We start from the raw sequence: 48,415 nt of genomic DNA, 5'->3' as shown, positions 1-48,415 counted from the left end.
AGATTTTGCATTGTTTAAAACTACAACCTCATTATTTATTTTTTCACTCATTTTAATCATTGGTGAGGCATTACCAGCGATAGTTACAATTTCATCAAAGCCATTTATATAAGCACCATTACTTGTGCTTATCGTTCACTAAAGCCTCCTGTATTTACAGATCCACAGACAAATAATGTATTGTTGTTTGTTACCAAAATATCAGACGGGCTGTCATTGGTATTTAAACTGATGTTTTCATTATACGCCCACCTAAAACTTCCAAATTGAGTTAATGAAATTACAAGTAGGTCAAGACCGCCCGTATTAAAACTATCAGTAGAAGCCGCAATGTATATATTTTTATTTGCATCAGAAGTTAGCTTAATTGGATTGTCAATGCCTGAGTTTGGATAGTTATAAGACCATAATTCATTGTGCAGCGCATCATATCGTTTTACCAATATATCAGTTTGATGTGTAAAGGATTCTGTACTGTATAATACTATTGAGCCGCAATCATTGGTAGGTAATATATCAACAGCCTTGTCGTTTAAATCGTCAACTCCATTTAGGATGATGTGATTTTCAAGTGTAAAAGATTGTGCTATTGCTTTAGTGGATGAAACAGAATTAATTACACAAGTTATAATTACTGTAGCGATTATTTTAAATAGATTTTTCTTTTCATGATGAAGTTTTGAATGGTTAGATTTAAATTTTAATATTTGTTGCCAAAGTAGATCGTTGGGGTTTATAAGATGGACACAATAAGTACCTGTCGACCTCAATTGAGTAAACGGCACAATTTGATGAGTAGATGCTGGTGTAGCGATACTAACTTTAAAAACTTGTATGATTACTTAAAGTTATGTTTAAGCAATTTTATTTCCGAAATACTACCGGCATCTTTTACACGTACGATATAAACATCGCTCTCACCTTGTATTTCGAGATTTAACTTGTCAGTATTATAGAATTTATGGCTTTGAATTATTTGTCCAATACTATTTGATACCTCACATTCTACAAATGGCGACGGATATTTAAGTTCGATAGTAACAGCACCTGAAGTGGGATTAGGATAACATAGTAAATTAGTTTTATTTGAATACTCTTCTATACCAACATTTAGTTGGTTGAATTTGGCAATGAAAATATCGGTAGCTCCCATTGAGGTGAGTAGAATTGACGATGTGCTGTCAAAATTGGCGGAGAGGGTAAATTTTCCACAAATAGATAAATCTCCTCCATTGTCAAGAACAGCAGATATAATGTTATCATTACCTATTCCTCCCACGCTTTTGGCCCATTTAAAGTTGCCGGAGGTATCCAGTTTGCAAATAAATATATCAGAAGAGTCAATGCTATTGAGATTATATGTTGAAACACCGGGATCAAAATCCGTTGTGCCATAAAAATCACCCGTTAAATATAAATCACCATTCATACCAAGACAGAGCCCCGTGCTCATTTCAAGGCTGGTCCCACCTATACTTTTGGCCCATATAAATTTACCCGAGGAATCAAGTTTACTTATAAAAATATCATCCCAACCTATAGGACTCATATTGTATATGCCTGATCCCGGGTCAAAATCTGCCAACCCTCGAAAATAACCGGTTAAGTAAATGTTTCCAGTTGGATCTGTTCTTATAGAAAAACTCGACTCATAGTCTAAGCCCCCGAAGTTTACTGCCCAAATAAAATTTCCTGACGAATCGAGCTTGTACACAAAGGCATCCGCCCCTCCATAGGGAACAAGTTCGAAAACGCCTATTCCGGGGTCAAAATCAACCGTGTCAATGAAATTACCACATACATATATGTTTTCAAGAGCATCAAGGGATATGCTATTACCATTTTCAGCATCTTTCCCCCCAAAACTTCTAGCCCAAATAAAATTTCCTGATGTATCTAATTTAACCAGATAGGTGTCATATATACCAATGGAACTTAAATTGTAAATTGAAGTGTCCGGATCAAAGTCAGACGTACCGCTATAGAGTCCGGTAATATATAAATGATTATTTATAAGTTTTACTTCAGTGCACCAATCTAAGACCGGTCCTCCAAATGTTTTGACCCAAAGAAAATTACCCATTGAATCTAGTTTAATAATGAAAACATCAATACCTCCAATCGCAGTTTGATTAAATACACCAATCCCGGGATTAAAATCTGCGGTCATATCAAAATGCCCTCCCAAATAAATATTTCCCCTGCCCATCTACATTTATTGAAGCAATAGTGCCTGGCTTTCCCCTTGAAAGGCTTTTTGACCAAATATGATTTCCGGTACTACTCAACTTAGTGATAAATGTAGTACTACCACTATCAGGTACTAAAATGTAGGTTCCTAAACCGGGATCAAAATCTACCGTGTCCTGAAAGTAACCTGTTGTATATGTATTTCCTTGTGCATCGATACAAATTGACTGTCCGACATCTGTCCCGGGTCCGCCCATACTTTTTGCCCACATGCAATTTTGTGGAAAGGCCGGAGTAAATTTTACCAGTAGAAATAGTAGTATACAGAGATGGAGTAGTTTAGTTGATTTCATTTAATGTAGATTTTATTATTTTCATAAAACAACTTTTTAATTTCAATAAGGGAGGAGTTTATCGCTCAAATACTACTAAGGCACGTGGGGTACTAATTTTAGGTGAATACAATAATAGTTGTACTATTTGCAAAATAGATCGACAATGAGTAGGTGTCAGTATTCGTTGAGTAGATGGCGCTTTTTAGTGAGTGCTGATGTTCTTTTGCCCGGGGTTTCATATCCCGCTATCCGGGGCATTGAATAGCATCTTTCTTTTTCTGCATTTAAAAGGTCAAGTATCGAATTCTGATAATTATCATTCCGGCGCTTGTCTCATGGCATTATTTTATTATATTTGAAGCACAAAATGCAATAAGGGTCTCTTTTCATCGGGAATTTGTCCATTGGGAAGAAATAGTCTTTGCAGTTTATTGAATCGGTCAGTTTCTAACTTAATTTAATTCTTATTTGGGGTTATGATCACAAGAAATACATTGTTGTTTTTTAGTAGTTATTTTGCTATTAAAAACGGGTGCTGTTTTCAGGGCAAAAATGTATAAGTAATAAAAAGCCAGGGAAATTCAGTCGCTGATTGATTACCGCAAATTTCATGATGCAATAAGAGCCACCGGTGATGTATTATCCAAGGATTCGGCTTGCCCAAAGGCGATCTTTTATAGAGCAATTGCCTATTTTGGTCTGAGAGACAGTGCTGCCTGCCTGAATGATCTTAAGATGCTTTCAAAAGCCTCCAATCTTGAACCGAACGATTTGGAGATATTGGGCGATTATGCAGATACGTTGGAGAAATTTGACCTTTCCTTATTCTTTTATACCAAAGCTTATAAGACTCATAAGAAAAAGCCGGGAAGTGTTTATTTGAAAGGCCTAAAGGCGCGTTATAAAGGTGGTAATAGATTGATGCTACTTGTGGTGTTGGACTCTTGCATAAGATCAGAAATTCGACCCGGTTGGGTTTATACGGAAGTTCTGAAGCTAAAGGCAGATGTATTGCGGTATAAATGGGAAGAATATACAGAGGATAAGAACAAACTGACAATTGGAGATGAGGCTCGTGTAGCTTATGTTAATACTTGAAACGATTTGAACCTTACCTTGGCACAATTGATTCATTGCCGCAGAAAATGAAGGTAAAGGAGTTTTGTGATATCTATTTTTTATCGCTTCGCGATATACCCATGTTAAGTTTTTTAATTATTCTAAAATGTACTTGTCGTATATGAAGCAAACCAACTGTAATAGTAAATGGATGCTACTGTATGATAGTTTAACATATATGAATTGTATATTGCAAGGAGATTACGAAAATGCTGCACCTGTTGTTGATCGTATCTTGAACAGGAATCCTTATAGTCTGTTTTTTTACGTGAACAATTTAAGATCCTTATGCATGATAGTGTTGAATTTTCCATCGCCATTTTGCCTTTACTTAAAGCGATTGAACTTTATCCAAGTGATACCTTGAGTTTGATTCTTGCCGCAGAATTATGAGAAAAACAAGAATTATTTTAAGGCACGTCAATTAATGGAGCAAATAAGAGAATACCATGGCGAGGATGTTTATGAGGACGATTATATACGTATTAAAGAAAAGGAGTTCGAAAGTAATCGGGAAAGGAATTCGCCGGAATTTAGTCTGGAGGGCTTCACATCCTACCAGTGAATACAATCGTTATAAAAAGTCGGTGCCAAATCAAATAAGCAAATCAGGATAAAAGGTCACCTTAAAGATGAAAGTGAAATAAAATATTTCAAAATGAACGGTAAGAAAATGAAGAAGAAGAGAGCAAAAAAGGAGTATCACTTTGATGAAATGCTATCTATTCCGGATACGATTTCTGAAATCCGTTGTGTTTATAGTGATGTTTATGATAATAATGATACCGCATACATTATTATCATAGGTTAACTCCCTGAAAATAGTGGTAGATTGTCTTTAATAAATCCACCCGGTTTCATGAGTGAAGATGTTAATGAAGTTTACATTGATAGCGAAAGGGAAAGAGAGGTGCTCTTTAAGGGAAAAATACAGTCTCAGTATAAAATCGTAAATGTTACTGTGAATGGCGTTACCGCCATCGTTTCAAATGTTTCTGGCAGATCGTATGAGTTCGAAGCGAATATTTCAGTTTCTCCTTTAGATACATTGGTAAATGTTGTTTATGAAATTGAAGGGGAAGAGAAGCCAAACACTGCAATTTAGAATTAAACAGAAGGATGCGAAGTTGAGTACAACAAACGTCAGGAAGAACGTGGGTTGTAATTATTTCTAATTCGATTTATGATAACTGGCCTGATCTGGAAGGTGTAGTAAGGATGTGAATTCACTAAGCAATTCGTTGGAGGGGTATCAGATTCAGAGAATTATTCGTAAGCATAATTTGAAGGATAAAGAAATGAGATTTTTTCTGACAAAGGAACTGAAAAGAAAAGTTGAAGATGCGCAGGTAAAAAACATTGATTTTATGGTATGCGGGTCATGGTGAACCTTCAGGAGATGGAGAGGACTCTTATTGGATACCGGTTGATGCAAAGCAAAACATGGATGCAGAAGGCTATTTTTCGCTGAGGGTTTACAACAAGATCTCAATAATATTGATGGTTTAAATAACCTGCTTGTCATTTCGGATGCCTGTAATACGGGATTGGCTTTTATCGATAAGAAAAGAGGCAGTGAAACATTTGGAACCTGTGAGCTATATGAGCCTGAACCCGGTAAAAGTTATTATGTCTTAACATCCGCTCTTACCGATAATACCAGTGATAAATCAATTTTGGCAGAGATGTTTTCTGAATATCTTTCTAACCCCTTGGAAGAAAACTTCGAATTGTGTTAACTTGCTGGATATAGCAAATATTGTTCAGGAGAAGCTGCAGAAATTTCAGGATGCCCAGTTTGGACAGTTAAGAGGTCTCGACCAACGTAAGAATCCTTCCTTTTTCCTTGAAAAGAAGAGATAATACCAACGTCTGAATAATGGTATTCAATGTCAAACTCTTCATCTGCATTTGCTGTTGTTGTTAGCAGGAAGTAGCTCAATAGCTCAACATATCGAGTATGGTTTCGATAATGAGGAATTTAGACGAATCACCGGATCTTTGAATGTTAAAAATGTTTTGTATGATATCAAAAAATGTACTGTGGTTGTATACCGATAAAGGGATTTACAATCATGTGAAAGGTCATAAGAACATAAAGGAACTTTTTTCAGCCAATTACTGGAATGTGGAAAGTAGTATTTTATACGAGGACAGTAAGCAGAGAATATGGTTTGCAAATGAGCATCCTGATTTCAAACTGAGATTTATACGAAATAATCTGGTTTTTTCGGTTTTATTCCCTTCTCCTTTAGAACCACCTGTATTTTTGAAGCACATGATGGTACCTATTGGATTGGCACAATGGACAAGGGTTGTATCGTGCTTAGACAGGCAGAAACAGGACAGTGGCTGTATAGCATCCTGTCAAATGTCAATAAAATTCCTACAGAGGTTTATTCCATCTTTAAAGCTTCCAACGATGATTTATTTCTAACAACAAGAAAAGGATTGTTGAAATGGAATGCGGCAAATCGGCAGGCGTTACAAATGAAGGCAAAACTTCCGGGGTTAATCCAACTCAGCTATGGTTGTAATTTTAATGATAGTATTTTACTTCTGGGCACCTGGGGAAATGGTATTTATCATTATAATGTTAAAACGGATAAACTTTTTCCGGGAATCCCGGGAGGCATGCTCGCACAATCAAAATCCTTTGTTTCAGGGATCAGCAAAGTGGATGATGAAGTGCTGATATCGACCTGGGACAGGGTGCTGTGATTTTAAAGGGTGGTCGGGTTTTTGAATTAAATAAGTCAAGTGGATTGAGCGGTGAAAAGGTATATAATACCATTAAAGGACCGTTCAGCAATTATTTAATTATTTTGAAAAATAGTGGAATTGCTTCACTATACTATCCTGACAAGATCAGGTTTCAGAAAATCATTCCTGAATTATCTTCCTATAATTCACTTTTGTCGGATAGTAACAACAATTTTATTACCACGGGAACAGGTGGATTTGAAGTAATGTCCGGAGAAGGGAAACGGACATATCTCGACTCCAAATTAAATATTTATGGTGCCGTCAGAATGAACGATGGTAATTATTTATTGGCAACATATGGAGATGGCTTACTTTTTTATAACCTTATTAAACAAAAGAAGAATGGGCAATTGTCTTTCAATGGAAAGAGTGACTTTTATCTCAGTCTGGAAAGAGATGTGAATAACGATTCATTGGTCTGGGCCGGCTCATTGGGAGGTGTTGTTTCTGTAAATTATTATAGTAAGGAAACCACGTTCTTAAAATCATTTAAGGGGCATAAGGTAAACCGTATGAAAAGTTTACCGGAAAATGAACTTCTCATTAATTCGGAAGACTCGGGCTTATTTATGATGAATACGATTTCCGGAGTAAGCCGGCGCTTTAAGGATGATTTAGGGAAAGGAATTCAGGCAAAAACCATTACTACCGGAGAGGACAATACAGTATATATTTCCGCTACTGATGGGAAGATATATCGATTAGTTTTGAATAGTGATGAAGTTAAATTCCTCACACAAACTCCCGATTCAGCGGGTGTCAACTATCTCTTTATTAAAAAGGAGATGATGCTTGCCGGTAAGGAGGATGGACTGTATCTCTACAATATGCGAACGAAAAATTGGCTGGGATTAAATCATATGTTTGGTGGATCATTTAAGAGCGGAGTGTATCCTGCAAATTATTCATCACCGAGTAATGCTAAAATAGCCTTCCTGACATCCAATGGAATCTGCATAGTTTCCGATGAAGTATTAGCAACACAACCCTATTACCCTCAGTTTCGAATTGACTCCGTTTTTTATGCCGGTATCAGAGCAGACTCTTTACAACAGATTTTAGATATTAAATATGATGAAGCCATTGACTTTTATTTTTCAAGTTATTCTTCAAATTTTAGAAGTACTGCAAAAATTCAGTACCGGACTTCTGATGAAATTTCGTGGATTGATTTGGATGACTCAAGGCATTTATTGTTGAGCGGCCTCTCATTGGGTAGTCACACGATACAGTTTCGCGTTTCTGCAGATGGCCTTAACTGGAAGGAGGCAGGAGATAAACGGACGATCAATGTTAGTCTACCCTGGTATCTTAGTTCTACGTTCTATGCCTACTTCTTTATTTTTATGGCGGTATTGGTATTTACTATTTATAAACGAAGAGTTGCCATCATAAGGAAAGAGGAAGCGGCAAAAACGAAAATTGCAATGCAACAGGCGGAACAGGAAATGAAAGTACTCCGGGCACAAATGAACCCGCATTTTATTTTAATGCCCTCAATTCGATTCATAATTGCATTTTGCAAAGAGATACCTTGACAGCAGCTAACAGCTTAACCAAATTTTCCAGGCTGGTAAGAAAGATACTTGATAATTCCCTGCAAAGTACAATTTCGCTGGAATCAGAATTGGCGACCCTTGAATTATACATTCAGATTGAACAATTACGTTTTAATACTAAGTTTGAGTACACCATTACAGTAGATCCGGCTATCGATCCTGCAAGCACGATGGTGCCGCCCCTCATCCTCCAGCCAGTTGGGGAGAATAGTACCGGGCATGGAGTAATGCCCTCTGAAAAGAAAGGCAGCATCATGGTAGAAGTTAGTAGAAAGGGAGAGCACCTGCACTTTACCATATCAGATAATGGCATCGGCAGAGAGAAAGCTGCTCAATTGAAAGCGAAGAGCGAAAATCAACATACCTCACATGGAATTGCTATTACCAGAGAACGGTTGAATATGTATAATGAGAACCAGGGCAATTCGAATTCTTTTATTATTATTGATTTGTATAATGAGCTACATGAGCCGGCAGGAACGAAGGTGGAGTTTGAGTTAGTGGTTTAGTCTGTAAAGTACTACATCATATAAATTAGCGCGATGAAAGAAGTATTAAATTTGATCAATAGTAGTTTAATTTAATTTAACGAAATTCTAACCGTATGCAATTCCTTTTTATCAGATTGTTTTGTAATTGACAAGTCAAAATATTTGAAACATTTTGTACTAGTTAATCTAAATGTATTTCTTTTAGTGTTGTTATCCAATTGTGCGTCCGCAAAATCTAAACTATGATTCTATATACAGTAAGTTAAATGCTGATAGGGATCCATTGCTTAGAGCAACTCAAATAGTAAGTTTGACGGATTCTATATCTAAACTTTATATTGAAGATAAAGCATTAACCTATGTTCGTGAAGCTAAGCAAATTTTAGATTCCATAGTAAATAGTTCTCCACATCGAAAAAAAGAAATTGATGTAAATCGCTGCTTGCCCAAGTACATATACAAATTGGTCGAACGCATGCACAAGAATTCGATAAAAAGGCTAATGCCATTGCAAAGTTGCATTATGATTCTGCAATAACTTTCGCTATGAGAATAGATGATATGAAATTGCAAGGCAAAGCTACATTGCTTACCGGAGCGTTGTATCAGGTTAATGATAGAAAGACATCATTGCGATATTATAGAACCGCTTTGAATTATTATGAACAGATAGGAGATAATGAAGGAATTGCAAAAACAAATGAAAGAATTGGTCAATTATTATTTGGTGTAAAGGCAGAGGCTTCGTTATATCATTTTAAGATAGCCTATGAAAATTATATATTTTTAAAAGACTATCGTAAAGTTGGCGAGGTTGCTAATTACATTGCAGCTGAGTACTCTATGAAATTAGATACCAACAACGCCATGAATTATTTTTATAAAGCAATGGATGCATTTAGCAAAATTGGTGACACAGTACAAATAGGTTATGTTTATGGCAATATTGCAGAGATGAAACTAAAGACCGGTGACACAACAAGTGCATTATTGTATTTTGATAAGTATTATACAGTCCAGGAAAAGCATGGAAGTCCTGAATTTAGTATTTATGTACTAGGTCGCAAGTACTTTATATTTAAGTCAAGAAATCAGAATAGAGAAGCATTGGAGATATTGCAAATGCAATTACAAATTTGCAAAAATGGCAATGATAGTGGTGGTATTTCAATCGCATTAGCAACGATTGGAGATTTCTTATATAAAAAGTACACATCCAAAAAAGTCTTAGATTATAAATTATTAACTGAAATGGATACGCTTTTTAAGGAATCTCTATTATACTTACCCTCATTGCGTTCAAAATCAGATTTTAGATCTTCAAGTTTTATTGGAGATTTTTTTAATTATAAATCTTTTCTATTTCAACAAATTAATGGCGAGACTCAATTTTCTTATAAAAGGCATGTGCAATATTTTGAAGCACATGTTCTTTCCCAGCTGGGCAAAATTAGTTATTTGCTAAAAGAATATGATAAAGCGGCATTTTATTCAATAAGTGCCGGTGATATAATAGATTCGTTACTTTCAGATTTTGATCCTATAGCGATTGATTCCACCCGAAAAAATAGAAATTCAGATCTGCAATCCACCGCCATGGACATTCAGAATACTTTGATCCAACACGAACGAAAAACCAGACAAATATATTTGGGTGCCCTTATTGTTGTTGGAGTCCTATCTATTGCATTATCTTTCTCCCTCTACCGCGGCTATAAAACCAACCGTAAACTAAATCAAGCAATAATCACAATTCAAGAAACACAGGAAAAGTTAATCCGTCAGGAACAATTGAGTTACGAAGAGAAGCTCGCTACACAGAGGGCAGAGCAGGAAATGAAGTTATTAAGAGCACAGATGAATCCGCATTTTATTTTTAATGCCCTGAACTCTATTCATAATTGTATTTTACAAAAAGATACAATGACGGCTTCCTCCAGTCTTACGAAGTTTTCCCGCTTAGTAAGGCGAATATTGGAGAGCTCCCGTCAGGCTATTGTTTCTCTGGAAACGGAACTTTCTACTTTGGAACTATATATTCAGTTAGAGCAAATGCGTTTCAACACAAAATTTGATTACAAGATCAGCATTGAACCGGGCATTGATATGAATGAGTTTTCCGTTCCGCCTCTCATCCTCCAGCCATTTGTGGAGAATAGTATCTGGCATGGATTAATGCCATCAAGTAAGAAAGGGATTATTGAAATTGAAGTGAAGAAAAGAGGCGATTTGCTCCATTTTTCAATTATAGACAATGGTATTGGTCGGCAGAAGTCGGCGGACTTAAAAGCGAAAAGCGAGCATCAGCATACCTCGCATGGATTGGCGATTACAAAAGAACGACTAAGTATGTATAATAAGGTCTCCAATACAGATACTTTTACTATCATTGACTTATACGATACTACCGGATTGCCCGCCGGGACAAAAGTGGAATTTGATCTAACCATACAAAATTATGCAGCCTGACACAAAAGTATTTCGCACCGTTATTGTAGATGACGAACCGAGTGGTCGTGAATCATTGAAAAAATATTTACTGGATTTTAGTGTAGGCTATGACGTATTGGGAGTGGCTTCCTCAGCAGAAGAGGGGGAGAAGATGATATTGAATCTAAAACCGGACCTCGTCTTCGCCGATATTGAAATGCCCATCCGCAGTGGTCTGGATATGTTGGGGGCCGTAATAGATAAACATCCTTTTCTCATTGTGTTGACTACGGCTCACGAACAATATGCCATCAAAGCCATCAACCGTTTTGACATAGTGGGCTATCTTCTTAAGCCAATCGATCTCGACGAATTCAGGGGTGTTGAGAAAAAAATACGGGAAAAGGCAGGTCTGCTGAAGGATAAACCGGAGAAAACGGAGATTCCTTCACCACAAAATCCGTCCTCTTCCATCATCTTCCTGCCGAAATTAGGGGGGAAGGAAGCCGTAAGTGCGGAGGATATTATTTATTGCAAAGCTTCCAATAATTATACGGAAATATATCTGACAGGGAAAAATAAGAAAGTGATTTCAAAAACGCTCAAGGCTACCGAAGCCCTGCTTTCCGGTTTTCCTTATTTTTTCAGGGCACACGATAGTTATCTTGTAAGTTTCCGCTTTATACGTGAATTCAGGAATGAGGGGGAGGCGGGGAGGCTTATTCTTGCCGAAGGACACCATGTCGATGTCTCCAAGCGCCGTAAAGCCGATTTTTTGCACTTTCTGCGCACCCATGGGGTCACCTTTGAATAGGCGCTGATATTTCATCAACTCATTACTTCCTGCCGTTAACTCATTGCGGAAGGCCGCTGGCGCATTGATCCTATTCAAGGGTCAGTCACTTTTCTACGTTTGGTTCAGAAACAAATAAAAAACCAAACGACATGAACACCAACAACCCCTCAGGAAACGCTAGTCAAAGCACTATTGTAACCATCCAGTCTCAAAAAAGCATGACAACCGCCTTATTGCTCAGCTTTTTCTTCGGTCCACTGGGAATGCTCTACTCCACCATAACAGGCGCATTGATCATGTTCCTCTTATCCGTCTTAGCTGCTCTCTTCACTTTTGGCATAGGCCTGTTCTTCACATGGCCGGTATGTATGGTATGGGCAGCAGTGGCGGCGAGGAACAAATCTTCAAAAACTGTTTTTACGACAGTTCAATCATCTGCCGCACTCTTTTTTGTAATAATGGGATTTAGTTTACAAGGGATTTCACAAACTACATTAAATAACACCGGTGTTGTTCAATTGCATAAAAAGCAAGTATCAAAAGACATTATTATAAATATAATTAAAAGTTCGGAAACATCTTTTGATTTGAGCGTTGACTCTATCATCTATTTGAAAGGTGTTGGCTTGCCCAATGAAGTATTAAATGAAATGCTATTGACCAAATCCGGAAACGGGAAATCAAATTCTGCTGCAAAGAAGTCACTAATGCCCGGGATTTATTTGCTGGACCAAACTACAATGGATTATAAAAAATTATATCCTACAGTAAGTAGTCAAAGTAAGTCAGGGGGCTATTTGCTAACTGCTATGACTTATGGGATTGCAAAAAGTAAATCTAAAGCATCTATCCGGGGAATTGAATCATCTGTAAAAATTCATGAGTCCAAACCAATATTCAGATTTGTCTTTGCTGCAACTGAAGAGAATGCGAATGATATGGTTTCAACATATTTCAGTCAGGCAAGTAGTCCCAATGAATTTATGATGCTGTATATGGATAAAAGATCAAACTCTCGTGAGTTTGTTACAGGCACAGGAAATTCGTTTTCTCATAGCAGCGGTGTAGATGATAAGTACGTCGTTGCTTTTGATATAACAGATCTCGGTAATGGTGAGTTTGAAGTTACACCCACTGCAAATTTAAAGGAAGGAGAGTACTGCTTTATGTATGCAGGAACTGTTCCGAATATCTATAGTGCTCAGGCCACCAAAGTATATGATTTCTCTATTCGTTAATTCACTAAAAAATTAAATCTATAATATATCAACAATATGAAAACGCTCATCCTCACAATATTTTCAGTTTTTATCGCTGCACTTTCAATTGGTCAAACGGTTGAAAAAGGTATGGTACATCTTAACGCCGGAATTGGAATGCCTAATAATCTAAGAAAGTTAATGAAAACAATTGCCGCAATTGATGGCAATATGAAAGTAAAATCTTCACCTGTTTACCAGTTTAGTTTAGATGCAGCTGTAGGAGATGAAGTCCAGATTGGCCTTTTAGGCGGGACCACAACTGTATATCTCAGCGAAAGACATGAGTCCGGTTATGTATCGGAGCAAAAAACAACTTCAACTATTGTCGGACTGAAATTGGAATACATTACTGAACTTGGAAAGAAAAGTATGATTTATGGCGGACCAACTTTGATTTACAGTATTATTAACTTTAAAGAGACATTGGGTTATATTGATAAGATCGAAGGCTTCGGTATATATCCACACATAGGAGTTACTCATATGCTTTCGAAAAACACAAGCGGGTATTTTGAACTAGGTTATGGCATGTCACTGATAAATGCCGGACTAAAAGTCAGACTTAAATAAAAAGCATATTCGATTAAAATGAAAATTTATGTGGTCTAACAAGATGAATGAATGCCTTTGCGTTGCTCACTTGTTCTTTTGACCACATTTTTCAGATAATAGAATTAAAAAAACATTAATCAAAACTCTGCTATGAAAACACAAACATTATTAAACAAAAATTCCTTTAGTTATTGCAAAAGAGAAATACGATATTCTTCACTTATAGATATTCGTATATTACTTTTTCTCTTTTTCGCCATTTGTTTTCTTCCAACAATTGCACAGACTCCCCAACGCATCTCCTCCATCGAAGGCATCACGGAGTACCGGCTTAACAACGGGCTTAAAGTATTACTCTTTCCGGATGCATCAAAGCCAACCATCACCGTTAACATCACCTATCTGGTCGGTTCCCGTCATGAAGGTTATGGTGAATCCGGTATGGCTCATCTCCTGGAGCATATGCTGTTTAAAGGTTCACAACGCCATAAAAATATTCCTCAGGAATTAACGGCGCATGGTTGCAGGTCCAATGGAACAACATGGTATGACCGAACCAACTATTATGAAACATTTACGGCTTCAGATGAAAATCTACGCTGGGTACTTGATCTCGAAAGTGACCGCATGGTGAACTCTTTTATTGATAAAAAAGATCTTGCCACTGAATTTTCCGTTGTCAGAAATGAGTTTGAAGCAAGCGAGAACTATGCATTTGCTGTTTTGCAAGAGCGTGTATTTTCTACCGCTTTCTTATGGCATAACTATGGAAAATCTACCATCGGGTCCAAGGAGGATATTGAGCGGGTACCGATAGAGAACCTGCAAGCTTTCTATAAGAAATATTATCAACCGGATAACGCGGTACTGATCATAGCCGGTAAAATAGAAGAAGAGAAAACCCTGCAAATGGTGGTGGAATATTTTGGAGTGATACCCAAACCTGCCCGTACATTAACAGAAACGTATACCGTAGAGCCGTCTCAGGATGGTGAACGGCATGTAACATTAAAGCGAACAGGTGATGTTCAGATCGTCTCCTGCGGGTATCATATTCCTGCTGCTACACATCCGGATTATGCAGGCATTGAAATTATTTCGGAGATGTTAACCGATAAACCCTCAGGACGTTTGTACAAAGCGTTGGTGGAGTCCGGGAAATCCAGTACCTGTTACGGATCGGTGTATGGTTTAAAGGAACCCGGCTATGTTTATTTTGAATCTGAGGCACTCAAGGATAAAAAACTCGTTGATGTGGGAGCGGAGATGTTTTCATTGCTGGATAGCCTCCCATTACATCCATTTACAGCGGAAGAGGTGGAGCAGGCCCGTACGACTTTGTTGAAAGAGGTGGAAGAGCAATATACCAACACCGATTATTTATGTATGACCTTGTCGGAGTACATTGCCTTGGGAGACTGGAGACATTGGTTCCTATATCGTGACCGGCTGGAGCAAATTAAAGTAGAGGAAGTGAATCAGGTAGTAGCCAGATATTTTATTTCCTCCAACCGTACTACCGGTTACTTTATTCCTGAAAAATTACCGCAGAGAGTACAGGTCCCGGACGCCCCGGTTCTGGAAGAAGAGCTGAAAAGATATGAGGGAAGAAAGGCCCTTTCAAACCTGGAAACTTTTGATCCGTCACCTGAAAATATCCAACGCAATATCAGGGCAGGGAATTTTGACGGAGGTGCGAAGTATAATTTATTGAGTAAACCCAACAGGGGCCGAAAAGTGAATTTGAGCATCTCCTTGCGTATTGGTTATGAAGCAGCATTGAAAAATAAAAGTATAATAGCATCGCTCACATTAGCTATGCTCAAAAAGGGGTCTAAACATCTTAGCTATGAGCAGCTCAACGATTCATTGGATAAGATGAATGCTAACATCTTCATTTATGGCAGTGGGCAACAAGTTATGCTAATTGCAAATGCGGAGAAGAAATATCTTAAAGCAACATTGGGTCTTTTGGAAGAAATATTGAGGAGACCCGTATTTCCGGAATCAGAATTAGAAATTTTAAAGACAGAACGCATCACGGCCATTGAAGAATTGAAGAGTGATCCAATAGCATTGGTCTATAGAAAGTATAGCAAACTTACAGAGAATTATAGACCCTCCGACTTCCGTTATACGATGGATTTTGAAGATCAGATGATAGCAATCAAATCCATAAGCAGGGAAGACCTCACCGGTTTCTATAAGGATTTTTACAATAGTAGCAATGCTAACATCTCCTGTGTGGGTGAATTTGATGAAAAGGAATTGGTAGAAGGATTGAAGCCAATATTCAGTAATTGGGAGTCACCTGTAGTTTATGAGAGAGCAAAAGATGAATTTATTCCCGGAAAACAAGTGAGTGAAAAATATCAACTCCTGATAAAAAGAATGCCATGTTGCTGGGTGGCATGAAGCTTCCGGTAAACGATACGCACGAAGAGTATCCTGCATTGTTTATGGCCAATTATATTTTTGGAGGAGGCTTTCTGAATTCACGACTTGCAGAACGTTTACGCCAGGAAGAAGGATTAAGCTATGGCTCAGGATCTATTCTCTATGGAAATTCATTGGATAGTGTTTCTCATTTCAGATTATATGCCATGTTTAATCCTGAGAATCTTGAAAAAGTTAAAGTAGCTTGCAATGAAGAATTGGATCGGTTTATAAAAAATGGTGTAACGGAGTCAGAGTTAAAGGATGCTGTTAATGGTTATTTACAGAGCCGCATGTTAAGCCGTTCGCAGGACAATGAACTTAGCTCTAAAATGTCAAGCTATATGCAGATAGAAAGGAACATCATCTGGGATGCGGACTTCGAAGCGAAAGTGGCAGCGCTAAAAGTAAATCAGGTAAATGACACTATTGCTAAATGGATAAATACGGAGACCTTAGTAACAGTAGCAGCCGGTGATTTCTAACTTATTTATTAGTTATATTTACAAATAATTATCTTAAAACCTAAATCTTTATAACCATGAAAAAACTATTTTACATGATGCTGTTCGTATTCGGTATGACTGCAACAGCAACTCCAATTAATGCCCAGTGTGGAGAAATCCAAAGTATTGATAGCCCGCAGGATCCCTGTGATGGCACAATCAATGTGGTTTTGAACTTAAACAGAACTGGACAACCAGGAACGTTTGCTTGGTCAAGAATGAGCGGTGAAGCGTTACCGGCCAACTTTGTCACCCTAACAAATGGCAACGGATTCTTTTCCGGCCAAATCTTCACTGACATGACTGATGGTTACATTTGCACCTTTACCGGTGTAAATGGATGTACTGAAATCGGATGTGTGGACGTACTCGTCCATCCAAACCCAAATGGTTGGTTTACTCTCAGTACAAGTTGTGCAGGGGTAACTCTTTATCCAGGAGGAGGGTGAATTATCTTACAACCAACAATGGTGGTGGATTTACAATTCCGTTCGACAGCCTCTTTTTCCCCAACGGACATGATAAATCAATTCACCGAGTCGCAATTAATGGAGAGTTTAGGGTAATAAACCAATACGGTTGCTATTCTGACGTAGCACACGGTCAAATATGGGTGTACCCACTCGTTATTGACTTACAGGCATCCAGGCGACGGATTGCACCGGGTCAGAGTACTACTTTATCTGCCTCAACAATTTGGAACACACAAAATTCTAAGACCAAATGGTTCAAGAACAACCAACTATTTGCAAGTGGGGTGGATAGCGTCACGGTATCAGATACAGGCATTTATAAAGTGCAAATGCGTGCAACGCTTGCTGCAGGAAATTGTGTAAACAGTAAACAAATCAAAATCACTCCAAAGCCGGTAGTGAGTGCGCGAATGGGTGCTGAAAATGAACTAATCGAAGGGAAGGAATCACTTCTTGATCTCCAAATTGGCCCTAATCCGGCAAGTGATCAAATCCAAATTTCAGGATACGATGAGAGGGTAGAAATCCTTGACGTGAACGGAAAAATTGTTGGCCAATTTAATTTCAACACCTTTGAAGGCACGAGTCCTCAGCATGTGGATATAAGCGAATTACAAAATGGAATATATTTAGTTCGATCAGGTGATCAAACTGTGAAATTGATAGTTCAACATTAATCATTTCAATGCAGAATTGCAAGGAGGGACTTTCATTAAGGAAGGCCCTCTTTTTAATTTGTGAGGTATCTTTGAACTTAATCATCCTTCACCCCTGGTTTAAAAAGGATGATTACCGTTGGCAATATACGGCCATTACCAGAGGTAGAAAAGAGGGGTTATTCGTATTGATACAGTCGCATCCAAATTAACTCCTTTATATTTGAAAACACGAAAGATGAAATTATTCCTTTCATTTCTTCTCCTGATTTACCTCCTCCCCACTGATTCCACGGCGCAATGGTTTCTAAAAAGTAGTAGAGCCGATCTCGCTGTTTTTTACAGAAAACACAGGATAAGATTTCAGCTCTTCCACTTTCAAAGGAAGTGCAGCTAATTGGTAAGTATCTATGGTGATGTTTCTCCAAAAATTAATAAAGTTAACCTGGTAATTTGGTGGGCTTAAACATCCCAATGTACATCATTCGACCTTTACTGGAAAAACAATTTTTAATCTAAATATCAATGAGTTATGAAGTTGGGCACAAGATAATCCATCGAGATAGAACAAAGTATCATTTTCTTTCGTTAAATTAGCATATATGCTAATTTAACGGATATAATTACCCGAATTTCCTCAACCCTCACCATAAATCAAGCTCAAAAAAGTCCCGCAATTATTTGCAATTTTGATATTTATTACTTACCTTTGGCATATATGCCAAAGGTAAATTTGAATGGCACGAAAATCCAGTTTAGAACTTGTTTATCCCGAACTCTCCGCCGCGATGGGGGCTTACCCGATTAAATCTTTTACAAAGGCTAAACTGAGCATTGTATTGGTTGATCTGCTTCAGCAACTTGATTTCACATTTAATGGTAGTCCGGAAAAAGTAATAACGTTTTTAGTGAAAAAAGGGGATCTGGCGGAATCCACTATAAACAGCATCGATGCGCGTGAAGTGAAATTGTATACCTGGCGATCAAAGGATGAAATGACAATCCTCTCGGGTTTGGTGAATAACTCGTACTATGCGTTCTACACTTCGTTGTTTTTACACCAATTAACACTGCAGATTCCTAAAACATATTATCTGAATTTTGAACATTCGAAATTATCTGTCGCAAACAGAATTCAGCAACCTGTATTGACTCAGGAAAATATCGATGCAGCTTTCAGCAGACCGCAAAGGAAAAGCGCCAAACACTATTTTCATGGGGATAAGAAGATTGTTATTACGAATGGGCGTTTTACAAATGAACTCGGGGTTATCTCTGTCAACAATGGCGAGCTTTCGTACAGCTTTACAGACCTCGAACGTACCCTGATTGATATTGCCATACGTCCTTCTTATTCCGGAGGAGTGACTGAAGTTTTAAGAGCGTATGAATTGGCGAAAGAAAAAGCAGATATTCAAAAGTTAAGAAACTATTTAACGCAAATGGATTTCATCTATCCCTATCATCAGGTGATTGGTTTTTACCTCGAGAAGGCAGGTTATAGCGATCAGATTCAACATTTATTTGCCAGCGATAACAAATATAAGTTCTACCTTACCTATTCGATTAAAAACCCTGTGCTATCAACAAAGTGGAATTTGGTTTATCCCTTAGGACTTTAGTCTGTATGCAAATTCAACAACAAAATTAAAATAGTAATCAAACTCGTTTAACGTTTCACGCTGGCTCACTGTCTGGGCAACGCTTTCCCAAGCCTGTCTGTGAAATTCAAGCTGAGAAGATATTCTATTTAGGAAATCCAAGGGCACTCTTTTGGCCTCAAACACAAAACGCGGCATGTCTTTAAGCTCATCATTGCTTTCAATATCCGGAAAGGTTTTAAGCAGATTGTAGATATCATAAAAATCCCGGGGACGAGGACTTGATTTTTTACTTCCGATGATTTCTTTATATTCGGGTAATTGCTGACAAATCGCTCTAAGCTTTTCCAATACCAGCATTGCGGGAGAATAAACATATACAATTGAACCATCCAACTCTCGCTTCTCTTTTCGGCCTACATACTCATACTTGCTGATATCAACAGTAAATTTCGTAGACCCATCGGGTTTGATAGGAATGGCATTCCTGCGAACAGTATCAATCTCCAGTGAAAGTTTGTCATATTCTTCCCGCTTAATTATCTTAAACTCCAATAAATAACCACCCCAGAAACTCTTTACTTCCTCACGAATATGCTCCGGGCGTTCATTCAGTTTTACATCGAATACCACATATCCATGCTTATCGAATTCGTCTTTTAATAGCGAATCCATTTGCCGTTCAACACGTGACCGCTCTTCCGGTTTAAAATCACCCTCCATCGAAAAATCGATATCGATACTTCCCCGGTTTGTAATTTCGTAAACCAGTTCCAATGCATTGCCACCCTTCAATACAAACATGCCTAATAGGATATCATCCGACAGTAATGCAGCAATGGTGATGAGTTTTATTTTATGGAAGTCCATATGGTAGAAATTGGTATGGGTTAATCCTTGGGCAATCCCTGTATTGTATTAAAGTAGAATTATTAGTTTGATTTTATTGGAAAAGAGAAGAAAGGTAGATTTACAAATTGATTCATGTATTATTCGAGTTAAAGTAAATCTTTATTAAGTAATATTTTCTTAGAGTATTATCCTCTTACATCGTGTATCATTTGTTCCGGAAATAGTTTTTTATAGTATTCAGACTGCTAAAATAGGAAAACATGTTAACATATGGTTAGCAGATCAATCACCAAGAAGGGTTACTGCTGCATACTATCTATTCGCCACTCTTTTATTTTGATCCTCGAATCATTGTACCACTTTAGGTAGCACATTTAATTGATCTGGCCAGATTGCTCATCTTGACTTTCACGATGTCAAATCCGGATGAGTCCGCTGTGATAGATAGGAGTACATGAAGTACTTTTTTAGTATTTTTGAATACGTCAAGCTAATGAGATTCCCCTACCTTTATCTCCCCAACCCAACCCAATGAAAAAACATTTCATACTCCTTCTGTCCTGTTTCGTATTTCCCATCCTGGCGAATGCCCAGCTCAATATCTCCTGGCAGAACATCATTGATGATGGTGCTTCGGGAAATGAAAACTCCAGTATTACCGTTTACGATCCTAACGGTTACGTCTATACGATAGGCATTATGCTCCCATCGGGAATGAATAACACTGATCTGGTTATTGTGAAGTATGATGCCATCGGTAATGAATTGTGGCGGACATTTTATTCAGGCCCGGCCGGGAAGAATGAGAAAATTATGGATGCAGTGTTGGATCAGAATGGGGATCTGGTATTGTGTGGTGAATATTTTAATACTGCAAATAACAACGACATCCTGATGATGAAGTACAGCAGTGCTGGAGGGTTTTTATGGATGGATACCATTAATGGTGTCGGGGCATTGTATGATCAGGGGAAGGGTGTTTGTGTGGATGATGCGAATAATTATTATTTCACAGGGTATACCTTAAGCGGATCCTATAAGGCCATTTTGCTGAAATATACTGCTGCCGGTCAGCAACTCTGGTCGACAACCTATGCCGGTACGCAGCAGGGGCTCGGCATTTCGTATTATGATGAGCACCTGTATCTGCATTGTATGACAGGTCCTACGGGTTCGCCGACGCATGCTTCGTTTATGAAATTGGATACCGCAGGGACGATTCGTGCCTCCATTGGTTTGAATGCCTATTATGGTGATTTTATTAAGAGCGTACTTATTAAGGATGACCGTATTTATTTGTTGGATGCGCGTTCTAACCAGGCCCCGCTCGGTGGTCAATATGGAATCGTTTGAGTGGATACCGCTCTGCAGGTGCTCTGGGACCGAAACTATAGTGCAGGTTATTACTCAGAACCTATCGGACTTAGCTTGCACGATACCCTCTTGTACGTTGCGCATACCGAATATCCTGGTCAGACCTTGTCTATTTCGTCAGTTAAATTACGCGGCATTTCCAGTCTTACAGGCGACTCACTATTCATGAATACAGTGTTGTCGCAAGGTGGTCAGAATGATGTGGGATATACTCAAACGATCGATAATAGCGGTAATGTTTCTGTTTTTATGGCTTACGAGTTAGCTACGGGTGTAAATCGGTTTCAATTGGCAAGATTTGATGCAACCGGTTTGCAAACGGGCAGTTTTCTCTTTAGTGATGTGCCCGGATATGGGGAGAGGACTTTGCTACAGATAAATTCAACCTCTTTGTTGATGTCATCTACTGTTTACGATTCAGTAGCGTTCAATACGAACATCTCCACCTGGTGGATCTCCACAGCTACAAGTAGTTTGAATTCGAATGAAGCAAAAAACAAATTGTTCGCCGGCCCCGTTCCTGCATCTGATCACCTCCGCTTGTTCGGATTGCCATTCGCAAATTTTCGCTATGAAATTTTATCTCCTCTTGGACAACTTATCGATCAGGGTACATTGAGCGAGGGAAACGACAGGATTGTGCTGAATATGAAGAGCGGTTTTTATCTCCTGAAATTATACAGCAAGGAAACCGTTTTCACCACCGCTTTCATTAAGCAGTAGTTTTATGTTTAGAAGGTGAGAAGATGGAATTTATTCAAGGAATGGTTTATTAAAGTAAACGCCTTATTCCCATTGCTCCTCACACAAGGTCATGTCAAATATGCACTCCACCTGTAACCTCTATACGTTGGGCATTCACCCATTTGGCGTCATCGCTGCAAAGGAAAGCAACTACACTACCAATATCATCGGGCAAGCCCACTCGGCCAAGAGCTGTGGTACTTGCTATCGAAGCATTCAAATCTTTATTGTCTCTTACTGCACCTCCACCAAAGTCAGTGGCAATGGCTCCCGGGGCTATAGTATTAACTCTAATTTTTCTACTGCCCAGTTCTTGTGCCTGATACCTGCTCAAGCTTTCAATAGCTGCTTTCATGATGGCGTAAGGAGCATAATTCGGATAACTAAATCGGGTCAATCCAGTTGACACATTTACAATGCTGCCACCATTACTGATAACAGGCAATAATTTTTGTGTAATAAAATAGGGAGCTTTGAGATGTATATTTACCATCGTGTCAAACACCTCTTCTGTCGTATCTGCAATACTGGTGTACGTTCCAATGCCGGCATTATTTATCAGGGCATGTAAATGTTCAGTTTCAAAACTATCCTTCAGTGTCGATTTTAAATTTTTAACGAAGGAGTCGAATCCTTTTGCATCAGCTACATCCAATTGCAAGGCTTTGGCTTTTTTCCCCATAGCAACTATCTCATCTACTACTTTGCCGGCTTCGTTAAGATTGCTGTTGTAAGTAATAATTATATCAAAACCTTTTCGGGCTAATTGAATGGCCATGTCTCTCCCCAATCCGCGACTACCGCCTGTAATTAAGGCTACTTTGTTTGTTTTATTCGTCATCTGGTTACATTTTAACAGAATGCAAATGTCCTGTTAAAAGTAAAAACCCGGTTTGCAAACAACAATCAAGTATTTGCAAAAATCAATCAATTTCTAAAATTCAATGGCGAGAGCGTGGTATGTTTTTTAAAATAATTTGAAAAATGAGCTACTTCATCAAAACCTAAGGCATTTGCTATTTCGGTCACATTCCACTTGGTTTGCAAGAGCAGAATTTTGGCTTCTTCAACGATGCGGCTGTTAATAATTTCTGTAGTACTTTTTCCGGTAGTTTCTTTTAATACCTTGTTCAAATGATTGATATGTACACCCAATGCGGTAGCAAAATCCAGAGGTGTTTTTAGTTGGATCACTTGTGCATCATTTTCTATCGGAAATTGCCGCTCCAGTAATTCGATAAACAAAGCCGATATTCTACCTGCAGCATTGATGTTTTTTAAGGAACTGCTTATCGGACTTAGTTTTTGACCTGTATGTAATAATTCGATCACATAATTACGAAGCAAATCATATTTAAATGCATAGTCGGAAGACAATTCCTGACTCATTTTTATGAAAATGGCCTCCAGTTCATTGTATTGCGAATCGTCAACCTCATAGATAAATTCGCTTTTGGGAGAAAAGACAGAAAAGTCATCTAGCAAAATTCCGGTTTTTGATTTCGATAAAAAATCTTTTGTAAATACGCAGAAATAACCGTTCTGATTGGCATCTTGTGGTGTATACCGATAGGGAATCTTCGGTGTTGCAAACAAAATCCCCTGCTTTTCTATTTGAACAGTTTTATCTGCATACTCTACCACATTATGCCCCTTTATCAGACTAATCTTATAGTACAATCTTCTATTGTACGACATCGCCGGCTTTTGCTTGTTGCTATAATAGAATTTAGCAATATCAAAAACATTGAAATGCCCCAGATCATTGGTGCTTTGATTTTCAAAAAAGTAATCCAGTTGACTTGCATTTTCGCCAAGAATGTCCTTGTAGAAATCATGTATGCTCAGTTTTACCATAGTTGTGAAATTCAAATAAAGACAAAGGTAGGGATTGTATCGTATTTTAGCCTTTTTAAATAGATCAACTGGCAGAATTAGAAAGGGCATTTCTTCAAATGGTCTTTATTGCAATGCCCCGTGACGTTTTTATGATGTTAAAATATGCTCTTCACTATACATGAATATTTATGTGCGGATTCAATGATAGAAAGATCCACCAAAAAAGATTTTGATGGAAGTGGACAGACTATTCTTAGAATTGAATATTCCAACGAATTTTGAAATCAACTTAATTCTGATTTTGTCTATTTTCACTTTCAATTTACATTCCGAAATCAATAAACAACGGCTCATTCACTCCTCAACCCATGTCCGCACCCAACCTCTTCATCCTCGAAATTAAATTGCTGCACACCACTCCCACTGTATGGCGTTTGGTAGAGGTGGCACCCCGAATGAGTTTATTGGAACTGCATGCCGTCATTCAAGTGGCGATGAAATGGCAGTCAAGTCATTTGTTTCAGTTTGAAGTAATGAAGGACGGAAAAAAGGAGTTGTATGGTTGTCCGGATTTTGATATAGATGAAGAAGAGTTATTGTTGGATGCAAAGAAGGTGAAGCTGACCGATTTTTTACTTGCCGAAGGGGATTCAATTCGGTATGTGTATGATTTTGGGGATTACTGGGAACACGAGGTGATTTTGAGAGGGTATACCCAAACCGAATCTACATGGACTTACCCCCGTTGTCTGGCGGGAGCTATGGCTTGTCCGCCGGAAGATGTGGGTGGACCTCCCGGATATAGTATTCTTAAACAGGCCATCCTGAGCAAGAAAAAAGCGGAAATCAGAGAGTACGATGAATGGTTAGGTTATCGATTTGATCCGTACGAGTATAAAAACTATTTTTGGATGGGGATGAGTACCTATGTAAAACGGACAATGAAGTTGTATGGATAAGAGGGGAAACGAAAAGTTTAATGGCAGAGATTTTTTCGGGCTTTGAACTTCAGGGAGGTTAAGAGTTGGATTTCGAGAATGTTCATGATCAGGGATAAAATTAACCGCTCTTTTCTGATTCAACAGCGGAATAGCTTTACCTTTAGTTCGACCTGCTTCCGTTTGTTTTTCTTTCAGTAATGGAGTGTCTCTAAAAGTGAATAGGTAGATCCCCAACAAGCTTGTCGAAATTAGCTACCACGGCCGGGTGACCCTACCTTTGTTTCATCAAAAAAGAAAAGATGAAATCGAAAACCTATTATCAGTTAATCCTTGATGCCAGTGGGAGTATGTCAAATGTGCGGAGTGAAACTTTAAATGCAGTAAATAATCAGATTTTGTCTATTCGTTCCCTTGCAGAGCGGATGCCCGGACAAGAAATGGTGGTTTCGCTGGTTCTTTTTAATACAGAAGTAACGACGTTGTATTCACATCTGGGGCCGGAACAAGCCCCACTCTTGACCTTGCGTCAGTATGTACCCGAGGGATCAACCGCGCTGCTGGATGCCATCGGTATGAGAATAATGGATACAGAACGACTGCTCAGTCCGGAGGATGATGTGGTGATCGTAGTGCTGACGGATGGGGAAGAGAATGCATCTCAGTTTTTTACCTATAAGCAGATAGCGGAGAAGATCAGCAATCGGAAAAGAACAGAACGTTGGTCGTTTAGTTTTGTTGGAGCAGATATCGATGCCTGGAGTATCGCCCGCCGGCTAAACATCGACCGTGAAGAGGTGCGTTCCGTATCAAAATCCCATTTGGCAAGCGCCATGCAGGAGATGAATGTGACGCTTCACGATTATATGGATCATAAGCGAAGAGGAATGCGAAAGACAGGATTCTTTAAGAATTGAGGTACATGTCATAGAAATTTAAAATGACAACCGTGGTGTCATCATGCAACTATCAACGAAAACCCCGCGCCACCTTCGGTCTTCGAAGCTTACACCGTCGCTTAAGCTTTGGCGCACACAGTTAGCGTAGTAGACCTTCGGTCTTCGAAGCTTACACCGTCGCTTAAGCTTTGGCGCACACAGTTAGCGTAGTAGACCTTGCGCCTTCCCTCGGTCTTCGAAGCTTTAGCGAAGTAGACCTTCGGACTTCGAAGCTTTAGCGTAGTAGTCCCTGCGTCCCCGCGGTTGCCTGTCGTCAGTCAGAGGTAGCTGATCTTAAAGTGTTAGATTTGCTGTAGCTTGAATGTTACCATCAAAAGAAAGCAGTAGAAGATGAAAAATTCAGACATAAATGTTTAGTCCGGTTGAAAAGAAAATGCGATATTTAACACTATGAATGTTTACCTGATACGTACGGATGGAGTGGAGGATGCCCTCTATTTTGGAGTCTGTGATTTCCTGCAGCATATTCCGGGGCCATTTACATTTCATACCTATGGCCATCCTGCTGAGCTCAGCATACAGGACGAAGTGAAGCTATTGTTCCCGGATGATGAAAAATATCATCGTCAGGAAGTAATGGAATCCAGGGTGATGTATAGTGCTGAAATGTCAGTGGAGCGCCTCTCGTGGAACGATCTTTTTCATGCAAATAATGACTTCAGGAAAAAATGCAATATACCTGCAGATGAAATAGTCATTCTCCTCACTGATTATGGAAATTACCCCAACTGGTTTTCAGGATACGATGAAAAAACGCCCAACAACTATTTCGTGCATACGGAGCAATGGGAGCTATATGCCGCCGGCGACAGCAGATATCCCATCGCTTATCAGATGGTGAGCATTCTGCTGAAGCAGATCATGTTTGATAAGCCTTCTGAAATGTTTACTGCCATGCATAAAACGGCACGTGGTTGTATCCTCGATTTCTGCGAGCAGAAAGAAGAAATCTCGCTTAAATTGCGCACTGCCGATATTTGCCCCGATTGCCAGAAGATTATTGCAGAACGCAAAGTCTCCCATGCGCATATCCGTTATACCTTCGAAATGATGGATAGCATTCGTCGGCAACTACTGTTTCGGGAACGCTATGATTTAGTGAGAAGCCCGCTGCCACTACTGCTGAAAGGCCGGAACAAAAGCCCTTATATTCCGGACCTTGGAATGCTGAAAATCAATCTTACTCCTGCTGAACTGGGAGTCTATCTCTTGTTCCTGAATCATCCGGAAGGTATTAAAGTCAGTGATGTGGTCGATCACCGTGCTGAACTCTCAGAGTATATGCACTTACTCAGCCGTCGCGACGATAGAGCCGTGATCGAAAAATTGGTGGAAGACCTTTGTCGTGCCGATAGCAATTCACTCAGTGAAAAAATGGCGAAAATTCGCGCCAAGTTTGTGAAACTTTTAGGAGCTGATTTGGCCCAGAATTATATTATCAGCGGCCCCAATGGTGGCGAAAAGAAAATTGTACTCGATAGAAAGCTGGTTAATCATGAAGATTAATTGGTTTTCTGCAGATGACCCCATGGTAATATAGTTAGAGAAGTTTTACTTTCGGGCAGTTCATCGTATTGGGGGAAGAAAAGTTTGCATTACTTCCTATTCCCCCAAAAGGGTTTTTTACATATCAATAAAAAAGCCCGTCCTGTGTTACTAAAGAATCACCTGTGGTAGCTACAAGAAAGAGTCCTGTCTCCTTTCATCTTCTACACCTCATTACCAATAGCAATAATGATCATAGTACCGTCAGGTGAAACGCAGGTAATACAATTATCACTAAAATAGACGGCGGAACTGACTCGGATAGAGATTCCTATATTGACTAAAATCATTCTTGCATAGAGCAATCTTCATGTTCAGGATTTCAGGGAACAAGTAGCTTCGTAGCATCTTACCCGAAGGATGATGAAAAGTTCTACTATTGACTGTGTTGTTTCGCTAATCGCAGGTTTGTTCTTTTTCTCCTGTGCCCCGCAACGCTTTGTGAAGCCGCTCGAAAAACAGCAGCAGGCGGTGAATGCTTCATTGGGTGGAGTGTTGTTCGATTATAATGGAACAACCATACCCATGCCTTTTCTGACGTTGGCTTATGGGTACGGTCTTAATGAAACAACCACCGGGTTCGGAGCGGTGAATGTCACTTCGGCACTGTATGGTAATTTTCAATTCGAGCTGGGACTGACTAAGCAAATCGTAAAACAAAGGGAATTTCAACCTGCGGTATGCATTACTCCGGTCGCCAATATTATCTACCGCAACAGCGACGCCCGAAAATTATATCCTCAACTTGCCATTAGCACCTATTGGGAATATGGGAAACACAAAGATCTTATCTACCTAAGCCTGGATAACTGGTTTGAGCTGTCCGGGAATAAAGCCAATAATGAACAACAGGAAAATCACCTGCTGTTTATGCCCGCGCTCGGTCATTCCTTTCAACGGAAAAAGCATTGCTTTAACACCGAATTCAGAATTATTGCGCCCAACCTTTCCAATGAAGGACTGGTCATCGATTATAAAACACCGTTGAGAACGCATGGCGCCTGTGCTCTGTTCTTTGGTTACACCTTGAAATTCTGAAAATGAAAAAGTTGATTTCCCTCTTTCCTTTGTTGCTCCTGTTCACAGGATGCCTCACCCTGGACGATAACCTGTTCAACAACGAAAAAATTACGGAGTACCGCTTGAATAATTATGAAGGTGAGGTGGATTTCAAATTGAACGCAAGCTATGCTATTCCTGACAGTCTGGTTCATTTGTTCACCTTGAATTCTCAAACTGCGAATGAGAATTCTGCTACAACCATTTATGCCGTTTACATTGGTGACATCAGTCGCATCGGTGTTGATACTGTCATCATGTACTGTCACGGTAACCGCGATCATATGGATTTTTACTGGCCGCGTGCACAATTGCTGGCCAATACAGGAGGTAAAAACCGTTACGGAGTGCTAATGATTGACTATCGTGGTTTTGGCATGTCGGATGGTCATCCGGATGAAGAAGGGCTCTATGCGGATGTAGATGCGGCGTTGAATTGGTTAAAGAGCAAGGGTCTTCAAAATGACCGACTCGTTATTTATGGATTTAGTTTAGGCTGCGCACCTGCTACGAAGATGTGTGCACATCATTATTCTCTCAAGCCTTCTAAAATACTTCTGGAAGCGCCCTTTGCTTCTCCGGAAGTGATGATTCAGGATGGCACCGGTCTCGCGTTACCCGGAGCATTTTTTACGAGTTTCACGTTGAACAATGCGGAAGAAATCCGGCGTGTGGATCAGCCTTTTTTCTGGATTCACGGAGAAGCAGATGATTTCTTAAATGTGGATACGCACGGACAGGTGGTGTACGACCATTATATCGGTATTTATAAGGAAGCACATCGCATTCCGGGCGCGGATCATGGTTCAATTCAAACAATTATGGGAATTCAGAATTATTTGAATAATGTTGGGGATTTTATTTTGAAGTAACTTGCCGGCAAACAGTGAAGGAATTTCCCCAATGAATGTATTGTAGCTATTGGTTGTTAAATATCCGGGTGAAATTATAAAGTTGTTTTCTTATATAGAAACGTAAATTGTACAAGGTCTGAATCTTGGATTTCACAAACGAAATTTCCATCTTACTTGTTCTGTAAACGCCACGATCGCAGCGGTTGAGCAACGTTCGAAACGATCTATCATAACAAATCATAACAATCATAACAAATCTGCGGCCCATCAAAATATTTTTCACACTATTCATTTTAATAAAGAATACAATCTTTTCATACGGAATATCAACCCCTGTTAATAATGGCGAAACGAAGGATATTTGCATGCTTTGAATCGAAAGGTTGTATGCTCTATTACCTCAAAAGTGTAAACACGCCCGTTTTCTCAGTAGGAATTCCAAGGTCTTTATCCAGATCCGTAGGAAGTGGTTTTACCTGAAGTTTATATTTCAAATCTAACCAACAAAAAAAGGAATTCCTCACAGCTTTCTCTGAAATAGGATTGCTGATTATTTTAATGTGCGGGGTCCACAAGTATTCATAAAAGTGCAGCTCGAATTTGTAGGACAATAGAAAGATTGAGGTTGACATCCTTTTGAAGCAACACCTCCATTGATATTGCCTAAATCGGAGTCACTAAGATTAGCGATAGTGCTTTTATTTAAGCTGAGTTTGTTGATGTGCTTTTTCATGATACAATTATATTTAGATAAGTAAATAACATTTATTTTATGAGCGTCGGGCAAACATGAACAGAAGCGCAACTCCATTTTGAAGGACAAGCAAAAGTGGGTGGTAAACATCCGTTTGATTTCGCTCCACCATTGATGTTACCCAGATCGGAATGGCTGAGATTAGAGATAGTTGTTTTGTTTAAGCTGAGTTTGTTGATTGACTTTTTCATGATGATAAATTTTTATTTGTTGGAGATTTAAATGAACTTACGGGTTCATAAATTACTTGTGGATTATTTTACAACAGTGCAGTTACAGGCAGAGCAGGTAGCCGGAGCACCAGAAGGACAACCTTTTGTTAGTGGAGGCATGCAGATAGCAGGTGCCGATCCTTTTCCGCCACCTACCATCTGATTCATTTCAGCGGCATACAGGTTAGAGATGGTCATTTTGTTTAAGTTGAGTTTGTTGATGTGCTTTTTCATAATGTTGTTTTTTATTTTTTTAGATGTTGTTATCGTTGATTGACAAGTCAAAGGTAGGTCAGCCACAAGGGGACCGTATAGAACTCTTCACCAACGGTCGTTTGGCTTTGTAAATGGTAGGATACGCTTTGTAAATAGCCGTTGCAATCCTTGTAATAGAATCACATTTCGTACTTCTTTGACTTCCGCACCACAACACTCAATGCCTACTCAATCCGATTAGAACCGAATAATTTAAAGTCAATTTTTTGAAGGTTTGCCGATTCTCAGAACCTCATATTACCAAAGCAACTTAAGTTCATCAAGCAACAAAAAAGGGAAACCCTCAACGGATTTCCCTGAAAAAGCACATTATTATAGAGAAGAGGACTTACGGGCCCACTTCGAAAGTTTTTTTATTTTTTAATAGTGCACATCATGCTTGGGCAACCAATTCCGGTTGGACATCCTGCTGAACAAGCCAATGTGCCACAAGGGTTAGTAAGATTAGGAATGCATTTGGCTGTTTTAGCACCACCATTGATTTGATCAAGGGCACTATGGCTGAGATTAGAGATAGTACTTTTATTTAAGCTGAGTTTGTTGATTGTCTTTTTCATGATATAATTATTTTTAGATCTGTAGATAACATTTATTTTATGAGCGTCGGGCAAACATGAACAGATGCGCAACTCCATTTTGAAGGACAAGCAAAAGTGGGTGGTAAACATCCGTTTGATTTCGCTCCGCCATTGATGTTACTCAGATCGGAATGGCTGAGATTAGAGATCGTGCTTTTGTTTAAGCTGAGTTTGTTGATTGACTTTTTCATGATGTTTGTTTTTTTATTTTTTTAGATGTTGTTATCGTTGATTGACAAGTCAAAGGTAGGTCAGCCACAAGGCTACCGTATAGAACTCTTCACCAGCGGTCACTTGGCTTTGTAAATGGTATTATCCGCTTTGTAAATAGCCGGTTAAACTTTGAAAAAGAATCACGAAATGCTATACGACTCAAAGTTTAAGGTTTAAAGTTTAAGGTTCAAAGTTTAAAGTTTAAGGTTCAAAGTTTAAAGTTCAGTTTCAAGGTTTATAGTTTAATATTTGTGGCGAATAATATAAATCAGTCATTGGTTGGTAGCCGGTAGTGAGGGAGGCGTCGCTCCCCATCGCGAGCGAAAGTTCTTAGCGAGGCAAGATACTTGGCCTCGCGACCGCAAGCCGGAAGCCGGAAGCCGGAAGCCGGAAGCTGGTAGCATAATCTGGAATTATTCACTACATTTGTTTTCCAACCTGCCAATTTACATCAGATGAAAAAAATTATTCTCTCCGTATTGATAGTAGTTTCTATCGCGATCTCATCCTTCGCTCAGAATTTTATTCAAATGCCCATCTCCGCCCAAACCACCACTTATACAGGTAATGTGCGTGGCTATTGGTTTACTTCACCTACCTGTTTTACCATTACCGGACTCGAGGTGCCTACCGATGCCTCTACGGGTCTCCAGAGTATTGCCGTGGTGCGCCTGGATACCATTCCGCCTGCAATTGCAAATGCTACCAATGATTTCACTTTGCTGTTTTTGACGCAGAATGATACGACTCAAGGCATGATCCCGGTGAATATTCAGGTGGGCCCGGGTGAATATATTGGCATTTTAGGTTTTCGTTCAAATATCAATTCTTATGGGCCGGGACTCTTCAATTCATCAATCAATGGCTTCCCCGTAACGCTCAGTCGGTTTGGTATGCAATATGAATTGTCAACAACTGCTCCGCAAGAAGTGTGGTCCACCGGAACAGGCAGTATCAGCAGAGTGTTCATGTACTACGATACAACTTTCGCATTTAATGTTACTCAATCATGGCAAGGGGGAACCTCTTATTCCTTCAATAACGGAACAGGCCCCACCTCTGTTTCCGTTTGGGATTACGGTGATGGATCGCCGTTAGATACCACCTTTAATCCTACGCATACCTTTCCTGCGCCCGGTAACTATACCGTTTGCAGCTATATCACCGGTACCTGCGTGAGTGATACCGTTTGTACGACCGTTATTATCTGCCCTGCTCCGGCATTGGCGGACTATTCTTTTACTACTACGTATCCAATAGTGGATTTTACGGATGCTTCTCAAAATGCGGCTTCCTGGTCCTGGGATTTCGGCGACGGGAATACCTCTACATTGCAAAATCCATCGCATAGTTATGCAACTTTTGGTCTGTATAATGTTTGCCTGACCGTTACCGATACCTGCGGTGGTCAGCATACCAAATGTGAAAGTATCTCCGTTTGTCCTGCCTTGTTACCGGTTTCCCTCGGTTCAGATGTAACCGCTTGCGCCTCGACAGTGATTAGTTTGCCCGGCTACTCTACTTATACCTGGAGCAATGGTGCAACAACAGCGCAAATAACGGTTACTACAGGTGGCGACTATAGTGTTGTGGTGACAGATGCGGCAGGCTGCTCAGGAACTGATACCATTTCAGTGACGATTAATCCGTTGCCGGTCGTTGGTTTGGGGAATGATATAAGCCAATGTGGAGGAAGTGCGTTACTCGATGCACAGAATGTCGGAAATGCATTTCTCTGGAGTAACAATGCCACTACGCAAACAATTTCAGTGATAAACTCAGGTACGTATACGGTTACCGTTACTGACAGTGTCGGCTGTACGAACTCGGATGCAATTTTAGTCACTATCCTTTCCGTTCCTCCTGCCACCTTAGGAAATGATTTTGTTGTTTGTCAGGGAAACAGGTCTATCAGGTATTCCTATAACCGCAAATGCCACCTATCTCTGGAGTACCGGAGCCACCCTTCCTTCTATCCTTATCAACTCCGGCGGAACCTATTGGGTACAGGTTACCGCGCAAAATGGTTGTACCAATTCCGATACCATCAACGTGACGATGAATGCTCCAGCTGTAACCTATGTCGAAACACAAACGCCGGTATGTGTATGGGCTTCTCCTATAACACTTACCTCAGGAACTCCTGCCGGCGGAACCTATTCCGGTCCGGGTGTAGCTGGAAATACATTCGATCCGGCTCTGGCAGGTGTTGGAAATAAAAATGTAGTTTATGCGTATACTGATACGGCCGGTTGCGTGGGAAGAGATACTTCGCTGATCACAGTAGATCCCTGTTCAGGTATTGGTGAAGTCAGTGAGATAGGACTGCAGTTTTATCCGAATCCGGGCAGCGGAATTTTTCGGGTAGACGTAAACTCTTCTGTAAATCTGTTGACTATTCAGGATGTATATGGAAGAGAAGTGCATCGTATCGTCCCTGCAACAGGTCAGCTGTTACTGAATTTATCGAATGAAGCAGAGGGCATGTATATCCTTGGAGCATGGCAGGAGGGTAAGGTGTATTCCCTGCCTTTTATTATCAGGAAGTAGCCCCCAAAACGGAAGTTGAATTATTATAAATTATTGTGAAAAGGCTGTCGTCAAAACGATGGCCTTTTTCGTTGAAATCCCAATTTCTATGTTATTGGTCAAATCCGGGTCGAGCTATTCCTTGGCCCAATGAACCACTAAATCGCCTTGTTCAGTAAGATGAATTTTTAATTGAAGAGAAAGAAACGTTAATTCGCAGGTATTCTAATGAAATCAAAAGTAAGTTGAAATCAGCACCATGTTTCCGAACGGTGAATTAGTACTAATAGTATAGCATTAGTAGTATATATGATGAGTATCATTGGTAAAAATGAGAGATGAGGGTATATTTGTAATATGAGAAAATTGTGGGCATATCTGATGACGATGTCTATCTTCGGATCTTCCATAAATATGGAGGAAGTGATGAAGTTGCCCCAATTGTTCGATCACTATGCCGAACATCAAAGGGTATGTTCCGACATTTCATTTGCGAATTTTCTTATTGAACATTATTACGGAAGGAATCACGCCACTACCCCTCAACATGGGAAGAAGCATGATCAACTTCCTTTTCAATCTCATCATCAGCTTATCGCTCATAGCACCTCTTTTATTCAACAAGTTTCAGGAGTAAGTTCATTTACTTTTTATTGTTCTGAGTTGTTTGTATTTGACTACATCCAACAGCCGGAAGAGCGTATTTTGGATATCTGGCAGCCTCCACAATTGGTGTAGATTTTTATTCATGGCACATGCATCAATTTTTGATGCGCCTCTCCCTTTCATTAATTTAAAAATTCTGCGGAAGCTGCTAGCGCGTATTGCTGATGGTGAAGCAGTAGTTACACTTCATTCATTAACAACCTTCAAAGTAAAACAGAAATCATGAAAAAATTATTCATACTATTAATCATAGTTTTTGCCGGGATATTCTCCGCTAATGCACAATGGACGCTCGATTCTTTATCTGCTCCCGCTTTCAATCTGGTACCGCAACAAGTAGGCACTAAAGCCATCTTCGCCTCTAATGCAAAGTATGAAATATACGACTTCACTACCGGGCTTTGGTCCAGCAAAACCTTCTTACCCGCACGTACCGGAATTAAAGCGGTCGCTAACGGAGGGAAAGCGTATTTCGCCGGTGGAGGATTTATTACCGTTTGGAATCAGGTAATGTATAAAAATATCGACATCTATAATAGTGCGACGAATGTATGGTCCACCGCCAACCTTTCACAGGCAAGAAGTGTTGGAGCTACCGCAGCGGTAGGGAATAAGGTATTGTTTGCAGGCGGACGTCAGGTATTAGCCTATTCAAACAGGGTAGATATTTTTGATGTCAACACCGGAGTTCGTACCACTACTGCGCTATCACAAGCACGAAACAATATGGCCGTGGCTATTATTGGTAGTAAAGTCATTTTCGCAGGAGGAGAATCGGGAAGTATTGTCAATGGAGTTTATTCTGCAAGTAATAAAGTAGACATCTATGATGACGCAACAGGTCTTTGGAGTACAGCTCTACTCAGTTCGAAGAGGGAGCTGATCACAGTTGGAGTTGTTGGTACAAAAGTGTTGTTTGCAGGGGGGAGAAATCCAAATGGCGTTTATCAGAAAAGTGTAGATATATACGATGCAGCTACCAATATATGGTCTGTAGTAAATATGTCGCAACCGAAATATGGTATGGCTTCAGCAACCGTAGGGAATAAGGTTTATTTTGCCGGTGGAACAACTGCCAATAGTGGCGCACTGACAAACAGGGTGGAAGTATATGATGCTTCTACGAACACCTGGAGTTTTATTACCATCTCCTCTCCAAGAATGAATATGACTGTTGCACAAACACCGCAACGGGTGATGTTCGCAGGCGGAACAGTGGTTTGGGGCAATACAGGCACGGATAGAGTCGAAGTATTGGACATTGCATCCGGTACCTGGTCGGTGGAATATCTGGCTCAACCCCGTTTCGGTATAGCCGCGATTTCATATGGTAATAAAGCGCTTTTTGCCGGAGGTGCTGAAGTCTGGAGCTCCTATCCGCAATATTCTATTTATTCAAATAAAGTGGATATCTGGACCGATCTTCCTCCCCGCTTGAATGGTGAAGAAATGCAGCAAAGCTCTGCCGGAAGACTTAACGTTTATCCTAATCCTTCAGCAGAATCTACTGTCAATGTTTACTTTATTCAGAACGAAACCAAACCCGTTACTATTCGCCTTGTAGACCTGACAGGCAGAGTGATTACTGAAATGCAAACGAACGGGGAAAATGAAATAAAACATGTGGTGGACATTTCAGGTCTGGCAGCGGGAACATATATCGTGAGTGCGGAAGCAGACGATTATCGTGAAACAGTAAAGCTAATGGTAATAAGATAGTCCTGATTTCAAAGGCTGTTGCAGGAGATAAATGAGTAGTTCTTTATCTTCTGCAACAAGTACTTTGAGAGGGAATCAGTACAATAATTAAATTTTGGAATTATTCATTTAATAGAAGATCATGAAAAATAAAATGAATAGATTCCTCTTCGCTACCCTGTTGTGTATAACGACCACTATAGCCGAAGGGCAGCAATGGAATACGCTCAATGGTGGCACTTCTGACTGGGTCTTTTCCTCCGGTATATACAATGGTGATTTCGTTGTTGGTGGAAAATTTACCGCGGCCGGAGGCGTTTCTGCAAATCATATTGCTAAATGGGATGGAGGTACATGGTCCGCCCTGGGAGGAGGATTAAATGCCGAAGTAGATGCGATCGTTCAGTACAACAATAAGCTGTATGTAGGTGGACAATTTACAATGGCCGGAACTACGAACGTGAATTTTCTGGCTAAGTGGAATGGCGTGAACTGGTCCGATGTAAACGGTGACATGGGAGGAACGGTGACCTCACTGGTAGTTTACAATGGCGATTTAATTATCGGTGGTTATTTTACGGATGCAGATGGATTCCCTGCCAATTATATTGTGGGTTGGGATGGAAACAACTGGTTTAATCTGGGCACCGGAATGGGAGGATCTCAAGGACAGGTGATGGCCTTGCAGGTGTATAATGGTGAATTGTATGCCGGCGGATTTTTTACTTCTGCAGGAGGTACAACTGCCAATCATATTGCAAAGTGGGATGGCACCACGTGGTCAGCAGTAGGTGGTGGAATCTCTAATATTGTTTATTCACTGACAGAATATAACGGGAAACTTATTGCCGGTGGCTTGTTCCTGAGTGCAGGCAGTGTACCGGTAAATAATATTGCCGCCTGGGATGGCACTAACTGGTCAGCATTGGGTGGAGGTGTTTCCGGAACATTTTACCAATATGTTTTTGCACTGAAAGCCTACAATGGAAATCTGATAGCCGGTGGTTTGTTCACTACTGCTAATGGTCAAACCGTAAATGGCGTGGCGAAATGGGATGGAACAACATGGAGCAGCATGGGTGGAGGAATGTATTATGGCGGGGCAAACGCATTTGGTGTACAAACACTATGTGTGTATGGAACGCAACTCATCGCAGGGGGTATATTTACTACCGCAGGTTCTACCAGCACCGGACATATCGCTCAATGGGATGAACCGTTAGTGGGAATCAATGAAAGCCTTTTGAGCGAAAGTAACTACCTGCTAAATTATCCGAATCCTTTTTCTTCGACGACAACAATTTCATTCCAACAAAACCAATCGGAGAAAGTGGAACTCACGTTGAAGGATATCACCGGAAAAACGCTATCTGTCATTCTTTCAAAACAGGAATTGCCTCCCGGTGATTATCAAATACAGTTTGATGGGGGAGAGGTGGCAGCGGGAACGTACTTGCTTGAACTCAGAAAAGGAAATACTTGTAAAGTGATTCGCCTTGCAATTCAATAGTATGGTTTAGAAAAACAAACAATGAAGTATTCTATAAGAGTTAAAGTAATGGTAGTAGGGTTGTTCTTGATATGGACAGCCGTGCAGGCACAGATGCCGGTGTACAATTGGGCAAAAACCACACTTGGTAATGTAGAGTCTATTCAGCGAGGTGCTGTTGTAGATGCTGCAGGGAATGTATATATTACCGGGGTGTTTTTTGGCACTGTTGATTTCGATCCGGGACCTGCCGTTTGTTCAGTAACACCCGTCCCCTACGGTTGCAATGCCTATGTGGCGAAGTACGATGCCCTTGGGAATTTTTTATGGGTAAAGAATATTGCTATTGCAGCTTCCTACGGGAATAATAGTATTGCTATGGATATCTCAGGCAATATTTACATCACCGGTTTTTATTCCGGAACTACAGATTTTAATCCGGGTCCCGGTGTGTTCTCAGTGAGTTCGGCTGCAGGAAGTACGGATATGTACCTGGTAAAACTGGATGGCAATGGGAATTTTATTTGGGCGAATACAATGGGTGGTACCACTGATGACAGAGGCAATGAGGTGGTGACAGATCCGGCAGGAAATGTGTATGTCGCCGGAAATTTTACGGGAACAGTCGATTTTGATCCGGGTCCGGGTATCATTTCCCGGACTTCATCGGGAGGAACAGATATGTTTTTATTGAAATATGATGGGGCAGGGATTTTTCAATGGGTGAAGCAAATGGGAGGATTTAACGATGACGATATTCGTGACATAGCGTTGGACGGGAGTGGAAATATTTTTATTGCCGGGTCTTTTAATGGTACTGCAGATTTTGATCCGGGAGCCGGGGTAATGAATCTGGTGTCGAATGGGAACAAGGATATGTTTTTCGCGAAGTATGATCCGGCCGGAAATTACGGGTGGTCACGGAGTGCCGGAGGGACGTGGATTGATCTCTGCACCGCTCTTGCAGTTGCAGGAGGAGGAGATGTTTTTCTAACAGGAATTTTTAATGCGACAGTAGATTTCAATGCAGGAGTGGGGATTAACACACTAACGTCTGGCATAACCGCAAATTCTTTCGTGCTCCGTTACGATGGAGCAGGGAACTTTATTTGGGTAAAAGGTCTTCCATTGAATACAGCCAATCTCGACATTGTCATCGATGCTTACAATACTTTTTTTATCTCGGGAAGTTATGGAAATATTAATGGAGCGGCTATCGATATGGATCCCGGTGCAGGTGTCGCCGCCCTTACTATTCCCGGTGGACTTCCTCCTCCTTATTATAACGTGCTGGGCAGATATGATTGGAATGGAAATTATCTATGGGCCGGTGTTTTCGGTCATACTTGCTATTGCAGCGTGGCAGGATATAAATCGAGTATGGCGGTAAAAACCGGGTATCTGTATTATTCAGGCATCTTTAACGGTAATGCCTTTAGTGCAGCCACAGTTGATTTTGATCCGGGATCAGGTATAGCAAATCTGACCGCCCCTTCGTCAGTAGATAATACCTTTTTTACAAAGTTTGGAATTTCACTGAGCCCACTGCCGGTAGACCTTGTGAATTTCTTCGGCAGACAGGAGAAGTCGGGAATACAGTTGAATTGGAATACAGCTTCAGAAAGTGATAATGATTATTTTGAAATATGGAGGAGTAGCGAAGCGGATAATTTTACCTTGATTGGAAAAGTAAATGGAAATGGAACTACAACAGCGCCGATAGCGTACGAATTTATAGATATATCCCCATTGCCGGGTTTAAATTATTATCAATTGCGGCAGGTGGATTATAATGGTACTCCTGAGCTATCGAATATCGCAGTGGTTTTAAATCGATCAAATAGCATTTCATGTACCCTTGTACCGGTGATAACCGGAAAATATACCCTGGTATGTGCAGGTTTATCAACGGTGAACTACAGCATTCTGGATATGAACGGACGCCGATTAAGTGATGGTAGCACTTCCGCGGATGGTTATGCAAATATTGACCTCTCCTTACTACCACAAGGAAGTTATCTGTTGGTTGTATTGTTCGGGAATGAAAAGAAGGTGTTTAGATTGCTAAACTAATGACAATTCATAACATCATATTTAACCTAATGAAATATCAGTCTCTACTTGTTCTATAGCGGAACTGTACTTCATTTTTTCCAGCCTTTCAAGAATAAGTAAAAGAACGGGAATCTATTCCGAAAATCTGCGCGTTTTTGCCTTTTTATGAGGGAATATTTATTAAATTAACATTTCATTTCATTCAATTCGAATTTTTACTATGTTTGTTATTCAACCTAGAAACTTAACTCCCATGAAAAAAAGTATACTCAGCTTATTGATTCTGATAGGCAGCTGTATGTTTGTTCTTGCACAAAACACCATTCAGATGCCATTACCGGCTCAAAACACTACATTTTCCGGTAGTGTACGCGGATATTGGTTTACTTCTCCCACCTGTTTTACTATTACCGGTGCCCAGGTGCCCTTTGATGCCGCAACGGGAGATCAAAGTATTGCCATTGTCAAACTCGACTCCGCCCCTCCGCTTTACAGTACAGTGACCAATAATTTTACGGTGCTGTATCTGACCCAAAATAATCCGGATACCGGGATACAGGCATTGAATATTGAAGTGGCTCCCGGAGATATAATCGGGGTGTTGGGTGTACGAAAGAATACCTCCGGAAGTGATGTGAACTCCTATGCCACATCACCCTCCACTTCTGATATTAACGGTTTCCCGGTTACCATTCAACGGTTGGGAATGCAGTTCTCTTTGTCTACAACCAGCCCTCAGGATCTCTGGACAGAAGCTGCAGGAAGTATCAGCAGGGTGTTTTTATACTATGACACTACCTATAGCATCAATGTATATGCCACCTGGCAGGGTGGTACCATTTATTCCTTTACCAACGGAGCCAGCTCAGGAGCTACTTCTGTCTGGGATTACGGTGATGGATCGCCGTTAGATACCGCCTATAATCCTACACATACTTTCCCCTCTCCCGGTAATTATACTGTTTGCAGTTATATCACCGGAGCTTGCGTAAGCGATACTGTTTGTACCACCGTCATCATCTGCCCGGCACCTGCACTGGCGGCTTATAACTATACGATCAACTATCCTACAGTAGATTTCAGCGATGGTTCTCAGAATGCCGTTAGCTGGTCATGGGATTTTGGAGACGGCTCACCACTGGATAATAGCCAGAATCCTTCTCATACTTATTCAACATTTGGTTTATACACTGTTTGCCTTACCGTGACAGATACCTGCGGCGGGGTGAACACAAAGTGTCAGAATATATCTGTATGCCCTGCTGTATTACCTATCAGCCTGGGAAGTGATGTAACGGCTTGCGGCAGCACCGTTTTAAGTTTACCCGGCAGCTATACCACCTATACCTGGAGCAATGCGTCTACAACCTCGCAGATTACAGTCACCACTACCGGTACCTACAATGTTGTGGTGACCGATGCCGCCGGTTGCTCAGGAGGAGATACCATTGATGTTACGATTAATCCGAACCCTGTTGTATCCTTAGGGAATGATTCCGTTTCAATTTGTGGAGGTTTAGCGATTACACTGGACGCTCAGAATCCGGGGAGTACCTATCTCTGGAATACAACTGAAGTAACACAAACGATCACGGTAACACAATCCGGATTGTATTCCGTGACAGTTACCAATGGCTTTGGTTGTACAGCCGCAGATACCATTACAGCTACGGTGTTTACTTTACCATCGCTCTTCCTTGGGTTTGATTTGAATATTTGTGAGAGCCTGGTTAATATTTATGCCGGGAATAATGGGAGTACCTATATCTGGAATACAGGAGCCACAACACAAACGATTCAGGTGATGACAGGGGGAACGTATTCAGTGCTGGTAACCGATGTCAATGGATGCACTGCCGTAGACACGATCAATATTGTGATGAATCCGCAGGGAGTGTCTTATGTGGAAACACAATCATTGGTATGCGTGACAGCATCCCCCATTACACTAACGCCCGGAACCCCTGCAGGCGGAACCTATTCCGGTCCCGGTGTAACAGGAAATACTTTTGACCCTGCCGTAGCAGGTGTCGGAAATAAAAATGTGATTTATGCTTATACCGATACCGCAGGTTGTATAGGAAGAGATACTTCTGTGATTACGGTCGATCCTTGTTCCGGAATTGGTGAAATCAACAGCGCCGGAATTCATCTCTACCCGAATCCGGGAACAGGTGTTTTTCAATTGACAATGAAGGATCAAGCCGCGTTAATTCTTGTAATGGATAATCAGGGTAAAGAAGTGTTCCGACGTGTTCCGGAGTCAAAACAACAGCTATTGGATTTAAGTAGGGAAGCAGAGGGTGTGTATTTGCTCATGGTCCTGGATAAAAACAATGAATTCAGCATGCCTTTTGTAATTGCCCGGTAGAAAAGTTTAGTCATTAGAAAGGGTTGTCTTGTGAAGGGCAACCCTTTTTAGTGTCAGAAATAATGCATACCCCTTAATAAATGCGAGTTTTTGCGGTTTTGAACCTTAAAAAGTGAAATACGGGAGTTACTGAAGTAGAAAGTGTTTCGTCGAAAAAAATAAAATTTTGATTTGATCGCGAAGCCTCGCGATTTGAAAATGAAATGATCTTCCTGGCGGGAGACAGGTTTGAAGATGGGCTATGTATTAAAATTATTTTTAGTTTGCTTCTGCGCCTCCTTTTCTCTGCGGCTCAGCGACTCTGCGAGACACCTTTAATCGCGAAGCCTAGCGATAATTTCTGTTTGAAAAAATTAGAAGCCGAAAAATGGTAATTGAAAAGTCAGGTGAATAGAGTTTGTCCTCCTCGAAGGAATTTTCCTTTTTTACCCCACTTTCGCTAACTGTGCGCCAAAGCTTTAGCGACGGCGTACTTTGTGCTCCAAAACTTTAGTGAAGGAGCAGGCTTCGGTAGGCAGGCACAGGGGCACCAAGAGTCCACGGGAGAAACACGGAGGACTTTTTTCTGCACTGCCTCTTATTGTTCTCAGATGAAAATTATGACTTGTATGCTGGTTCAGTGTAGAAGGGTACTACTCCCTTTTTATCCTGGATCTTAAACCGATTTATAACTATGCACATGGATTTTCTTTTTAATTTGATCCAGATCTTTGTAACAGTAATGTTATCATAAGAATGGGATAAATATAAACAGTGATAATTTTATCTGATTTATTTACCTTTAGCAACTTCTAAATCATCCTATGAAAACTCAAATAGCCCTACTCCTACTATCACTTATTTCTATAAACGTAAATAGTCAGCAAGTCTCAGTTCCGAAACCGCTCAACGGAACCGGTCAGGAAATAGGTGTAAAAAATTCCGCTCTTGGGATCCCTTGCTTTCCAAATGTTTTTTGGGGCACTGCCGGATCCTCCACGGGTACTGTAGATGAGCTGACCATTAGCGGGGGAGCGGTGGTTGTATTGAATGCAGGTGTTGTGACCACATCGGGAGATCCCAGTCTGGCCTATTGTAATAATCTGGATGGGATATCGTTCAGCCCTACTTTTTATTCTTCAAAATTTTTACGGGAACCGCGTTACTATGATTTTGGTTCATGGAATTCCTCCTCATTCAGCACCTTGCCCAATAGAATAAATAACTGCGGAGGCAATGGAAATTTCTTATACTATAGTTGGTATGATTCTAATAATGTTTCATTAGGAATCGTAAGGTATTTCAGCAACGGCATGTCGCCTGTTTATTTATTAGGACCTAACCGGAGGATATCAGTAGCAGATATTGAAGTAGACAATAGCGGAAATGTATGGTTTTTTACAGGACCTTCAACCCCCGGTACAGTAATTACAGACTCGCTGCTTATTGTTTCGCCTTCAGGGCAAGTCGTGAGAAAGTTTTCTGCTAATTTCGTTTCTAGCAATAGCTATGGAATGTTATTACTCAACAGCACACTATACGTTGCTTTTGGTGCCGGTCATCCCAATTTTCCCAACACACTCGTTCCGGTGTTGCTTTCAGGAAATAGCGCTTCACTAGGTACTCCCCTCGCTATGCCGGTCCCAAACCCCACTTATAATGACTTAGCCGGCTGCAATGTCGGTACTCCATTAGCATTAGGGGATATTTCCACAAGCAATATACTCACCATTTATCCCAATCCGGTAAAGGAACAAATAAACATATTTCTTCCCGGGAACCTGAAGGGCAAAATGAACCTGAGTATTCAGGATGCTGCGGGCAAAATAGTTTTTAATGCAGAGTACTCAGGAAAGCAGGATGATGATAAAATTGAAATCAATAGCAGCCATTTTGCGCAAGGTAATTATATCATTCAGATTCAGGCAGGAGATGAAACGTTCAGCAGTAAAGTGGTGAAGTATTAAAAGCAGATGACAATTTAAATTAATCCGGGTTGGTTTTTCAGGAGGGTGAAGATTTTACCTTTTAACTAATGAACAGTTTTACCTGATTCTGCAGTTGAATGCAATCTTCAGGTCCTGACAAATTATTTTACATAGGGAACTCCATTGAATAAGACTGATTTTACTCCTCCGCATCTTTGACTTATAACAAGAATTCCATCGCGGCGAATTCTTATAGAAAACAGGAAATCAAAATATATGACATATAGAAAAGGAGATCAAAAATGACCTCCTGTAAAAACCTGTAATAAGTTTAGCAGCTTACGGGCAACTAAAAAAAGGAATGATTATTTAATAGTACACCAGGCTGATGCACAGGCTACCGAACAACCATTAGTTGGACAAACAGTGGAACAAGCTAATGTACCACAAGGGTTGGTTAATTTAGGAACACATTTGCCGGTTGCACCTCCCTGAATTTGTCCAAGGTCAGAATTGCTAAGATTAGAGATAGTGGATTTGTTTAAGCTGAGTTTGTTGATTGACTTTTTCATGATGTTTGTTTTTTTATTTGTTAGAGATGTTAATGAACTTACGGGTTCATAGTTAAGGGTGGTTTATTTTACAACTGTGCAGTTACAGGCAGAGCAAGTTGCCGGAGCTGTAGATGGACAGGTTTTAGTTAGTGGAGGCATGCAGATCACCGGAGCATTGGAACCTTTACCTCCACCTACCATCTGATGCATTTCAGCGGCATAAAGATTAGAGATGGTCATTTTGTTTAAGTTGAGTTTGTTGATTGACTTTTTCATGATGTTTGTTTTTTTATTTGTTAGATGTTGTTATCGTTGATTGACAAGTCAAAGGTAGGTCGCCCGCCACCCTACCGTATAGAACTATTTACAGACGGGCGTTTGGCTTTGTAAATGGTTAGTGTGGCTGTGTAAAAGGTAAGTATGGAAAATGGTGAAGTGATTCCGAAGATCTTCCATGCTGAAAAAATAGACACAGTCTATCAGGGATTATTTGAACCGGGATGCAGCCATGAATGGAAAAATAACTGTTCCCTCGTACACAATTACTATATCAGCCTTTGCAAATAGTTGCTATAGATGCAAAGAAGGAAATCCATTTGATGTAGCCGCGTTACATGTAACGCGACTACATCAAATGGATTTCTCTATTGTTGGTTGGAAAGTAGTGCCTCGTATGAAAGTCGAGCTCCTGGAAGTCTCCCGAAATTATTGCTTCACTGTGCAAACCATTTTAGTAGGGCACCATACACTGCAACTTACTGTAGGGCATGTCCAGGTATTGATGCAACTATTGGATTTTACACCACCTTGAATTTGTCCAAGATCAGAATTGGTAAGGTTGGAGATAGTTGATTTGTTTAAGCTGAGTTTGTTGATTGACTTTTTCATGGTGTTTGTTTTTTTATTTGTTAGATGTTGTTATCGTTGATTGACAAGTCAAAGGTATGTCGCCCTATAGCCAACCGTATAGAACTATTTACATATGGGCGTTTGGCTTTGTATTCGGTCCTGATTGCTTTGTAAATGACCTCTTCATATTTAGAAGATAGACTCCGTAGTCGATGCGCAGGTTCATATTACTGAGTCATACATCCTCAAATTAGTATAGTGCGACCGATTCATTTAATTCATAACTTTATCTCATCAATAACCACCGGGCCAATGTTCCATTTCTCTCCCTCTAAATTAGTTGTCTTATTGTTTCTGCTTCCATTGATAGCAGTTTCCCAGCCCACCACTTATCATAAACTCATTCCCGCATTTTTTACCGCGATGGAGGTGCTTCCACTGCCTGACCATGGCTTCATTCATGCAGGCCTGCATTCGGGCGGCGACGGCTGTTTTATTCGCACCGACTCTATTTGTACTGTAACCACTATAAAATATTACGATATTGCTAATGCAACCATCTATCCGCAGGTAGAAATGAATCATCTGCTGGCGTTACCCGATAGCAGCTATATTACTGTCGGTGCTGTGGCCAATCCGGCAAATTCAAGATTCGATGGCTTGATTATGAATATTGATGCCGATGGAAATGTGTTATGGGCAAAAAGATTGGGTCAAACCGGTTATAATATTTCACTGTATTCGGCAGCCTTAATGTCCGACTCCGGTTTTGTGTTTTGCGGGACAGCTACATCACTTCCTTCAGGGATGAATCAGTTTTTTGTTTGCCGCATGGATAAGACAGGAAATTTATTATGGTCCAATACCTACTCGGGAGGCAACAATAATAATTTCGGACGCATAATTAAAGCAACCCCGGATGGTGGATGCATTTTTACCGGCTATTTCGAAGATTTTTCCCCTTTTGTCGCCTATGCTGTGATGATAAAACTTGATGCAGCTGGTGTCGTGGATTGGGCTCGAAAAATTTCTACCGTCGCTCCAGGATTTTTTATATCAGGAAGTGATGTGTTGGTATTGCCCGATGGATATATCCTTTATGGAATGTCAAATCCCGTTTTTGTGTCGCGAACAGATCTTTCAGGTAACCTGATCTGGACAAAGGAGTATTCGAATGTTCAACAGTCAATAGGTCTCATCAATTATAATGGAAACCGCATTTATCCGGCTGCAGCAGGGGGATATCTGTTTATTGCAGGTTTCGATTTCTTCGGAACAGCTAACAGGTTAGATAGTTCAGGTAATGCAATCTGGTCTTCTCTATTTTATATGCGCTTGTACAATGCAATAGAAACGGACAATAGTGAATGGCATTTTACCGGGGCAGGTCCATTGATGGGGGTCACACAGCCCCAGCCGGATGCAGGATTCATTGATTTTGAAATGGGTATTATACAAAGTGACTCCATGGGAATGCCGGATATCTCTTGCATGTTCTCACAACCAGCTGCTCAAAATTCTGCGATATACAATTCTTCGTTATATTCTCCTTTGGTCACTCCTGTAGGCAGCCTTTCTCCTGTAGTAATTAATGTGATCAATGATTCCGCCATAACGGTGGATACCTGTGTGAATGTTTTTGGAGGGTTCGAAGAATTCGGAACTCCCTTGCCGTTAGTCATCAGCCCGAATCCGGGTGCAGGACAATTTACGCTTTCGCTGCCGGAAGAGAAACCCTGTCAAATGACCGTAGTAAACAGCCTGGGTCAATCCATCTGCAGGAGACAAGTTCAGGGTAAAGAAATCCAGCTGCTTTTAGACGCGGAACCGGATGGAATTTATCTTTGTCGAATGATCTCTTCCGATGGCAAAAAAATCTATCAGGGGCGAATATTGAAATCCGGACGCTGGAACTCCTGAATGCCGACAGTACTGTTACTAAAAGTCGTCATCGTACTGTTGGTTATCACAGGCGGGTTAAAATCGAAATAAATATTGGCGCTATTATACACCTCTGTCGGATCAGGATTGCTGTTCTTTCCCTTGATCTTGAAGAGCACGTACCCATGGCTCTCCGGCTCATTCACATTGCTGTCCGGGAGCAAAATATTATCGAAACTAAACTGCATCACATTTCCGTTTATTTTCTGTATCCAGCAAGGATGAGAAGTAGCAATGACATAAGCCGTGTTTTCGTCTAATCCTGCATCAAGGGTATCTGTGACCACTACATTGAAAGCAGTATCATTCCCGGTATTCTGGAAACGGATCAGGTAGCGCAATTCAGTGTCCATGGGAACGCGGTGAATGGTACCATCTCCTTCCGGCATGACCTGTTTGTCGTTAGGATCAAAAGCACAAAGCACGGATCTGTTATACGTCTGTGTATCTGTCGCCAGTACCATTCCTGTGGGACTAAATACCGTTCCTGTCGTTGTGGTATACAACCATGCTCCCGGCCCCGGCATCATGAAATTACCTATGAAGGTCTGCGTCTGTCCCGGAAGTAAGCTATCGTAAGTGAAGAGTAGCGTATTGCCAGTGACTGTACCAACCGGCCAGGAGGAAGAATATATCATTTGCGGATCAAAATTGAAAGCAAGAGTACCACTGTCGGGCAAGGTTCCGTTATTGATAACAGCAATGTAAAATGCGGAAACCGTATTACATCGAGGCAGAGGACTGTATGCATATACATCCAGGCTATTGAAAAACGAGTCCGGCTGCAGGGCAAAATCATATCCGGTCACCGATGTGCCCCCTAGTGTTACAGCATGTGAATTGATGCCATTACTGATGGAATAAACAGGATTGGTGACATATTCAATGGTATAGGTTCCGGGGGTGTCCGGAAAGAAATATTCGCCATTCGAGGTTGTATAAGTAATTGTGCCGGATGGAAGCGAACGGACTTGTTGTTGCCCCAAA

46 protein-coding genes (1 of these 46 running past the window's edge) are annotated in these 48,415 nt (G+C 40.4%); 31 read left to right on the top strand and 15 right to left on the bottom strand.

The features are described 5' to 3' along the window. Positions 1-128: 128 nt before the first annotated feature. Genes IPJ86_05435 through IPJ86_05425 form a run of 3 tightly spaced genes read right to left on the bottom strand, consistent with a single transcriptional unit; the run spans position 129 to position 2,543 of the window. Entirely contained in the window at positions 129-785 is a 657-nt protein-coding gene (locus tag IPJ86_05435; GenBank protein MBK7886755.1) for a hypothetical protein, read from the bottom strand. A 53-nt stretch (positions 786-838) separates the two neighbouring features. Then, positions 839-2,209, bottom strand: a complete 1,371-nt coding sequence (locus IPJ86_05430; GenBank protein ID MBK7886754.1) for a T9SS type A sorting domain-containing protein — start codon at positions 2,207-2,209, stop codon at positions 839-841. Beyond that, a complete protein-coding gene (locus tag IPJ86_05425; protein MBK7886753.1) occupies positions 2,172-2,543 on the bottom strand; it encodes a hypothetical protein in 372 nt (123 codons plus the stop codon). The genes IPJ86_05430 and IPJ86_05425 overlap by 38 nt, the downstream gene beginning before the upstream one ends. A gap of 717 nt (positions 2,544-3,260) precedes the next feature. Between IPJ86_05425 and IPJ86_05420 the strand changes: the two genes are divergently transcribed. The 15 genes from IPJ86_05420 (at position 3,261) to IPJ86_05350 (ending at position 19,193) form a co-directional block, all read left to right on the top strand. Further along, positions 3,261-3,623 carry a hypothetical protein gene (locus tag IPJ86_05420; protein MBK7886752.1) on the top strand — a complete coding sequence of 121 codons (363 nt, stop codon included), beginning with the start codon at positions 3,261-3,263 and terminating at the stop codon, positions 3,621-3,623. A gap of 679 nt (positions 3,624-4,302) precedes the next feature. After that, complete coding sequence (locus IPJ86_05415) at positions 4,303-4,455, top strand: hypothetical protein (GenBank protein ID MBK7886751.1); 153 nt, start codon at positions 4,303-4,305, stop codon at positions 4,453-4,455. Positions 4,456-4,503: 48 nt separating this feature from the next. Beyond that, positions 4,504-4,749 (top strand): hypothetical protein, encoded by a 246-nt coding sequence (locus IPJ86_05410; GenBank protein ID MBK7886750.1) that lies wholly within the window; start codon positions 4,504-4,506, stop codon positions 4,747-4,749. 1,217 nt (positions 4,750-5,966) lie between these two features. Continuing rightward, a complete protein-coding gene (locus IPJ86_05405) occupies positions 5,967-6,365 on the top strand; it encodes a hypothetical protein (protein MBK7886749.1) in 399 nt (132 codons plus the stop codon). 44 nt (positions 6,366-6,409) lie between these two features. Next, positions 6,410-7,948 (top strand): hypothetical protein, encoded by a 1,539-nt coding sequence (locus IPJ86_05400; GenBank protein ID MBK7886748.1) that lies wholly within the window; start codon positions 6,410-6,412, stop codon positions 7,946-7,948. Continuing rightward, on the top strand, positions 7,915-8,478 hold the full coding sequence (locus IPJ86_05395) for a histidine kinase (protein ID MBK7886747.1): 564 nt from the start codon (positions 7,915-7,917) through the stop codon (positions 8,476-8,478). The genes IPJ86_05400 and IPJ86_05395 overlap by 34 nt, the downstream gene beginning before the upstream one ends. A gap of 528 nt (positions 8,479-9,006) precedes the next feature. Further along, positions 9,007-10,929 carry a histidine kinase gene (locus IPJ86_05390; GenBank protein MBK7886746.1) on the top strand — a complete coding sequence of 641 codons (1,923 nt, stop codon included), beginning with the start codon at positions 9,007-9,009 and terminating at the stop codon, positions 10,927-10,929. Further along, positions 10,919-11,704 (top strand): response regulator transcription factor, encoded by a 786-nt coding sequence (locus IPJ86_05385; GenBank protein ID MBK7886745.1) that lies wholly within the window; start codon positions 10,919-10,921, stop codon positions 11,702-11,704. The genes IPJ86_05390 and IPJ86_05385 overlap by 11 nt, the downstream gene beginning before the upstream one ends. 131 nt (positions 11,705-11,835) lie before the next feature. Beyond that, complete coding sequence (locus IPJ86_05380) at positions 11,836-12,924, top strand: TM2 domain-containing protein (GenBank protein MBK7886744.1); 1,089 nt, start codon at positions 11,836-11,838, stop codon at positions 12,922-12,924. Positions 12,925-12,960: 36 nt separating this feature from the next. After that, positions 12,961-13,518, top strand: a complete 558-nt coding sequence (locus IPJ86_05375; protein ID MBK7886743.1) for a hypothetical protein — start codon at positions 12,961-12,963, stop codon at positions 13,516-13,518. A gap of 132 nt (positions 13,519-13,650) precedes the next feature. Beyond that, on the top strand, positions 13,651-15,915 hold the full coding sequence (locus IPJ86_05370) for an insulinase family protein (protein ID MBK7886742.1): 2,265 nt from the start codon (positions 13,651-13,653) through the stop codon (positions 15,913-15,915). After that, entirely contained in the window at positions 15,897-16,421 is a 525-nt protein-coding gene (locus IPJ86_05365; GenBank protein ID MBK7886741.1) for an insulinase family protein, read from the top strand. The genes IPJ86_05370 and IPJ86_05365 overlap by 19 nt, the downstream gene beginning before the upstream one ends. Positions 16,422-16,477: 56 nt before the next feature. Next, positions 16,478-16,891 carry a hypothetical protein gene (locus IPJ86_05360; GenBank protein MBK7886740.1) on the top strand — a complete coding sequence of 138 codons (414 nt, stop codon included), beginning with the start codon at positions 16,478-16,480 and terminating at the stop codon, positions 16,889-16,891. Beyond that, positions 16,888-17,592 carry a T9SS type A sorting domain-containing protein gene (locus tag IPJ86_05355; GenBank protein ID MBK7886739.1) on the top strand — a complete coding sequence of 235 codons (705 nt, stop codon included), beginning with the start codon at positions 16,888-16,890 and terminating at the stop codon, positions 17,590-17,592. Before IPJ86_05360 ends, IPJ86_05355 begins: the two co-directional genes overlap by 4 nt. Positions 17,593-18,308: 716 nt before the next feature. Next, a complete protein-coding gene (locus IPJ86_05350) occupies positions 18,309-19,193 on the top strand; it encodes a hypothetical protein (protein ID MBK7886738.1) in 885 nt (294 codons plus the stop codon). Here IPJ86_05350 and IPJ86_05345 read toward each other — a convergent pair. Continuing rightward, on the bottom strand, positions 19,182-20,042 hold the full coding sequence (locus tag IPJ86_05345) for a nucleotidyl transferase AbiEii/AbiGii toxin family protein (GenBank protein ID MBK7886737.1): 861 nt from the start codon (positions 20,040-20,042) through the stop codon (positions 19,182-19,184). The genes IPJ86_05350 and IPJ86_05345 overlap by 12 nt on opposite strands. A 513-nt stretch (positions 20,043-20,555) precedes the next feature. Between IPJ86_05345 and IPJ86_05340 the strand changes: the two genes are divergently transcribed. Together IPJ86_05340 and IPJ86_05335 are read left to right on the top strand one after the other, a co-directional pair. Next, a complete protein-coding gene (locus IPJ86_05340; protein MBK7886736.1) occupies positions 20,556-21,377 on the top strand; it encodes a hypothetical protein in 822 nt (273 codons plus the stop codon). Then, complete coding sequence (locus IPJ86_05335) at positions 21,378-22,121, top strand: T9SS type A sorting domain-containing protein (GenBank protein ID MBK7886735.1); 744 nt, start codon at positions 21,378-21,380, stop codon at positions 22,119-22,121. Positions 22,122-22,215: 94 nt separating this feature from the next. Here the strand turns inward: IPJ86_05335 and IPJ86_05330 are convergent, their stop codons facing one another. Together IPJ86_05330 and IPJ86_05325 are read right to left on the bottom strand one after the other, a co-directional pair. Next, positions 22,216-22,983: an SDR family oxidoreductase gene (locus tag IPJ86_05330; protein ID MBK7886734.1), complete on the bottom strand. Its 768-nt coding sequence runs from the start codon at positions 22,981-22,983 to the stop codon at positions 22,216-22,218. A gap of 86 nt (positions 22,984-23,069) precedes the next feature. Then, positions 23,070-23,999, bottom strand: coding sequence for an AraC family transcriptional regulator (locus IPJ86_05325; GenBank protein MBK7886733.1), 930 nt, complete (start codon positions 23,997-23,999; stop codon positions 23,070-23,072). 350 nt (positions 24,000-24,349) lie between these two features. Between IPJ86_05325 and IPJ86_05320 the strand changes: the two genes are divergently transcribed. From IPJ86_05320 to IPJ86_05300, 5 genes are all read left to right on the top strand, one after another. Next, the gene (locus IPJ86_05320) at positions 24,350-24,940 is read left to right on the top strand and encodes a plasmid pRiA4b ORF-3 family protein (GenBank protein MBK7886732.1); all 591 of its coding nucleotides are present in this window, start codon (positions 24,350-24,352) and stop codon (positions 24,938-24,940) included. A 281-nt stretch (positions 24,941-25,221) separates the two neighbouring features. After that, positions 25,222-25,836: a VWA domain-containing protein gene (locus tag IPJ86_05315; protein ID MBK7886731.1), complete on the top strand. Its 615-nt coding sequence runs from the start codon at positions 25,222-25,224 to the stop codon at positions 25,834-25,836. 432 nt (positions 25,837-26,268) lie between these two features. Next, complete coding sequence (locus tag IPJ86_05310) at positions 26,269-27,384, top strand: hypothetical protein (protein ID MBK7886730.1); 1,116 nt, start codon at positions 26,269-26,271, stop codon at positions 27,382-27,384. A 399-nt stretch (positions 27,385-27,783) separates the two neighbouring features. Further along, positions 27,784-28,461, top strand: coding sequence for a hypothetical protein (locus IPJ86_05305; protein ID MBK7886729.1), 678 nt, complete (start codon positions 27,784-27,786; stop codon positions 28,459-28,461). 2 nt (positions 28,462-28,463) lie between these two features. Further along, complete coding sequence (locus tag IPJ86_05300; GenBank protein MBK7886728.1) at positions 28,464-29,354, top strand: alpha/beta hydrolase; 891 nt, start codon at positions 28,464-28,466, stop codon at positions 29,352-29,354. Positions 29,355-29,886: 532 nt separating this feature from the next. Here the strand turns inward: IPJ86_05300 and IPJ86_05295 are convergent. From IPJ86_05295 to IPJ86_05275, 5 genes are all read right to left on the bottom strand, one after another. Then, entirely contained in the window at positions 29,887-30,069 is a 183-nt protein-coding gene (locus IPJ86_05295; GenBank protein ID MBK7886727.1) for a class I lanthipeptide, read from the bottom strand. A 32-nt stretch (positions 30,070-30,101) separates the two neighbouring features. Continuing rightward, positions 30,102-30,281: a class I lanthipeptide gene (locus tag IPJ86_05290; GenBank protein ID MBK7886726.1), complete on the bottom strand. Its 180-nt coding sequence runs from the start codon at positions 30,279-30,281 to the stop codon at positions 30,102-30,104. A 63-nt stretch (positions 30,282-30,344) separates the two neighbouring features. Then, entirely contained in the window at positions 30,345-30,536 is a 192-nt protein-coding gene (locus tag IPJ86_05285; protein MBK7886725.1) for a class I lanthipeptide, read from the bottom strand. A gap of 395 nt (positions 30,537-30,931) precedes the next feature. Beyond that, positions 30,932-31,135 carry a class I lanthipeptide gene (locus IPJ86_05280; protein MBK7886724.1) on the bottom strand — a complete coding sequence of 68 codons (204 nt, stop codon included), beginning with the start codon at positions 31,133-31,135 and terminating at the stop codon, positions 30,932-30,934. 32 nt (positions 31,136-31,167) lie between these two features. Then, positions 31,168-31,347, bottom strand: coding sequence for a class I lanthipeptide (locus IPJ86_05275; protein ID MBK7886723.1), 180 nt, complete (start codon positions 31,345-31,347; stop codon positions 31,168-31,170). Between the two features lie 477 nt (positions 31,348-31,824). Between IPJ86_05275 and IPJ86_05270 the strand changes: the two genes are divergently transcribed. From IPJ86_05270 to IPJ86_05235, 8 genes are all read left to right on the top strand, one after another. Next, the gene (locus IPJ86_05270; protein ID MBK7886722.1) at positions 31,825-33,588 is read left to right on the top strand and encodes a PKD domain-containing protein; all 1,764 of its coding nucleotides are present in this window, start codon (positions 31,825-31,827) and stop codon (positions 33,586-33,588) included. 37 nt (positions 33,589-33,625) lie between these two features. Continuing rightward, a complete protein-coding gene (locus tag IPJ86_05265) occupies positions 33,626-33,919 on the top strand; it encodes a T9SS type A sorting domain-containing protein (protein ID MBK7886721.1) in 294 nt (97 codons plus the stop codon). 336 nt (positions 33,920-34,255) lie between these two features. Beyond that, entirely contained in the window at positions 34,256-34,636 is a 381-nt protein-coding gene (locus tag IPJ86_05260; protein MBK7886720.1) for a hypothetical protein, read from the top strand. A gap of 150 nt (positions 34,637-34,786) precedes the next feature. Next, complete coding sequence (locus tag IPJ86_05255) at positions 34,787-36,283, top strand: T9SS type A sorting domain-containing protein (protein MBK7886719.1); 1,497 nt, start codon at positions 34,787-34,789, stop codon at positions 36,281-36,283. Between the two features lie 121 nt (positions 36,284-36,404). Continuing rightward, positions 36,405-37,772, top strand: a complete 1,368-nt coding sequence (locus IPJ86_05250) for a T9SS type A sorting domain-containing protein (GenBank protein MBK7886718.1) — start codon at positions 36,405-36,407, stop codon at positions 37,770-37,772. Positions 37,773-37,793: 21 nt separating this feature from the next. Further along, positions 37,794-39,824, top strand: a complete 2,031-nt coding sequence (locus tag IPJ86_05245) for an SBBP repeat-containing protein (GenBank protein ID MBK7886717.1) — start codon at positions 37,794-37,796, stop codon at positions 39,822-39,824. 235 nt (positions 39,825-40,059) lie between these two features. Next, positions 40,060-42,177: a PKD domain-containing protein gene (locus IPJ86_05240; protein ID MBK7886716.1), complete on the top strand. Its 2,118-nt coding sequence runs from the start codon at positions 40,060-40,062 to the stop codon at positions 42,175-42,177. An 803-nt stretch (positions 42,178-42,980) separates the two neighbouring features. After that, a complete protein-coding gene (locus IPJ86_05235) occupies positions 42,981-44,123 on the top strand; it encodes a T9SS type A sorting domain-containing protein (protein ID MBK7886715.1) in 1,143 nt (380 codons plus the stop codon). Positions 44,124-44,449: 326 nt separating this feature from the next. Here IPJ86_05235 and IPJ86_05230 read toward each other — a convergent pair whose 3' ends face one another. From IPJ86_05230 to IPJ86_05220, 3 genes are all read right to left on the bottom strand, one after another. Next, on the bottom strand, positions 44,450-44,656 hold the full coding sequence (locus IPJ86_05230; GenBank protein ID MBK7886714.1) for a class I lanthipeptide: 207 nt from the start codon (positions 44,654-44,656) through the stop codon (positions 44,450-44,452). Positions 44,657-44,719: 63 nt separating this feature from the next. After that, complete coding sequence (locus tag IPJ86_05225) at positions 44,720-44,914, bottom strand: class I lanthipeptide (GenBank protein MBK7886713.1); 195 nt, start codon at positions 44,912-44,914, stop codon at positions 44,720-44,722. A gap of 429 nt (positions 44,915-45,343) precedes the next feature. Further along, positions 45,344-45,526: a class I lanthipeptide gene (locus IPJ86_05220; protein ID MBK7886712.1), complete on the bottom strand. Its 183-nt coding sequence runs from the start codon at positions 45,524-45,526 to the stop codon at positions 45,344-45,346. 273 nt (positions 45,527-45,799) lie between these two features. On the opposite strand from IPJ86_05220, the gene IPJ86_05215 reads away from it, so the two are divergent. Next, positions 45,800-47,407 carry a T9SS type A sorting domain-containing protein gene (locus IPJ86_05215; GenBank protein ID MBK7886711.1) on the top strand — a complete coding sequence of 536 codons (1,608 nt, stop codon included), beginning with the start codon at positions 45,800-45,802 and terminating at the stop codon, positions 47,405-47,407. Here IPJ86_05215 and IPJ86_05210 read toward each other — a convergent pair. After that, a protein-coding gene (locus IPJ86_05210) for a hypothetical protein (GenBank protein ID MBK7886710.1) crosses the window boundary here: on the bottom strand, positions 47,368-48,415 show its 3' portion. The gene runs 335 nt beyond the window's last position; only the last 1,048 of its 1,383 coding nucleotides appear in the window; the start codon falls outside the window, past its right edge — the gene reads right to left on this strand; its stop codon occupies positions 47,368-47,370. The genes IPJ86_05215 and IPJ86_05210 overlap by 40 nt on opposite strands.

The organism is Bacteroidota bacterium (assembly GCA_016713925.1).
Classification (GTDB): domain Bacteria; phylum Bacteroidota; class Bacteroidia; order AKYH767-A; family OLB10; genus JAJTFW01.
The sequence above is the reverse complement of the archived record's forward strand: the minus strand, read 5'-3'. Positions and strand labels throughout refer to the sequence as shown.

What these genes read in the sequence shown, in the direction of transcription:
- IPJ86_05430 (MBK7886754.1), bottom strand. Translation starts at nt 2,209, where the DNA reads ATGGGCAGGGGAAATATTTATTTGGGAGGGCATTTTGATATGACCGCA.
- IPJ86_05425 (MBK7886753.1), bottom strand. Translation starts at nt 2,543, where the DNA reads ATGAAATCAACTAAACTACTCCATCTCTGTATACTACTATTTCTACTG.
- IPJ86_05420 (MBK7886752.1), top strand. Translation starts at nt 3,261, where the DNA reads ATGCTTTCAAAAGCCTCCAATCTTGAACCGAACGATTTGGAGATATTG.
- IPJ86_05415 (MBK7886751.1), top strand. Translation starts at nt 4,303, where the DNA reads ATGAACGGTAAGAAAATGAAGAAGAAGAGAGCAAAAAAGGAGTATCAC.
- IPJ86_05410 (MBK7886750.1), top strand. Translation starts at nt 4,504, where the DNA reads ATGAGTGAAGATGTTAATGAAGTTTACATTGATAGCGAAAGGGAAAGA.
- IPJ86_05390 (MBK7886746.1), top strand. Translation starts at nt 9,007, where the DNA reads ATGAGAATAGATGATATGAAATTGCAAGGCAAAGCTACATTGCTTACC.
- IPJ86_05385 (MBK7886745.1), top strand. Translation starts at nt 10,919, where the DNA reads ATGCAGCCTGACACAAAAGTATTTCGCACCGTTATTGTAGATGACGAA.
- IPJ86_05380 (MBK7886744.1), top strand. Translation starts at nt 11,836, where the DNA reads ATGAACACCAACAACCCCTCAGGAAACGCTAGTCAAAGCACTATTGTA.
- IPJ86_05375 (MBK7886743.1), top strand. Translation starts at nt 12,961, where the DNA reads ATGAAAACGCTCATCCTCACAATATTTTCAGTTTTTATCGCTGCACTT.
- IPJ86_05370 (MBK7886742.1), top strand. Translation starts at nt 13,651, where the DNA reads ATGAAAACACAAACATTATTAAACAAAAATTCCTTTAGTTATTGCAAA.
- IPJ86_05365 (MBK7886741.1), top strand. Translation starts at nt 15,897, where the DNA reads ATGTTGCTGGGTGGCATGAAGCTTCCGGTAAACGATACGCACGAAGAG.
- IPJ86_05360 (MBK7886740.1), top strand. Translation starts at nt 16,478, where the DNA reads ATGAAAAAACTATTTTACATGATGCTGTTCGTATTCGGTATGACTGCA.
- IPJ86_05350 (MBK7886738.1), top strand. Translation starts at nt 18,309, where the DNA reads ATGGCACGAAAATCCAGTTTAGAACTTGTTTATCCCGAACTCTCCGCC.
- IPJ86_05345 (MBK7886737.1), bottom strand. Translation starts at nt 20,042, where the DNA reads ATGGACTTCCATAAAATAAAACTCATCACCATTGCTGCATTACTGTCG.
- IPJ86_05340 (MBK7886736.1), top strand. Translation starts at nt 20,556, where the DNA reads ATGAAAAAACATTTCATACTCCTTCTGTCCTGTTTCGTATTTCCCATC.
- IPJ86_05330 (MBK7886734.1), bottom strand. Translation starts at nt 22,983, where the DNA reads ATGACGAATAAAACAAACAAAGTAGCCTTAATTACAGGCGGTAGTCGC.
- IPJ86_05325 (MBK7886733.1), bottom strand. Translation starts at nt 23,999, where the DNA reads ATGGTAAAACTGAGCATACATGATTTCTACAAGGACATTCTTGGCGAA.
- IPJ86_05320 (MBK7886732.1), top strand. Translation starts at nt 24,350, where the DNA reads ATGTCCGCACCCAACCTCTTCATCCTCGAAATTAAATTGCTGCACACC.
- IPJ86_05315 (MBK7886731.1), top strand. Translation starts at nt 25,222, where the DNA reads ATGAAATCGAAAACCTATTATCAGTTAATCCTTGATGCCAGTGGGAGT.
- IPJ86_05310 (MBK7886730.1), top strand. Translation starts at nt 26,269, where the DNA reads ATGAATGTTTACCTGATACGTACGGATGGAGTGGAGGATGCCCTCTAT.
- IPJ86_05305 (MBK7886729.1), top strand. Translation starts at nt 27,784, where the DNA reads ATGATGAAAAGTTCTACTATTGACTGTGTTGTTTCGCTAATCGCAGGT.
- IPJ86_05300 (MBK7886728.1), top strand. Translation starts at nt 28,464, where the DNA reads ATGAAAAAGTTGATTTCCCTCTTTCCTTTGTTGCTCCTGTTCACAGGA.
- IPJ86_05295 (MBK7886727.1), bottom strand. Translation starts at nt 30,069, where the DNA reads ATGAAAAAGCACATCAACAAACTCAGCTTAAATAAAAGCACTATCGCT.
- IPJ86_05290 (MBK7886726.1), bottom strand. Translation starts at nt 30,281, where the DNA reads ATGAAAAAGTCAATCAACAAACTCAGCTTAAACAAAACAACTATCTCT.
- IPJ86_05285 (MBK7886725.1), bottom strand. Translation starts at nt 30,536, where the DNA reads ATGAAAAAGCACATCAACAAACTCAACTTAAACAAAATGACCATCTCT.
- IPJ86_05280 (MBK7886724.1), bottom strand. Translation starts at nt 31,135, where the DNA reads ATGAAAAAGACAATCAACAAACTCAGCTTAAATAAAAGTACTATCTCT.
- IPJ86_05275 (MBK7886723.1), bottom strand. Translation starts at nt 31,347, where the DNA reads ATGAAAAAGTCAATCAACAAACTCAGCTTAAACAAAAGCACGATCTCT.
- IPJ86_05270 (MBK7886722.1), top strand. Translation starts at nt 31,825, where the DNA reads ATGAAAAAAATTATTCTCTCCGTATTGATAGTAGTTTCTATCGCGATC.
- IPJ86_05260 (MBK7886720.1), top strand. Translation starts at nt 34,256, where the DNA reads ATGAGAAAATTGTGGGCATATCTGATGACGATGTCTATCTTCGGATCT.
- IPJ86_05255 (MBK7886719.1), top strand. Translation starts at nt 34,787, where the DNA reads ATGAAAAAATTATTCATACTATTAATCATAGTTTTTGCCGGGATATTC.
- IPJ86_05250 (MBK7886718.1), top strand. Translation starts at nt 36,405, where the DNA reads ATGAAAAATAAAATGAATAGATTCCTCTTCGCTACCCTGTTGTGTATA.
- IPJ86_05245 (MBK7886717.1), top strand. Translation starts at nt 37,794, where the DNA reads ATGAAGTATTCTATAAGAGTTAAAGTAATGGTAGTAGGGTTGTTCTTG.
- IPJ86_05240 (MBK7886716.1), top strand. Translation starts at nt 40,060, where the DNA reads ATGAAAAAAAGTATACTCAGCTTATTGATTCTGATAGGCAGCTGTATG.
- IPJ86_05235 (MBK7886715.1), top strand. Translation starts at nt 42,981, where the DNA reads ATGAAAACTCAAATAGCCCTACTCCTACTATCACTTATTTCTATAAAC.
- IPJ86_05230 (MBK7886714.1), bottom strand. Translation starts at nt 44,656, where the DNA reads ATGAAAAAGTCAATCAACAAACTCAGCTTAAACAAATCCACTATCTCT.
- IPJ86_05225 (MBK7886713.1), bottom strand. Translation starts at nt 44,914, where the DNA reads ATGAAAAAGTCAATCAACAAACTCAACTTAAACAAAATGACCATCTCT.
- IPJ86_05220 (MBK7886712.1), bottom strand. Translation starts at nt 45,526, where the DNA reads ATGAAAAAGTCAATCAACAAACTCAGCTTAAACAAATCAACTATCTCC.
- IPJ86_05215 (MBK7886711.1), top strand. Translation starts at nt 45,800, where the DNA reads ATGTTCCATTTCTCTCCCTCTAAATTAGTTGTCTTATTGTTTCTGCTT.